General features: G+C 34.6%; 45 protein-coding genes (1 of these 45 only partly in view). 15 read left to right on the forward strand and 30 right to left on the reverse strand.

What is annotated here, in order from left to right:
- Positions 1 to 156, reverse strand: partial view of a DNA helicase RecQ gene (recQ, locus tag EHC72_RS08240; protein WP_131537262.1) — the beginning only. The gene continues 2,034 nt to the left of window position 1, outside the view; 156 of the gene's 2,190 nt are visible here — the first part of the coding sequence; its start codon is at positions 154 to 156; its stop codon lies off the left edge, out of view.
- Positions 157 to 247: 91 nt separating this feature from the next.
- On the opposite strand from recQ, the gene EHC72_RS08245 reads away from it, so the two are divergent.
- A complete protein-coding gene (locus tag EHC72_RS08245) occupies positions 248 to 1,216 on the forward strand; it encodes a KpsF/GutQ family sugar-phosphate isomerase (RefSeq protein ID WP_131537204.1) in 969 nt (322 codons plus the stop codon).
- A 14-nt stretch (positions 1,217 to 1,230) separates the two neighbouring features.
- On the forward strand, positions 1,231 to 2,322 hold the full coding sequence (locus tag EHC72_RS08250) for a mannose-1-phosphate guanylyltransferase (protein WP_131537205.1): 1,092 nt from the start codon (positions 1,231 to 1,233) through the stop codon (positions 2,320 to 2,322).
- An 84-nt stretch (positions 2,323 to 2,406) separates the two neighbouring features.
- Here EHC72_RS08250 and rlmB read toward each other — a convergent pair whose 3' ends face one another.
- Positions 2,407 to 3,174: a 23S rRNA (guanosine(2251)-2'-O)-methyltransferase RlmB gene (rlmB, locus tag EHC72_RS08255; protein WP_131537206.1), complete on the reverse strand. Its 768-nt coding sequence runs from the start codon at positions 3,172 to 3,174 to the stop codon at positions 2,407 to 2,409.
- A gap of 200 nt (positions 3,175 to 3,374) precedes the next feature.
- Between rlmB and dnaB the strand changes: the two genes are divergently transcribed.
- Complete coding sequence (gene dnaB / locus EHC72_RS08260) at positions 3,375 to 4,931, forward strand: replicative DNA helicase (RefSeq protein WP_131537207.1); 1,557 nt, start codon at positions 3,375 to 3,377, stop codon at positions 4,929 to 4,931.
- Between the two features lie 80 nt (positions 4,932 to 5,011).
- Here the strand turns inward: dnaB and EHC72_RS08265 are convergent, their stop codons facing one another.
- The 3 genes from EHC72_RS08265 to EHC72_RS08275 form a co-directional block, all read right to left on the reverse strand.
- Positions 5,012 to 5,635, reverse strand: a complete 624-nt coding sequence (locus tag EHC72_RS08265) for a porin family protein (RefSeq protein WP_131537208.1) — start codon at positions 5,633 to 5,635, stop codon at positions 5,012 to 5,014.
- Positions 5,636 to 5,732: 97 nt separating this feature from the next.
- Positions 5,733 to 6,950, reverse strand: a complete 1,218-nt coding sequence (gene chrA / locus EHC72_RS08270) for a chromate efflux transporter (protein ID WP_131537209.1) — start codon at positions 6,948 to 6,950, stop codon at positions 5,733 to 5,735.
- A gap of 29 nt (positions 6,951 to 6,979) precedes the next feature.
- Complete coding sequence (locus tag EHC72_RS08275) at positions 6,980 to 7,315, reverse strand: tetratricopeptide repeat protein (protein WP_131537210.1); 336 nt, start codon at positions 7,313 to 7,315, stop codon at positions 6,980 to 6,982.
- Positions 7,316 to 7,377: 62 nt separating this feature from the next.
- Between EHC72_RS08275 and EHC72_RS08280 the strand changes: the two genes are divergently transcribed.
- The 5 genes from EHC72_RS08280 (at position 7,378) to EHC72_RS08300 (ending at position 12,587) form a co-directional block, all read left to right on the forward strand.
- The gene (locus tag EHC72_RS08280) at positions 7,378 to 8,115 is read left to right on the forward strand and encodes an electron transfer flavoprotein subunit beta/FixA family protein (protein WP_131537211.1); all 738 of its coding nucleotides are present in this window, start codon (positions 7,378 to 7,380) and stop codon (positions 8,113 to 8,115) included.
- A gap of 70 nt (positions 8,116 to 8,185) precedes the next feature.
- Complete coding sequence (locus EHC72_RS08285) at positions 8,186 to 9,157, forward strand: electron transfer flavoprotein subunit alpha/FixB family protein (RefSeq protein ID WP_131537212.1); 972 nt, start codon at positions 8,186 to 8,188, stop codon at positions 9,155 to 9,157.
- Positions 9,158 to 9,227: 70 nt separating this feature from the next.
- Complete coding sequence (locus EHC72_RS08290) at positions 9,228 to 9,842, forward strand: bifunctional nuclease family protein (RefSeq protein ID WP_131537213.1); 615 nt, start codon at positions 9,228 to 9,230, stop codon at positions 9,840 to 9,842.
- 194 nt (positions 9,843 to 10,036) lie between these two features.
- Positions 10,037 to 11,422, forward strand: coding sequence for a nucleoside permease (locus EHC72_RS08295; RefSeq protein ID WP_131537214.1), 1,386 nt, complete (start codon positions 10,037 to 10,039; stop codon positions 11,420 to 11,422).
- 22 nt (positions 11,423 to 11,444) lie between these two features.
- Complete coding sequence (locus tag EHC72_RS08300) at positions 11,445 to 12,587, forward strand: DUF3667 domain-containing protein (RefSeq protein WP_131537215.1); 1,143 nt, start codon at positions 11,445 to 11,447, stop codon at positions 12,585 to 12,587.
- Positions 12,588 to 12,800: 213 nt separating this feature from the next.
- Here EHC72_RS08300 and EHC72_RS08305 read toward each other — a convergent pair whose 3' ends face one another.
- The 13 genes from EHC72_RS08305 to EHC72_RS08365 all read right to left on the reverse strand — a co-directional run bounded on the left by EHC72_RS08305 (position 12,801) and on the right by EHC72_RS08365 (position 28,249).
- The gene (locus tag EHC72_RS08305) at positions 12,801 to 14,090 is read right to left on the reverse strand and encodes a citrate synthase (protein ID WP_131537216.1); all 1,290 of its coding nucleotides are present in this window, start codon (positions 14,088 to 14,090) and stop codon (positions 12,801 to 12,803) included.
- Positions 14,091 to 14,222: 132 nt separating this feature from the next.
- A complete protein-coding gene (locus EHC72_RS08310) occupies positions 14,223 to 14,756 on the reverse strand; it encodes a DUF3347 domain-containing protein (protein ID WP_131537217.1) in 534 nt (177 codons plus the stop codon).
- Between the two features lie 97 nt (positions 14,757 to 14,853).
- Positions 14,854 to 15,396 carry a hypothetical protein gene (locus EHC72_RS08315; RefSeq protein WP_131537218.1) on the reverse strand — a complete coding sequence of 181 codons (543 nt, stop codon included), beginning with the start codon at positions 15,394 to 15,396 and terminating at the stop codon, positions 14,854 to 14,856.
- 146 nt (positions 15,397 to 15,542) lie between these two features.
- Positions 15,543 to 16,067 (reverse strand): outer membrane beta-barrel protein, encoded by a 525-nt coding sequence (locus EHC72_RS08320; protein WP_131537219.1) that lies wholly within the window; start codon positions 16,065 to 16,067, stop codon positions 15,543 to 15,545.
- Positions 16,068 to 16,180: 113 nt separating this feature from the next.
- Positions 16,181 to 17,107 carry a tRNA (adenosine(37)-N6)-dimethylallyltransferase MiaA gene (miaA, locus tag EHC72_RS08325; RefSeq protein WP_131537220.1) on the reverse strand — a complete coding sequence of 309 codons (927 nt, stop codon included), beginning with the start codon at positions 17,105 to 17,107 and terminating at the stop codon, positions 16,181 to 16,183.
- Position 17,108: 1 nt separating this feature from the next.
- Positions 17,109 to 17,915 carry a hypothetical protein gene (locus EHC72_RS08330; RefSeq protein WP_131537221.1) on the reverse strand — a complete coding sequence of 269 codons (807 nt, stop codon included), beginning with the start codon at positions 17,913 to 17,915 and terminating at the stop codon, positions 17,109 to 17,111.
- Between the two features lie 73 nt (positions 17,916 to 17,988).
- Positions 17,989 to 18,351, reverse strand: coding sequence for a hypothetical protein (locus tag EHC72_RS08335; RefSeq protein ID WP_131537222.1), 363 nt, complete (start codon positions 18,349 to 18,351; stop codon positions 17,989 to 17,991).
- A 55-nt stretch (positions 18,352 to 18,406) separates the two neighbouring features.
- Entirely contained in the window at positions 18,407 to 19,501 is a 1,095-nt protein-coding gene (locus EHC72_RS08340; protein ID WP_131537223.1) for an MBL fold metallo-hydrolase, read from the reverse strand.
- A 99-nt stretch (positions 19,502 to 19,600) separates the two neighbouring features.
- On the reverse strand, positions 19,601 to 21,163 hold the full coding sequence (locus EHC72_RS08345) for a SusD/RagB family nutrient-binding outer membrane lipoprotein (RefSeq protein WP_131537224.1): 1,563 nt from the start codon (positions 21,161 to 21,163) through the stop codon (positions 19,601 to 19,603).
- 14 nt (positions 21,164 to 21,177) lie between these two features.
- Positions 21,178 to 24,498: a SusC/RagA family TonB-linked outer membrane protein gene (locus tag EHC72_RS08350; protein WP_211660298.1), complete on the reverse strand. Its 3,321-nt coding sequence runs from the start codon at positions 24,496 to 24,498 to the stop codon at positions 21,178 to 21,180.
- A 280-nt stretch (positions 24,499 to 24,778) separates the two neighbouring features.
- Positions 24,779 to 25,936, reverse strand: a complete 1,158-nt coding sequence (locus tag EHC72_RS08355; protein ID WP_131537226.1) for a FecR family protein — start codon at positions 25,934 to 25,936, stop codon at positions 24,779 to 24,781.
- Positions 25,937 to 26,071: 135 nt separating this feature from the next.
- Complete coding sequence (locus EHC72_RS08360; RefSeq protein WP_131537227.1) at positions 26,072 to 26,659, reverse strand: RNA polymerase sigma factor; 588 nt, start codon at positions 26,657 to 26,659, stop codon at positions 26,072 to 26,074.
- Positions 26,660 to 26,896: 237 nt separating this feature from the next.
- On the reverse strand, positions 26,897 to 28,249 hold the full coding sequence (locus EHC72_RS08365; protein ID WP_131537228.1) for a Gfo/Idh/MocA family protein: 1,353 nt from the start codon (positions 28,247 to 28,249) through the stop codon (positions 26,897 to 26,899).
- Between the two features lie 157 nt (positions 28,250 to 28,406).
- Between EHC72_RS08365 and EHC72_RS08370 the strand changes: the two genes are divergently transcribed.
- The gene (locus tag EHC72_RS08370; RefSeq protein ID WP_131537229.1) at positions 28,407 to 29,420 is read left to right on the forward strand and encodes a LacI family DNA-binding transcriptional regulator; all 1,014 of its coding nucleotides are present in this window, start codon (positions 28,407 to 28,409) and stop codon (positions 29,418 to 29,420) included.
- Positions 29,421 to 29,448: 28 nt separating this feature from the next.
- Here the strand turns inward: EHC72_RS08370 and EHC72_RS08375 are convergent, their stop codons facing one another.
- Positions 29,449 to 30,366 (reverse strand): helix-turn-helix transcriptional regulator, encoded by a 918-nt coding sequence (locus tag EHC72_RS08375; RefSeq protein ID WP_131537230.1) that lies wholly within the window; start codon positions 30,364 to 30,366, stop codon positions 29,449 to 29,451.
- Between the two features lie 102 nt (positions 30,367 to 30,468).
- Between EHC72_RS08375 and EHC72_RS08380 the strand changes: the two genes are divergently transcribed.
- Both EHC72_RS08380 and EHC72_RS08385 read left to right on the forward strand, forming a co-directional pair.
- Entirely contained in the window at positions 30,469 to 32,541 is a 2,073-nt protein-coding gene (locus EHC72_RS08380; RefSeq protein ID WP_131537231.1) for a TonB-dependent receptor plug domain-containing protein, read from the forward strand.
- 30 nt (positions 32,542 to 32,571) lie between these two features.
- Entirely contained in the window at positions 32,572 to 33,657 is a 1,086-nt protein-coding gene (locus EHC72_RS08385) for an HmuY family protein (RefSeq protein WP_131537232.1), read from the forward strand.
- Positions 33,658 to 33,869: 212 nt separating this feature from the next.
- On the opposite strand, the gene EHC72_RS08390 is transcribed toward EHC72_RS08385, so the two are convergent.
- From EHC72_RS08390 to EHC72_RS08405, 4 genes are all read right to left on the reverse strand, one after another.
- Positions 33,870 to 34,049: a hypothetical protein gene (locus EHC72_RS08390; RefSeq protein WP_010602585.1), complete on the reverse strand. Its 180-nt coding sequence runs from the start codon at positions 34,047 to 34,049 to the stop codon at positions 33,870 to 33,872.
- Between the two features lie 172 nt (positions 34,050 to 34,221).
- Complete coding sequence (locus EHC72_RS08395; protein WP_131537233.1) at positions 34,222 to 34,827, reverse strand: biliverdin-producing heme oxygenase; 606 nt, start codon at positions 34,825 to 34,827, stop codon at positions 34,222 to 34,224.
- Between the two features lie 78 nt (positions 34,828 to 34,905).
- Positions 34,906 to 35,325 (reverse strand): response regulator, encoded by a 420-nt coding sequence (locus EHC72_RS08400; protein WP_131537234.1) that lies wholly within the window; start codon positions 35,323 to 35,325, stop codon positions 34,906 to 34,908.
- Between the two features lies 1 nt (position 35,326).
- Positions 35,327 to 37,540 carry an ATP-binding protein gene (locus EHC72_RS08405; protein WP_131537235.1) on the reverse strand — a complete coding sequence of 738 codons (2,214 nt, stop codon included), beginning with the start codon at positions 37,538 to 37,540 and terminating at the stop codon, positions 35,327 to 35,329.
- Between the two features lie 132 nt (positions 37,541 to 37,672).
- On the opposite strand from EHC72_RS08405, the gene EHC72_RS08410 reads away from it, so the two are divergent.
- On the forward strand, positions 37,673 to 38,038 hold the full coding sequence (locus EHC72_RS08410; RefSeq protein WP_131537236.1) for a response regulator transcription factor: 366 nt from the start codon (positions 37,673 to 37,675) through the stop codon (positions 38,036 to 38,038).
- 8 nt (positions 38,039 to 38,046) lie between these two features.
- On the opposite strand, the gene EHC72_RS08415 is transcribed toward EHC72_RS08410, so the two are convergent.
- Genes EHC72_RS08415 through EHC72_RS08420 form a run of 3 tightly spaced genes read right to left on the reverse strand, consistent with a single transcriptional unit; the run spans position 38,047 to position 39,437 of the window.
- Complete coding sequence (locus EHC72_RS08415) at positions 38,047 to 38,853, reverse strand: mechanosensitive ion channel family protein (protein ID WP_131537237.1); 807 nt, start codon at positions 38,851 to 38,853, stop codon at positions 38,047 to 38,049.
- Between the two features lie 24 nt (positions 38,854 to 38,877).
- Complete coding sequence (locus EHC72_RS22655; RefSeq protein WP_165585790.1) at positions 38,878 to 39,030, reverse strand: hypothetical protein; 153 nt, start codon at positions 39,028 to 39,030, stop codon at positions 38,878 to 38,880.
- A gap of 41 nt (positions 39,031 to 39,071) precedes the next feature.
- Positions 39,072 to 39,437, reverse strand: a complete 366-nt coding sequence (locus tag EHC72_RS08420) for a SpoIIAA family protein (RefSeq protein ID WP_131537238.1) — start codon at positions 39,435 to 39,437, stop codon at positions 39,072 to 39,074.
- Between the two features lie 147 nt (positions 39,438 to 39,584).
- Between EHC72_RS08420 and EHC72_RS08425 the strand changes: the two genes are divergently transcribed.
- Complete coding sequence (locus EHC72_RS08425) at positions 39,585 to 40,703, forward strand: alpha/beta hydrolase (RefSeq protein WP_131537239.1); 1,119 nt, start codon at positions 39,585 to 39,587, stop codon at positions 40,701 to 40,703.
- A gap of 89 nt (positions 40,704 to 40,792) precedes the next feature.
- Here EHC72_RS08425 and EHC72_RS08430 read toward each other — a convergent pair whose 3' ends face one another.
- The 4 genes from EHC72_RS08430 to EHC72_RS08445 all read right to left on the reverse strand — a co-directional run bounded on the left by EHC72_RS08430 (position 40,793) and on the right by EHC72_RS08445 (position 47,478).
- Positions 40,793 to 41,716 carry a helix-turn-helix domain-containing protein gene (locus EHC72_RS08430; protein WP_131537240.1) on the reverse strand — a complete coding sequence of 308 codons (924 nt, stop codon included), beginning with the start codon at positions 41,714 to 41,716 and terminating at the stop codon, positions 40,793 to 40,795.
- Positions 41,717 to 41,829: 113 nt separating this feature from the next.
- Positions 41,830 to 42,735, reverse strand: a complete 906-nt coding sequence (locus tag EHC72_RS08435; RefSeq protein WP_131537241.1) for an NmrA family NAD(P)-binding protein — start codon at positions 42,733 to 42,735, stop codon at positions 41,830 to 41,832.
- 171 nt (positions 42,736 to 42,906) lie between these two features.
- Positions 42,907 to 44,127 carry a carboxypeptidase-like regulatory domain-containing protein gene (locus EHC72_RS08440; protein ID WP_131537242.1) on the reverse strand — a complete coding sequence of 407 codons (1,221 nt, stop codon included), beginning with the start codon at positions 44,125 to 44,127 and terminating at the stop codon, positions 42,907 to 42,909.
- A gap of 177 nt (positions 44,128 to 44,304) precedes the next feature.
- Positions 44,305 to 47,478 (reverse strand): TonB-dependent receptor, encoded by a 3,174-nt coding sequence (locus EHC72_RS08445; RefSeq protein WP_131537243.1) that lies wholly within the window; start codon positions 47,476 to 47,478, stop codon positions 44,305 to 44,307.
- A gap of 547 nt (positions 47,479 to 48,025) precedes the next feature.
- Here EHC72_RS08445 and EHC72_RS08450 point away from each other — a divergent pair.
- Both EHC72_RS08450 and EHC72_RS08455 read left to right on the forward strand, forming a co-directional pair.
- Entirely contained in the window at positions 48,026 to 50,005 is a 1,980-nt protein-coding gene (locus EHC72_RS08450) for a DUF11 domain-containing protein (protein ID WP_131537244.1), read from the forward strand.
- Between the two features lie 647 nt (positions 50,006 to 50,652).
- Positions 50,653 to 50,919 carry a hypothetical protein gene (locus tag EHC72_RS08455; RefSeq protein ID WP_131537245.1) on the forward strand — a complete coding sequence of 89 codons (267 nt, stop codon included), beginning with the start codon at positions 50,653 to 50,655 and terminating at the stop codon, positions 50,917 to 50,919.
- Positions 50,920 to 51,544 lie beyond the last annotated feature (625 nt).

Raw genomic sequence — 51,544 nt, forward strand, 5'->3', positions numbered from 1 at the left:
TTGGTAGCAAATAGACTTCCCCCCACCTGTTGGCATAATAACAAATGTATTATTGCCTTCTAAAATATTTGTAATGATCGACTCCTGATCACCTTTGAAATTATCAAACCCAAAGAAATTTTGTAGGTTATCAAATAACGACTTTTTCACGTCCATTTTGTGTAATAAAATATGCGATGCTATTTTTGTATCCAAAATAACATAATTTTACAAGAATTTCAAGTATTAACCGACAATTTTTTTCTCTTTGAAAAGTAAAAAATCAATAACTCAATCAGCTGTAGACACATTAGCGTTGGAAGCTGCTGCAATTTTAAATGTTGCCAATAATATTAATGCCGATTTTGAAAAGGTAGTTTTAAATATTTTAAACTGCAATGGTCGTGTAATTGTTACCGGAATTGGTAAAAGCGCTATTATTGCTCAAAAAATAGTGGCTACATTTAACTCAACAGGAACGCCAGCAATTTTTATGCATGCAGCAGATGCCATTCATGGTGATTTAGGTATGATCCAGCAAAACGATATTGTAATTTGCCTATCTAAAAGTGGAAATACGCCTGAGATAAAAGTCTTGATTCCGTTACTAAAAACTTCCGGTAATATTTTAATTGGAATGGTTGGTGAGTTAAATTCTTATTTAGCGCAACATGCTGATTTAATTCTGAATACCTCTGTAGAAAAAGAAGCATGTCCTCATAATCTTGCTCCAACAACCAGTACAACAGCTCAATTGGCTATGGGCGATGCGCTAGCTATTTGTTTACTAGAATGCAGAGATTTTAATGAAGCTGATTTCGCAAAATATCATCCTGGAGGAGCTCTTGGAAAAAAATTATACTTAAAGACTGGAGATTTAGCATTATCAAATGAAAAGCCACATATAAAGCGCTCAGCATCAGTTAAAGAGGTTTTAATTGAAATTAGTAAAAACCGTTTAGGTGCTGTTGCTGTTATTGATGATGAAAACCAAATATTGGGCGTAATTACGGATGGCGATATCAGAAGAATGCTTGAAAACAATACCAATATCGATAATTTAAAGGCAGAAGACATTATGGGTAGAAACCCAAAAAGCATTCAATTTGATGCTTTGGCTGTTGAAGCACTTGAAATAATCAGACAAAATAACATCACTCAATTGTTGGTTTTACAACAAAATACTTACTTTGGCATTATTCACTTACACGATCTTTTAAAAGAAGGAATTGTGTAGTTTCAAATTATAAAATGAATAAAGATTTTTATGCATTAATTATGGCTGGTGGCGTTGGAAGCCGCTTTTGGCCTGTGAGCAAAACAGAGTTTCCTAAACAATTTATAGACTTTTTCGGTGTTGGAAAAACTTTAATTCAAAGCACTTACGATCGATTTCTAAAAATATGTCCTCCTGAAAATATTTTTATTGTAACCAATGAAATTTATACTGATTTAATAAAGGAGCAATTGCCTCAACTGAGTGAAAACCAAATTTTAGCTGAGCCACTTTTACGTAATACTGCTCCTTGCATTGCCTACGGATCACTAAAAATTGCTGAACTTAATCCTAATGCAACTATTGTTGTAGCTCCATCAGATCATACCATTGCAAATTTAGATGATTTTTACACGTCTATAAATCAATCATTGGATGCCGCTTCTAAAAACGATTGTTTAATCACCTTAGGAATTATGCCCAATCGCCCAGATACAGGCTATGGCTATATTCAGCACACAGATCATGTTTTGGTTACAGATCCAAGTTTACATAAGGTTAAAACATTTACTGAAAAGCCAAATTTAGAACTGGCAAAATCATTTATTCAAAGTGGCGACTTTTTATGGAATGCGGGCATTTTTATCTGGTCGGCAAAATCTATTTTAAATGCCTTCGAAAAGCATCTGCCAGATATGTATGAAATTTTTAATCTTGGCCGCTCAGAAATGAATACCGAAAGAGAAAAGGCTTTTATTAATAATGCATATTTACAATGCACGAACATTTCCATTGATTTTGGGATTATGGAAAAGGCAGAGAATGTTTACGTTCTTCCTTCCAATTTTGGTTGGTCTGATTTAGGTACCTGGGCATCTATTTATGAAATGGCCGAAAAAGATTACGTTGGTAATGCGGTAATTCCGGCTGAACAGGTTATCATGTTTGATTCTTCAAATTGCATGATTAATGTACCAAAGGATAAACTTGTTATTTTACAAGGTTTGCACGATTACATTGTAGTTGAAAATAACAACATACTGATGATTTGTCCTAGAGATGAAGAGCAAAAAGTTAAGGAAATTGTAGCTGAGGTTAAATCCAGATTTGGAAATAAGTTTATATAAACAACAAAAGATATAAGAAAAGGGAGATAGAAAATTAGGCAATTTGCTTATTTCTATCTCCCTTTTCCTTTTTAAGCTTTAAAATTATACTGTTCTCTGTCTCACAGCTTCGTACAATATTACACCAGCAGCAACAGAAACATTTAATGATTCTATTTTCCCAGCCATTGGAATTTTTGCTAAATGATCTGCCACACGCAAAAGTTCATTAGAAATACCTTCATCTTCTGATCCCATTACAATTGCGGTTGGCATAGTGTAATCAGGAGCATAAATATAATCGTTCGTTTTTTCAGTACAAGCTACAATCTGCAAGCCACTTTCTTGCAAAAACAAACAGGTTTTGTGCAAGTTAGAATGGCGGCAAATTGGAATACTGAATAAGGCACCAGCCGAAGTTTTAATAGCATCGGCATTAATTTGAGCAGCATTTTTTAATGGAACAACAATGGCATGTACGCCAACGCATGCCGCAGTACGGGCAATTGCCCCCATGTTACGAACATCGGTTACGCTATCCAAAACCAAAATTAAAGGCACCTCTCCTTTTTCGAAAACAGCAGGAATAATATCTTCAATATTTTGATAAGTAATTGGAGAAATTACTGCAATAACACCTTGATGGTTTTTCTGCGTCATTCGGTTCAATTTTTCAATAGGAACAGAATTTAATGGAATTAAAGTGCCTGTTAAAAGTGTTTTTAATTCTAAAAATAGACCGCCAGACAAGCCGCGTTGCAAATAAATTGTTTCAATATCTCTTCCAGCTTTAATAGCTTCAATCACTGCTCTTATCCCAAAAACAAATTCATTATTCTCTTTTACGCGTTGCGGTTTTCTAAAATTATCCATGTTTAAAAATTGTTATACAAAAGTAAAGCAAATAATTGTTTTGCCTTGTATCAATCTCCTCCTTATTAACATTTAATTGTGTAGAAATTTTTAAAAGCTTCAAAATGCATGAAAAATTAATCCATTTAGGCATCAATTTGTTAACAAAGAAGTAGAAACTAATTAAAACAAAACGGGCAAAATTTAGCTACTTTTGTGGTATGGATAACGAACAAGGCGGAAAGAATAGCATGACTGCCCGAAAGAGCAGACTTAGCAATACAATTAGTTCACAAGGTAAAATACCACCGCAAGCGCTTGATTTAGAAGAGGCTGTACTTGGTGCTTTAATGCTTGAAAAAGATGCTTTATCTGCCGTAATTGATGTTTTAAAGCCAGAAGTTTTTTACAATGCGGCCCATCAAAAGATTTTTGAAGCCATCCATATTTTATTCGAAAAATCAAGACCGGTTGATATTTTAACTGTTACTGCTGAGCTACGTACCCTCGGTTCATTAGAAATGGTTGGCGGTGCATATTACATCACCAATTTAACAAACAGAGTAGCATCAGCAGCAAACATTGAATTTCACGCTCGTATTATTTCACAAAAATATATTCAACGTGAATTAATCCGGATTTCAACAGAAATTATAACCAACGCCTACGAAGATACTACCGATATTTTCGATTTGCTCGATCAGGCTGAAAAAGGACTTTTTGAAATTGCTCAAAATAACCTTCGCCGTGATACGCAAAAAATGGACGATATTATTAAACAGTCGTTAGCAACTTTAGAAGAATTAAGAACTAAAACTGACGGTTTAACTGGTGTGCCTACAGGCTTTACCGGTTTGGATAGAATTACAGGAGGTTGGCAGAAACAAGATTTAGTAATTATTGCTGCACGACCAGCGATGGGAAAAACGGCATTCGTTTTAACCTGTGCCCGAAATGCGGCTGTAGATTTTCACAAACCTTGCGTAGTTTTCTCCCTGGAGATGTCGTCAGTTCAATTGGTAAATCGTCTTATTTCGGGAGAAGCTGAAATTGAACAGGAAAAAATCAGGAAAGGAAATTTACAGGAATGGGAATGGCAACAATTACACAGTAAAATTGGAAGATTAACTGAAGCTCCATTATTAATTGATGATACCCCAGCACTTAATATTTTTGAATTTAGAGCAAAATGCCGTCGTTTAAAGGCACAATACGATATTCAAATGGTTATTGTCGATTACTTGCAGTTGATGCATGGTAAAGGCGAAGGTAAAGGTGGCGGTAACCGTGAGCAGGAAATTGGTAGTATTTCAAGGGCACTTAAATCTGTAGCCAAAGAGCTTGATATTCCTGTTCTTGCATTATCACAGTTAAGTCGTGCGGTAGAAAGTAGACCAGGTTTACAAGGTAAAAGACCAATGCTATCCGATTTACGTGAATCGGGTTCCATTGAGCAGGATGCGGATATGGTATTGTTCTTATATCGTCCTGAATATTATGGTATTACCGAGGATGAACAAGGGCGATCTCAGGCGGGTATTGGAGAAGTTATTATTGCAAAACACCGTAACGGTGAAACCGGAATTGTACCACTTAAATTCGTTGGTAAGTTTGTTAAATTCCAAGATTTAGAAGAAGATTTTAGCCCACCAAATTCTTTTGCAGCTGATAGTCCTTCTTCAGGAATGTATCCTTCACAAGATTTTGAAAAACAGAGCAATGTAATTATAAGACCATCAAAAATGGATGATTATAATGATGATGATCCTCCGTTTTAATTTAAAATATTAAGCCATAAAAAAGCCAGCAACGATAAAATTGCTGGCTTTTTGTTTAATATCTTTTGTTTAAATACCTTTTATTTTAAGCTGAAAACCAATCCAGTATTAAAGCTAGATCTTGATGTGGTTACTCTTGAGTCATCATTTTGCTTAAAAACATCTGTAAAACCTGCCTGACCATCCAATTCAAACAATATTTTCACTCTGCTTGATACTGGAATTTTAACACCAATTCCTAAATCGAAACCAATATCGGTTGTGTGTAAGAAATCTTTTAAATCGTTATTAAATTTGGTTTCCTTGGCGCTTAATAAAAAACCTGCGTACGGTCCAAAGTTTAAATACCAATTTCTTTTTTTACCAAAATGCCAGTTTGCAAGTACTGGGATTGTTAAATAATCCAAATGATAATCTGTTATAGCACTGCGGCCGGTAGTTAAATCGGTTAAATAACCTCTATCCCATCCTTTTTGGTCGTATGCAAGTCTTGCTTTAATGCTCCACCTATCAGAAAGATAATAATCGCCAAAAGCTGCAATGTTAAAGCCATTTCTGTAAGAACTGTTGGTTGTAGAGCCAGCTTGTACAGTTGAAAGGTTTAATCCTGCATTAAAACCGTACTCAAAGGTATTTTTTTGTTGTGCTTTTGCTGTGAAAAATCCCACAGATAATAATAAAAGTAGCGTTAATGGTTTTCTCATATTTATTTTTTAATTTAAAATTGCTCGAAGATAAAAACTAAATACTAAGTTTCTATATTGTTATAAAAATAAATATGTGGCTGAAAACTGTAATTTTTTAGAACACATAACCGATTAATATTCCTACTAAAACAATAATTGGAGGACTTATTTTGGTAAAGTTTAACAGTAAAAAAGTGGCAATCATAATCCCCAAAAAGAGCAAATTAAAACCCATTGGAATTAGCAATAAAATAAATGCTGCTATAATAAAACCAACACTTACAGCATTAATACCTGATAAACTGTGCTTAATACGTGAAATTTTCTTTAAGTCATCCCAAAATGGAACAATAAAAAGCACAAGAATTAAGCCTGGTAAATTAATTCCTATTACCCCAATTAATCCACCTAATATTTGACCCCACATCCCGTAACCAAAATTTCTCATACTTAATGCTCCCAAATAACTGGTAAATGAAAACGTTGGTCCTGGTAGCGCTTGTTGCAGTGCGAAACCAGAGAGAAAGCCTGATGATGCGATGTAATGCTTCATTTCTACAAACTCCGTAAACATTAGCGGTACCAAAACCTGGCCACCACCAAAAACTAAAATTCCGTTACGGTAAAAATTTTCTAATAAACGAATAGGCAAACTGAATGGCGAAGTTCTATTAATAATTGCCCCTACCATTGCAAAAAGAAGTAAAGCGCCTAAAAAGTAGATCAGTTTTTTAGGGTTTACATTGGAGAAAAGTTTAACCCGAAGTTCTGTTTCCTCCTTTGGCGTTTCCATGGCTGAAGAAATCATGCCTCCAATTAATATAGCTAAAGGAAAAACATAGGCATTGCGTAAAACAAATGTTGCTACAATTGCAGCTACAGCTAAAAAAATCGAAACTTGGGTTGTTAAAACCTTTCTTCCTAATTTATATGCGCCATAGGCCACAATACCCAGTGCGATGGGCTGAATGTATTCCAGAATATCAATAAACTTCTGCTTTTGATCCAACATCCCGAAGCTAATTGCAGCAAAAGTCATGATGGCTGCAGTAGGAAAAATCCAAATCAAAAAAGTAATTAAAGCCAATTTTAAGCGACCAACTTTCCATGCTATTCCAACTAAAGTTTGTGTTGAGGCTGGCCCTGGTAATACCTGAGCCAGAGCATTTAACTCTAATAATTCCTCTTCAGTTATAAATTTAGTTTGATGCACAAAATACTTTAAAAGTAATGCCAAATGTGCTTGTGCACCACCAAAAGAAGTAAATGTAAAGAAGACTACATTGCGGATAAATAGCCATTGCTTTTTAGCAGCGATAGGTTTTATTTGCATTAATTGAATACTAAAAACTGCTAATTGAATTAATCATCTTCATAATCTAGTCCTGATGCTGAATTAAAAGCACCTTGTAACTCTGAAAAAGCGTGCATATCTCGCTTTGCCCTGGCCACTTCCATTCCTTTACCATAAATAGCTATTGCCTTGTCTTTTTGATCGTCCTTTTCGTATAATTTGCCTAAATGGTAATAAGTACCCACATAATCAGGATGTTTATCCGTTAACTGAAGGTAAAAAGAATACGCCTTTTCTTTATCATTTTGGGCGTTATACTCTGTGGCTAAGGCATATAGTATAAATGGATCATTTGGTTCACTCTCTAAAAATTCTAATAACTTACTTAATCGGGTAGTTGACATTTTAATTCCTTGCTTTTTTAATTAAATTTGCAGAAAGACCTTATATAATAAACATAATAAATATGAAAATATTAGTTTGTATCAGTAACGTGCCAGACACAACGACAAAAATAACTTTTACTAACGATAATACCGAATTCAATACTGCAGGAGTACAATATATTGTTAATCCTTACGATGAAATCGCTTTATCAAGAGCTATTGAGTTAACCGAAGGCGGTAAAGGCACCGTAACCGTAATTAATGTAGGCGAAGCTGCCACAGATCCAACCATTAGAAAAGCCCTTGCAATTGGCGCTGATGATGCCGTAAGAGTAAATGCTGCTCCTCGTGATGCTTATTTTGTTGCAAAGCAAATTGCAGAATACGCAAAGGATAAGGATTTCAATATTATCTTAACCGGTCGTGAATCTATCGATTACAATGGTAATCAGGTGGCTGCAATGGTTGGTGAGTTTTTAGACATTCCATCTATTTCCATTATCAAAAAATTAGAAGTTGATGGAGATTCTGCCACTTTAGAACGTGAAATTGAAGGTGGTAAGGAAGTTGTAACTGTAAATGGTAAGTTTGTTGCTAGTTGCGCTGAAGGTGTTGCAGAACCAAAAATACCAAACATGCGTGGTATTATGAGCGCTAGAACAAAACCTTTAAACGTTGTTGAGGCTGTAGCTATTGAAGAAGTAACAAAGGTTGCCAAATATGAAACCCCTGCCCCTCGTGGTGCCGTGAAACTTATTCCAGCTGATGCTGCCGAGCAATTAATTGACTTATTGCACACAGAAGCGAAAGTAATTTAGTTTAAGGTTAACAAATAATAATTAATAATAAGTATTCACACATCCTTTAATAGGATCAAGAAATAAATATATGTCAGTATTAGTATATGTAGAACAAGCTGAAGGTAAATTTAAGAAATCTGTTTTCGAAGCTGTTTCTTATGCCAAAGCCATTGCAGATCAACAATCGACCAACTTAACTGCAATTTCCATTGGCAATGTTGCCGAAGGAGAATTAAAGGAATTGGGTAAATATGGTGCATCAAAAGTTTTAAATGTAAGTGCCGATCAATTAAAAACCTTTGTAAATCAAGCTTATGCAACAGTAATAGCTGCCGCTGCAGAAAAAGAAGGTGCTAATATTGTTGTATTATCTAATTCATTTTCGGGTAAAGGTTTAGCGCCACGTATAGCTGTAAAATTAAAAGCAGGTTTGGCTGATGGCGCAGTAGAATTGCCAAAAACTGATGGCGGTAAATTTGAAGTTAAAAAAACCGCTTTCTCTGGTAAGGCATTTGCTATTACCGAGTTAACCTCTGCAAACAAAGTTATTGCTTTAAATCCAAACGCTTTTGGTGTTAAAGAAAATGCAGCTGATGCAGCAATTGAAAATTTTGCCGCCGATGTAAAACAATCAGATTTGGCTACAGTAATTAAAGATATTGTTAGAGCAACAGATAAAGTTTCTTTACCTGATGCAGAATTAGTAGTATCTGCTGGTCGTGGTTTAAAAGGCCCTGAAAACTGGGGAATGATTGAAGAATTGGCGGGTTTATTAGGCGCTGCAACTGCATGTTCTAAACCAGTATCTGATGCAGACTGGAGACCTCACTCAGAACACGTTGGTCAAACTGGTATCGCCATTAGCCCTAACTTATATATAGCCATTGGTATTTCTGGAGCAATCCAACATTTAGCTGGCGTTAGTTCTTCAAAAGTAATTGTTGTAATCAATAAAGATCCTGAAGCTCCTTTCTTTAAAGTTGCAGATTATGGTATTGTTGGAGATGCTTTTGAAGTTGTACCAAAATTAATTGAAGCCTTAAAAGCACATAAAGCATAGTTTTTGTCATTCTGAGCCTGCTGAATATTCTAATTGATATGCAGCAGGCTCAACTTGACATTTCATGAATATGAAAAAAGTAAAATTAGATATTGTTGGCTTATCTTACAGCCAAACACAATCCGGTGCTTATGCATTGGTTTTAGGTGAAGTTAACGGACGCCGTCGTTTACCAATTATTATTGGTGCATTTGAAGCTCAGGCTATTGCTATTGAGATTGAAAAAATGACACCAAGTAGGCCATTAACACATGATTTATTTAAATCGCTTGCCGAAACCTTTCATATAAATGTACAGGAGATTATTATCTATAACCTGGTTGACGGTGTTTTTTATGCCAAATTAATTTGTAGTGATGGCAAAAACACACACGAAATCGATGCCAGAACATCAGATGCAATTGCACTTGCCGTACGCTTTAATGCAATGATTTACACTTACGAATTTATTTTAGCTTCTGCAGGAATAGTAATTGAGGGTAATGATTTTCTATTTTTAGAGAATATGGATAACATTGCCAAAGAACCTGATGCAGATAGCCTTCCTACTTCTACTAAACAACAAGGTTATAGCGAATTAACCCTTGAAGAATTGCAAGAAAAACTACAGGAAGCCATTGCGGATGAGGCTTATGAAAAAGCTGCAAGACTAAGAGATGAGCTAAACAAGAGAAATTCTGAATAATTTTTAAATAAAAGTAGCGCTTAACTGATTTTAATTGGTTAATTAATCTATTTTTGCCCCAATATTCTACCCGAAAATCATTAATAATTAAGATAATTTGAATTGTGCGAAATAATTTAAGCGCATTTTAGATTTTGTTTTAAAATAGTTCTATATTCAACTTTTACTTTCAAAACAACAACTAAACTATTATTATGAATGTTAAGTTTCGCTTAACCTTAATGAGTTTCATGCAATTTTTTGTATGGGCTGCATGGCTAATTACGATCGCCAATTATTGGTTCGGAACCAAACAATGGGACGGTGCAGATTTTGGAATCATCTTTTCTACCATGGGAATTGCATCATTGTTTATGCCTACTCTTACTGGGATTATAGCTGATAAATGGATTAACGCTGAAAAATTATATGCTGTTCTTCATATTCTTTATGCTTGCGTAATGTTTTACCTGCCTCAGGTAACAAGTCCGCACAGCTTTTTTTGGGTAATGTTGTTAGCGATGTGTTTTTACATGCCCACAATTGCACTTAGTAATTCAATCAGTTACACAACGCTTAAAAACAGTAAGTACGATGTAGTAAAAAGCTTCCCTCCAATACGTGTATGGGGAACGGTAGGCTTTATTGTTGCTATGTGGATTACCAATTTAACAGGAAATAAAGCAAGTGCAAATCAATTTTATATTGCCGGAGTAAGCGCTTTAGCTTTAGGCGTTTATGCTTTTACTTTGCCAGCGTGTAAACCATCCAATTTAATTAGCGAGAAAAAATCATGGGTTCAAAAGCTAGGGCTTGAATCATTCAAATTATTTGCCGATTATAAAATGGCATTATTCTTTGTGTTTTCAATGTTTTTGGGCGGGGCCTTGCAATTAACTAATGCTTATGGAGATGTATTTCTTGATGAATTTAAAATGTTCCCTAAGTATGCAGAACTTTATGTAGTAAAAAGATCAACCTTAATATTATCTATTTCACAAATTTCAGAAACACTTTTCATTCTAGCTATTCCTTTCTTTTTAAAGCGTTATGGAATTAAAAAAGTTATGGTAATTTCTATGCTTGCATGGGTATTTAGATTTGGATTATTTGCTTTTGGAAACCCTGGAGATGGATTATGGATGATAGTAATGAGCTGTATTGTTTATGGAATGGCATTTGATTTCTTCAATATCTCGGGTTCATTATTTGTTGAAACCTCTACCACACCAAAAACGCGTTCATCCGCACAAGGTATGTTTATGATGATGACAAATGGATTTGGAGCAATATTAGGAAGCTTAACCTCTGGCTGGATTATTCAAAAGTATTTTACTAAAGCCTATACAAGCATTCAGGAAGTAGCTACTTTGGTAAGCTCTGAAGCAAATAACAAACTGTTAGTCAATTTCTTAGGCTCTAAAGGAATTTCAATATTGGATAACGGGCAATTGAGTAGATCAATTCCAATAATAGATTGGCATAGCGTATGGTTAACGTTTGCTATATATGCATTGATAATTACTATTTTCTTTGCCATTCTTTTTAAACATAAACACACAAAGGAACAAGAAAAAGCGATCGAAAAGATTACTCACTAAACTTTAACCTCAAACCATCCCCATGTCAACAGGTAAATACAGAAAAGAACATAATTGCCTAAATTGCGGTACTCACGTAGAAAAGCATTACTGTAGTGCTTGTGGGCAGCCCAATTTAGAGTTGAAAGAAAACTTTTGGGATTTTATAAGCCACAGTATTGCTCATTATTTTCACTTCGATAATAAGTTTTTCCAAACTTTAAAACCTTTAATTACTCAGCCAGGACAGGTTACTTTAGATTATTTAGCCGGAAAGCGTGCTCGTTATATCAATCCGGTTAGCATGTATATTTTTGTATCTATTGTATATTTTATAATTGTACCCAAAGGCATGGGAAGCCAGGATAAAGAAACCAAACATGATGCAAAGGTAGAAGCACAAGCTAAAGATGCTACAAAGCTATTAAAAGATACTTTGGGTAAAGAGCTGGAGGAAGTAGGTATTGGTAAAAGGATTATCAATAGTGCTGTAACCCGAATAAGCCATAACCTTTCAATTAAAGAGTTTAAAAGGTTATCTTTCAAAACTCAGGATAGCATTATTAAAAGTTTAGAAGCAGAAAAAACAGCTGCAAATCAGGATTCAATTGAAGATATACTGGAATCTTATCGTGGTTTCCATATCATAAAACAAGATAGTACATACGAATCTTATTTATCTAGGCAAAGTAAATTACCTGCTGATGACCGTGATAACTGGTATCAAAGGCTCATTAAAAAACGTGATATTTCTATTAATCAAAAATCATCAAATGGATTTTGGTCATTATCAGAAGAGGTTGAGCATTACAGAGCAAAACAATACTTTTTATTGATGCCTTTACTTGCCTTTTTCATTATGCGGATTTTTAGGCGCAATCACATTTATTATTTAGATCATCTGATCTTCACCATCCACGGTATGACGGCTTTTTTCCTTTTGAAAATAGCAACTGTGCCTTTGCAGCAATATATTTTTGGTGAGGATTCTATTATAAGTACTGGAATTAAATGGCTGGTAATTGCCGCCGTAATTTGGTACATGTATATCGGTTTAAAAGTATTTTACCAAAGAAGCCGTAACGCAACCATTAAAAAGCTTATTTTAATCATAATTCTGTATTCGGTAGCTTTTCGCTTATCGGAAATGGTTATCAAAAATTTAATTTACTATTTCTTAGCTTAATTATTATTAAATAGTTGAAAATTAAAGTACAGTAATACTTAGCAATTGCAGTCCTGCTCCCGCTACTGCCCGATAAAGAATCGTGGCATTCATTCGGATCGGGTTTAGATACAATGTTTGTATAGATAGTTGATGTAAAAGTTTATAAAAGTCTTTTAAATAGAAAAGCCCCAGAATTAATTTCTGGGGCTTTTCTATTTATTATGATTAAGATTATTTTCTGTTTTTAATCTCAACAAACTCTCTATCTGTTTCACCAACATAAATTTGACGAGGACGACCGATTGGTTCTTTATTTTCGTGCATTTCTTTCCATTGAGCAATCCATCCAGGTAAACGACCTAAGGCAAATAATACCGTAAACATTTCTGAAGGGAAACCTAAAGCTCTGTAAATAATACCTGAATAAAAATCTACGTTTGGATATAATTTACGATCAATAAAATATTGATCTGTTAAAGCGGCTTCTTCTAATTTCTTAGCAATTTCTAAAATTGGATCATCAATTCCCAAGTTTTCTAAAATATCATCACAAGCTTTTTTAATGATTTTAGCACGTGGATCAAAGTTTTTATAAACTCGGTGTCCAAAGCCCATCATACGGAATGAATCATTTTTATCTTTTGCTTTGTTAATCCATTTTTCAGTATCACCACCATCAGCCTTAATTAACTCAAGCATTTCAATTACAGCTTGGTTTGCACCACCATGTAGCGGACCCCAAAGGGCTGCGATACCTGCAGAAATTGAAGCATATAAATTACAATCAGAAGAACCTACAATACGTACAGTTGATGCTGAACAGTTTTGCTCATGATCTGCATGTAAAATCAACAATTTGTTCATTGCATTTACTACAACTGGATTTACCTCATAATCCTCAGTACGCTGACCAAAAGTCATCCAAAGGAAATTAGTAACATAATCGTATTTATTTTTTGGATAAATAAGTGGGTGACCTAAAGATTTTTTATAGATAAAAGAAACAATTGTAGGTAATTTAGCTAAAAGCTTAATTATGGTTAAGTTCTGTTCTTCTGCGGTTTGATTTGGTTTCAAACACTCCGGATAGAATGTTGAAAGTGAGAAGATTAAAGAACCCAACTGGCCCATTGGATGCGATCTTGATGGGTAACCATCAAAAAACTTTTTCATGTCTTCATGAATCAGCGTATGCTTGCTAATTTCATTTTGAAAGCCATCTAATTGTTCTTGTGTAGGTAAATCTCCATAAACAATAAGATAAGCAACCTCTAAAAAGCTAGATTTTTCAGCAAGTTGTTCAATTGAATAACCTCTGTATTTTAAGATTCCTTTTTCTCCATCTAAGAAAGTAATTTTACTTTTTGTAGATCCTGTATTTTTAAAACCAGTATCTAAGGTAACATATCCGGTTAAATCTCTAAGTTTCGAAATATCAATAGCTTTTTCATCTTCTGTTCCGGTAATTACGGGTAATTCAAATGTATTACCATCAACTTTAATCTCTGCAATATCTGACATATTATTATCTTATGTTTATAGCTTCTAAATTATGTAAAATTAATATACATGCATAGCAAATCTGTTAAATTAATATGAAATATTAGTCAGATAGACGTAACAATCATGCTTAATTTAAAATTGCTTTACATTTTATTTTGTTTTGATTTCTTCAACAACTCTACCACAGGTGAGCATTTCATCGCCGTAATAAGGATTTTTAATATCCTTGTCTGTTGATAGCCAATCACCTCCATCACCTTTATTGGCCATTGGGCAATGTTGCACATAAATTGTACCTGCAGTTAAATCAGCATGTTTAAATAATGCGATTAAATCTGAACTTAAAGCGGTAAAATCTTTTCTTTGAGCTACCAGATTCTTACTATCAGCAATCTTTTTAGCGGTAACGGCTGTAGATTCACAACCTTTAAAACCAACCAAACTTGCTTGTAATAATGCTGCAGATTGTTGAGCAGCAACTGAATCTGATTTAACAAGTGCATTTTTAACGCCCTCATATTGGTTAAAAATGGCATTTATTTTTGTGTCTTTTAAAACCACATTATTTTTAGCGACTAAACTATCTTTTGTTGTGGAATCTTTGGTATCTGATGTTTTTTTCTCTGCTTGATTGCAGGCCATTAACGTAGTAGCTAATATGGCTATTCCGAGTATCCGTTTCATTGTTATTTGGTTTTGGGTTCAAAATAGCAATTTAAATATTAAAACCACAAAAAAAGCCCCCGAAAATTCGGAGGCTTCAAATTATATGATTTTATAATTATAATTTGAAATTATAACCGATGCGTAATGCATATTGTCCTGTTTGTCTGAAATATGTTGTAGAAGCACTATTGTTTACATAACCTTCATACCTTACTCCGGCTTCAAATCCATTATTCCATTCGTAACCTAAGCCACCTGTATAAATTAGATTTGTTTTTGAACCATCTTTGATTCCGAATCCAGCACCAAATTCTGTTGCTAAATACATTCTTTTAATGGCAAAAACTTTAACACCTCCTTTTGCAGGAATAAAATCAACATCCAGCACATTATCTTTACCCATTAGTTTGGTGTAACCACCTGATGCCGTAATCGCTACATCCTTGGTAAGATCCCATTGTAGTCTCAAATCTGCTCCATACGCATAATCCATCGGAGATTTATCTCTGAAAAGACCACCATTTAAACCAACACCCACTTTAAAAGCCATGCCATTGCTGCTACTCATGGTAGTCATTTCTTGCGCTTTTAAGTTTGTTGAAGTGAAAAATGCAAAAGCTAATGTAGCCGTTGCGAAAAGTTTTGTAATTGTTTTCATATTAGAATTATTAATTAAGGGTTTGTGGTATATACGAATTATATAATGACACAGTTTTTTAATTAAACAATTTTTTAAGAAAATTTTAACATAAAAAAACCTCCGGAAAATTCTTCCGGAGGTTTTTAAAATTTGTTGATGATCTCTTATAATTTGAAACCGTAAGCAATCCTTAATGCAACTTGGCTTAAGCTTTTGTCAAAAAATTTAGTTGTATTTCCTTCATATCTAACACCTAAATCTAACCCGCTACTCCATGCGTATCCAACAGATGGAACATAGAGGAAACCTGTTCCAACACCACTTGGACTTACACCAATACTAGCACCGAGCTCTGCTAAACCATACAAACCAGCTCCAGATGGATCAAAGAAATATTTAACACCTGCTTTAACCGGAATATATCCATAGTCTGAATAATCAATACCTGTATTTCCAACTTCTTTACCAATAAAATGAGTGTAACCAGCAGTTACCGGAATTGATAATTGTTTATCCACATCGATTTGGTAACGAACATCACCACCAATAGCAAAACTATGTGTATCTCCTGTTGGTAAACCTACGCTTAAGCCTATACCTAATTTTTGTTGTGCGTTAACAGTAGTTGTTGTAAAAAATAAAGCTACTACAGCTGCTGAAGTAGCAAGAATTTTAGTAATTGTTTTCATTGTTGTGATTTTGAGTTAATATTAAATAATATACACTCACAAATACAAACTGTGTGCCAAAGGAGAGATTTAATATTATTTTAACACCCAATTAATGTCATAAAACAAAGGATTTAGATAATGCTCTCTTTACCAAGCACCTCAATTACCTCTTCTTTTAATATTTCGATTTCCTTAATTGCATCGAGCCAATGAATAACCACTCCATCTTTTTCCATTTTCCTAAAAAAAGTACCTTGTCGTTTTGCAAATTGGCAAATTGCTATGCCAAGTTTTAACTTTAAATCATCATAATTAAACTCACCTGATAAATATTGCGCTATAAATTTATATTCAAGGCCATAAAAAATAAGCATTTCCTGGCTAATGCCTGATCGAAGTAAAACTTCTACTTCTTCAATCATTCCGGCTTTTAATCTTTCATCAAGCCGCTTTAATATTTTAGATCTTGTGGTTTCAACCGTGTTTTTCAATCCGAAGACAATTGGGTTAAGCTCCGGTCTTTCGATTGTTTCTAAAGTATTTAGTTTTAAATATTCTATTATTTCAATTGCTCTGATTAATCGTTTTTTAGAATTAATATCTACATGCTCTTGGGCAGGAAATGAACGAAGCTTTTCAATCAAATCTTCTTTGGACAATAATTCTAAATTCTGCCTTAAAATTTCATTAACTGGAACTGCGGTAAATTCCTGGTTCTGCAGCAAACTATGAATATACATTCCTGTACCGCCACAAAGAATAGGCAAATGTTTGTTATTGATAATGGTTTGGAAAGCATTGTAAAAATCGTGTTTAAAAGAATTTACATGATAACGCTCTCCAGGTTCCAAAATATCAATTAAATGATATGGAATTGCTTTGCCATTAATATTGTATTCATTTAAATCTTTCCCCGTGCCAATATCCATCTGTTTAAAAACCTGCCTACTATCGGCACTTATAATTTCGCCATTTAAATGATGAGCCAAATTAACTGCCAAACGAGTTTTACCTGAGGCTGTTGCGCCTAATATGATAACCAATGGGTTTGCAGACATGTTAAAATTTTAATAAATACTTTAAACTCCCAGTATTGAAAATGTCATTAGTGGGAGAAATAGATTCCTCATGTTTTATTATTTTTCTTTTCAGTAGTTCGTCTAAAGTAAAAAATTGTGGTTGTAAAATACTGGTTTGTTCAAAACCTAGTTTGGAATAAGCTGCACCGGCAGACCAATCTCTATCGGCATAACTCATAATATCGTTTGGCTTTTGAAGGTCGTAAAACTGAACAATTAACTTACTTAAACCACCCGTAACAGAATAACCAGATTTTACGGCAAACCTAATCAATTCCGCAGATTTATAATTTTCAGTATGCTTCATTTGTCGCAAAGCGGAAAAAGTAGCAACGGCCACTAATTGATCCTTTAAAAAAAGTCCTAATTTATATCTGCTACTTACAGTTCCTTGCAAATGATTGATATTTAAAAAGGCATCTGAAACTGGTTTGGTAATTTTTTGAATTTTCGTTTTTCTTCCGTGAATGCGAATATTTAATCCTAATAGAGATTTAATTCTTGCCAAAACCTGTTGGGGTTTGGTAAGCCAAACATCTTCCCACAAATGAACAAGCTTTATATTTTGAAGTTGAAAATGGTTCTGAAGATTTAATAAATCGTTAGGATTAAAAGAATTTCCAATGCTAACTAAGTTAATTAAAAGGCGATTTTCATTTAAGTTAATTAAACAAAAATCGCCTTCAAATTCTATATTATATTGTAAATGAACATCACTTAAAGCGTTTTTAAGATTTTGTTGCCAATCAGGCTGGCTATTTTTTATTGCTTTAAAAGAATTGTTCAATCAGATTTAAATTTTAAAAGACTTTTAAAAACAAAGCCTACTGCAAATCTAATCATCATTAATCAAAATGGCTTTATATCCATTCTTTTTCTTTGAAATGGGTATGAATAATTTCAACGAGTGTTTCTACTTCTTTAAGCTTTGAGTTATCTAAAGATTTAATTTTAAATCCTTTTTTATCTTGCTCAAAGTCAGACAAATTATCGCTTGAAGGTTCAAAATCGGTGGTATTTACTTTAACTAAAACTTCATCCCCACTAATATATATTCCTATAAAAAAACGTTCGGTAGTTTTTTCCTCAGCATTTTTTATATTCTTTTCACTGTATAAATCATATCCGGTTTCAGAATTTTCATGAACCGTGTAACCGCGAGTTGCATAAGGTTGAACTCCAGCTCTGATTGTCTGAAAAATTTCTACAAGGTCTGTTTTCATAATTGCTTTTTGAGTTATATCGATTAAACAATTAAGCTGATTTATTGTTTAAATTTTATTCTGTCAACCACCATTTTTCTGTTGGATAACTTTGGTTCAAAACAACAGTTTCGCCCAATTTTGGCGTAATTAATTTAAAATTCTCTTTTTCAGCCTCTGCAACAATTCTGGTAATGGGTTCATACCATGGGTGCATGGCTAAACTGAATTTGCCCCAATGAACGGGCATTAAAATTTTAGCGCCTAAATCTTTTGCAGCCTGAACTGTTTCTTCAGGAAACATATGGATATACGGCCAATAAGCATTGTATTGTCCACATTCTAATAGAGCTAAATCAAAAGGCCCATGCTTTTCTCCTATTTGTTTAAAGTGAGTATCGTATCCTGAATCTCCGCCTAAAAAAAGTTTATAACCCTTTGTTTGCAGGACAAATGCAGACCATAAAGTTTGATTTCTTTTAAACTTACGCCCCGTAAAGTGTCTGCCAGGAACTGCGGTAAACTTTAAATCATCGAAAAAAGTTGCAGTTTCTTCCCAGCATAATTCTGAAATTTTAGCTGTAGGTACACCCCACCTCTCCAGGTGAGCGCCTACTCCTGTTGAGGTTACGATTTGTTTGGCATTTGGAGCAATTTTTAAAATACTTGGATAATCCAAATGGTCGTAGTGATCGTGTGTAATCAGTAGAATATCAATATCCTTAAATTCTGTTGCTTTTACAAAATCTGTCCCAAAAAAGGCTTTACTTCCAATAAAAGAAAATGGTGAAGGCGTTTGGCTAAAGACTGGATCAACTAAAACCCTACGCCCATTAATTTTGATGAGATAAGATGAGTGTCCGAACCAAATAATTTCAGGATTAACGCCTTCATTAACGCCATTTAATACTGGTTTAATGTATTGTAAAGGCTTTATAGGGCTTTTATCTGGATGTTTTTCTATTAAGAAGGCTTTTAAAATTTTGAAGAAACTTACGCCTCCTGGCTGCATTGGTGTAACAGATAAATTTTGCAAAGCTCCATCTTTATAATTTGCTAAGTGATGAATAATCTTTAATCGGTTTCCTTTTGGCAAACGACCAAAAACAGGTAAATTGGTTACAATGAAAAAGATAAGAACCAGCGGTATTAAAATATAAATTGCGATCATTTTAAGGATAATAATTAAGCTAAAGTAAGCTGAATTTTGCTTATAAAAAAAGCCCTTCAATTTTTGAAGGGCTTAAGAGAACTAATTTAGAGGTTTATATTATTTTAAAAGCCACATGGTTAGATTAACATCATCGCTGCCATTATATTGACTGGCAACGGCGGCATCTAAATTTACCGAATTATAACTTAACTCATTTGATGGATATAACCACCTTAATGGAAAGTTTGTTGATGGCGTATTTAAATTGGTTGTTGAATTAAGTTTAAAAACAGGGTATCCTGTTCTTCTGTTCTCAAACCAGGCTTGGTACTTACTGCCTTGAAGGAAATTTGCTAAATATTTTTGCGTAATGATCTGGCTTATTTGCTCTTCAGTTGTTCCTGCTAAAGCCACTCCTGTTGTAGTTGGATAAGCGGCAATATAAGCGGCATCCATTTTCATATTGTGGTGATAATCTGCCACATCTGGAGTGTTTGCTGCAATAGAATTCATAGAGTTTGTAATCCCTGCGGCATAATAGGCTTGGGCTGGCATAGTTGTTATCCACCCTCTTACAGCAGCCTCCGCCAAAATAAATTGCAAATCCCAGTAACTAAAAACACTTACAGGTTCGGCGTTTACCAGTTGCACATAGCGGTTGTTAATATCGGTATAATCTTTATTTACCCTACGAGTTTGTAAGCTTGAGAAAGAATCAGAAGGCTCTATACTTGGATAAGCGTTATAATCAGTTTCGCTTAAACCAGCTGTTATTTTTACTGGTGATGGCTTAGCAAAATAAAACAATCGTCGATCTTTTAAAGCTTTTAATGGTTCTAATAACACGTTGGTTAACATGGTATAATTCGACTTAACGAAAGAATTTCCAGATCCTGCCGGAACATCGCTCCAAGGATAATTTTGACCAGCAGTTGCGTTGTAAGTCAATGCAAAATTATCTTTATAATCACGCATCAATGGTCTATTGGTTACAATATCTTTAAAGCGCTCAATTACCTTTAAATCAGCATCTGCAGTTTTTTTGTACAGATTAATTAAAACATGTAATTCAAAGCTATTGGTAAGTCTTCTCCAATTATCAACTTTACCAGCATAAACTGGATCGCCTTCAAAGTTTGCACCATCGGCGAATAATAGATTTGCTTGATCTAATTCATTCAATATACCTAAGAAAACCGTTTTTTGTGAATCGTATTTTGGCTTTAAAATATTTTCTGACTCACCTTTAACGGCATCAGTAAATGGAATATCTCCTACTTGAATTGTAGTCATATAAAACTGCCATGCTCTCATAAAATGTCCTAAAGCAGTGTACGACTTTTTTAAACCATCACTAGTTGCATTATTAATCATCGGCGTAATGTTGCGCAATAAAGTAATTCTGTTAAAGTCTGTTCTTCCTATTTTATTATACTGGAAATTCTCCTGTCCTTCGCCCCAAGTCATATATTTACCGAGTAAAGAAGGCTGCATAAAACTTTTTTGAGAGCTGATATCGCTTCTGGTAATATTCAAAATCATTCCAGTAGCAAGCATGGCAGAGCTTACTTGAGTAGTTACATTTGGATTGGTATTAATAGAATCGAACTTGTTACAACCATTTGTTAATAAAACCATTACAGGAATTATTAATATATATTTTATTAATTTATTTTTCATGAGATTAGTTTTTATTAGAATCCAACTTTTAAATTAAAACCAACCATTCTCATTGAAGGAGAGTTTAGATTTTCAGTATCCACATCAGGATCAGAAAACTTAAAGTTGGTCCACATAAATAAATTTTGTCCGGTTAAAGAAAAAGAAGCGCTTTTCATTCCTACTTTTTCAAGTAATTTAGCGGGGAAACGGTAGCCTAAAGAAACTTCACGCAATTTGATAAAAGATTCATTTTGAATACCAGCATCTCCACCACGATACCATTGAGCATAATCCTGGTAACCAATTTGCGTATCATTAGTTGCATACTTACGGGTATCACTGGTAATTTGTCCGTATTTATCATAAGTAACATTTCCAGAAATAACTTTTACTCCCTGACCAACAAAATTATTTTGCTTTAAAACTACTTGGTTGTATCTATAAATATTATCGCTTTCTGGGTTGGTACCAGAATCCCACATTTTATCGTATATATAGTTGTACATTAAACCACCAATGCGGCCATCTATATTAAGACCAAGATTCCAGTTTTTGTAGGTGAAGTTATTGATAAAACCGAAACTAAAATCGGGATCACCGTAACCATATTTTTTAACATAATCACTCCAAACAGGCAAGCCACTTTCATAAATTACATTTCCGTTTGGATCTTTTAGCCAATAATTACCGGTATAAGTATCTAAGCGTTCTCCTTTTTTAACCCATAAATTATCAGGAGAATAAACAGGATCTAGATTTACATAATAACGGTGTTGTTTAGACCAGTTGATTGTTGAATGCCACTCGAAGTTTTTATTTTTAATGATCGATCCATCAACTGTAATCTCTAAACCTCGTCTTTCGTATGTTTCTTGTGTATTTACAATTGCCATGTTGAAACCGCTTGACCCTGGAAGATAAGCGGTGTTTCCATTCTCTTTAAGATCCGTTTGCCTGTTGTAGTAATATTTATTGAAGTAAGCTACATCGAAATGCAAACGTTTATTTAATAAATAACCAGCTGTACCAATTTCATAAGTTCTTTGAGAACTTGGTAAAAGTCCTTCGCCGATTAAATAAGATGGATAACTGGCAGAGTTAAGTCCATTCCATGCAGCGGTTGTTGTGCCATAAGCCCTATTAATTGCATATGGATCAAAAGCACTTTTAAACACCGCCCACGATCCTCTTAATTTAAACATATCAATTACTTTCGGCATAGTAATTAACTCCGAAAGCACTACACTTGATCCAATTGAAGGATAAAAATAGGAACGTGAGGATTTTGGCTGCGATGAATTCCAATCGTTTCTACCTGTAAAATCTAAAAATACGGCATCATTCCAACCAAAAGAAGCCCTGCCGTACACACTATTTATTTGTCTTGATTCATATATTTGAGCAACAGTTGGTGGCTCAATCGACCCAGCAAGTGAATAAAAAGTTGGACTAATTAATCCATTTTTTGTTGTTCCTCTTAATTCTTCCTTCGTATAGTAGAAAATTGTACCACCCGCCAATGCATCAACAGTCCATTTATTTAGCTTTTTCTTGTAGCTTAAAATAACATCGTTATTTGTACTAAAACCGCGTTTATCGCCAATTGAATACATTCCCTTTGCATTCCAGCCGGTGCCATTAACCGCTCCACCCCTTGTAGAGTAAATGTTGGCTGTTGGGTTTCTAAAAGTTGTTTTATTATTGTAGTTGTCATAACCTAAACGAGCCAATAAACTAAAATCTTTATTAAACTGATAAGTTGCTGTAACATTTGCATTTAGAGTATTTTCCTGATAACCATTTAGCTTCTCATATGCAATTAAATATGGATTATCATACCAATTGGTGTACATCCAGTTTTGTGTTTTATTAGGCACTTTCCAGTAATCCTTATAATCTCTTACGTCGTATTCAGGACCAGTCCACATTACAAGCTGATACAAATAACCTTGATTTCCATAACCTCCACCCCATATTTGATCTGCCCAACGCCTGCCTATACCAACATGACTTTCCAATTTAAATTTATCATTGATCTTAATTTCACCAGCAAGGGTTAAGTTAATCATATTCAGATTTTGGTTTGGAAAAGCGCCTTTATTATAAATGTCATTCAAGCCGATTCTGAAACTTCCATTGTCACCTGTTTGCGCTAAGCTGATGTTGTTGTTAAATACTAAACCTGTATTCATAAAGTTTTTAAGGTTATCTTTTCCAACAGAAACTAAAGGGCGATTTGGTTCGAATTGCTTGGTAGCGGGATTCCAATCTGTAGCGGTAGTTCCAACATCTAATTTTGGGCCCCAAACGTAATCGTTATCTAAAACACCATTTTGTCCACGGCCATAAGAACTCTGAACTTTAGGGATAGCCAAATAACCTAAGCTAGCCATGGTATTGCTATTTAACTCAATAGAAAATCCTTTTGACCCTGCTCCTTTTTTAGTGGTAATTAAAAGTACGCCACCATATGCTCTTGAGCCATACAATGCGGATGCTGTTGGTCCTTTTAGAATATCCATGCTCTCAATATCATCGGTAGGCACGTCTCTAAGTGTTAAGTTTTCGTAAGGTACACCATCAATAACTAATAAAGCGCTTTCGCCTCTCAATTCGATAGTTGGTTTGGCATTAAATTCAGTTGAATTTTTAATTACCAATCCAGATATTCTCCCTGTTAAGGAGGTGCCGATATCAACCCCTTTAACAGTTTGTAAATCTTTACCTGCAACTTTTTGAACCGCATAACCTAAAGATTTTTCAGACCGTTTTACACCTAAAGCAGTAACAACCACATCGGTTAAGCTGTTTGTAGCTACCTGTAAGCTAATATTATAGCTTTTATCATCACCAACGGTAATCTCTTTTGTAGTGTAGCCAATATAAGAGATAACTAAAGTGCTTCCTTTTAGTGCGTTGATGGAGAAAGCTCCATTTGCATCTGTTGTAGCACCAATTTTGGTTCCTTTAATTAAAATACTGACGCCAACAATCGGAAATCCTGTTTCATCTGTGACCTTTCCACGAATTACTTCAAAAAAATTGGGATAACTAATTTGATCCTTTTTACGAAGAACAATTGTTTTTTCGAATATTTTGTAACTTAATGGCTGATCTTTAAAGCATATACTCAATACTTCAAATATCGACATATCCTTTACGTCAATATTTATTTTTTGAGCCTTTTCAAGTTCAAGATTATCATAAAGAAACACGTAATCACTTTGTTTTTCAATCGATTTAAAAATTGCCCCAATGGTGGCGTTTTTCTGTTTTAAGGTGATGTTTTGGCTATAAACACTTGCGCTAACTTGACAAAGTGTAGCAAGTAAAAGTATTGTTGTTAGCTTCATTACCAATATTATTTGTTTTGGTTTGTACTGTAGCCTAAATACAGTACTAAAGAATGTACTAAAATTCATAACTTTGAATTTGGGTTTTAAACATTATAGCTTAGATAACTTAGTGTGCCTGCTGAGGATTTTTCCTGGCAGGAGGTAATCCCAAACTTTAAGACGGGAAGTGGTACGAACACTTCTCGTTTTTTTTATTTAGTTGAGATTAATGAATAAGGTAGGTTTTGTATTATTTCTTCATTAATAGTTAGTTTAAAGGGTTTGCTCTAGTTTTGTATTATGGATTTACAGTTATTTGGTTGTTCTCTATCTTACATTTAATCCCCGAAAAACTTAGCATTTCAATCAACTTTTCTGCCGTAACGATGCGTGGAATTTTGCCCGAATATTCCTTATTTAGAATGGAGCCATTATAGTTTACATTAACATTATACCAACGGGATATCTGGCGCATTACAGATTGCAAATCGGCATGATCGAATTGAAAATACCCGTTTTTCCATGCAATAACGGCTTCTAAATCATCAATATCCCTTAGTTTTATTTGAGGAGAATTTTTAGCAATAAGTGATTGCTTACCAGGCACTAAAATTGTTTTCTCTTGTCCTTTTTTAAGCTCTATTGAGCCTTCCAATAAAGTTGTTCTTTCGTAAGCCTCATCCTGATAAGTATTTACATTAAAATGTGTACCCAATACTTTTATTTCAGATTGTGGTGTGCTTACAATAAATGGCTTGATTTTATTTTTAAAAACCTCAAAATAAACTTCTCCAGTTACCTCAACTTTACGATCATTACCCGAAAAAGCCGCCGGAAATTTTATGGATGAATTTGCATTTAGCCAAACATTAGTTCCATCGATCAGTATTAAATGATACTGCCCTCCTTTTGGCGTACTTACCATATTAATGCTGGCATTTTTTACATTTGTTTGCCCCACAAAAGAATAAACCAATTCGCCACTCTTAGTTTTTGTAATGGTTACCCCCGGTTGATTGCCAATTTCTCCATTCGCTGCATTATTTAAAATTATAGTTGAACCATCTGCAAGGGTTAAAACTGCGTTATTGCCACCTGGTTTTATGGTTGTTTTTGCAATCCCAATTACTGGCGAAGCATTTGGTACGAAATCGTTTTGTTTTAAGTAAAAGAATATGCCTACAGATAAAATGGCAACTAAAATTGCTGCTTTGGCAATAAACATAGCTAAAACCTTATTTCTGTTTTTTAAAGTAGCTACCTTGTTTTTATTTTCTATTTTAGAAGTAATACGACCAAATATTTCACTTTTAAGTTGAGTTATTTCATCAGAGTTACTTTCTAAATCGTGCCCATTTATGCCATCATACCAAAACTCCAACTTCCGTTTTTCTTCCGGTGTAGCCGTTTTGTTATTGTATTTATTTAATAAGCTTTGTAATTCTTCTTGATTCAAAATTATTGGGTCTTTGTTAGTATATCCGTTCAACCGCAATAAAGTACCATGAGGTATTTATTTTTTTATTTTTATTAGAAAAAACGGTCTTTAGATAGCTTGGTATAAGAATAAAATTAATTGATACGGTTAAAACTATAAATGTTTAGCAATAAGTATTGCTAAAATGGCAAGAGAAGAATCGTAGCTTTTAACACGATCTCTTAATCTTTGATATGCCATTTGAAGTTGATTTTTTATAGTTTGCTCGGATATTGCCAAATCTTCAGCAATTTGTTTGATGGATAAATCGTCTTCTTTTTTAAGAATATAGATTTCCCGCATCCTCGGTGGCATACGTTCTATTTCCTGATCTATAATTGCTTTTAACTCTTTCTCTAAAATAGCATGCTGAGAATATTGATCGGAAGGAGTTTCCATTGCAGTAACACTCAAAGCATAACGCAATCTAACCTCACTCTTTTCGTAAAGCTTAAAAATTTTATTCCTCAAAATTGCATGTGCATACGCCAAAACACTTCCTTCGGCATCAAGCCATTCTATTTTATCCCATAGACAGATAAATACATCCTGAACAATATCTTGAGCAAGATCTTTACATTGAACCTTTTTAAAAGCCTGCTTGTATAATGGATGCCAATATGCATCGAACACAAGCTGAAAGGCTTTTTCTTTATTTAGCTTTACTAAAATAAAAAAGTTACTATCTAATTCCTGATACATATTATTTTAAAACAATGAGTTAATTGTAACACATGCTTTCAATATTTTTGAACAATAAGAGAGAATTAAATAGGGAAAATACAACACGATAGGTTTTAATTATATTCAAGCATCAAAGTAACATAGTTAATATTAACCTAAAGTAAACTTAATAAAAATTTGGTTTTAAAATTTAACAATAAAAAAAATACCCCTTTTTACAGGGGCATTTTAAGGGTATTATTTGGGCATTATAACTTAGTAATCGTCGTTGAGCGCAAAAATAGGCTTTCTATGCATCCAGTTTCCGCCAGTAAAATCTGGAAAATCTATGGTTTCATTGCCCATTTCGATAGATTGCTCGCTTAATGGTGTAATGGCGCTCCACGCTGCTGCATCATAAACATCAAGTGGTGTTGGCTCATTGCGTTTCGCGGCTTCTATAAATGCGTGGATCACGAAAAAATCCATACCACCGTGTCCTGCTCCTTGCGCATCATTACCATATTTTTTCCACAGTGGATGATCGTATTTATCCAACCATTCCTTTGCTTTATCCCAGGTATGTGGCTTGCTTACACCTTCCACATAAATGCTGCTGTTTACATCCATCCATAAACCTTTAGTTCCTTGTACTCTAAATCCTAACGAATATGGTCTTGGCAAATTGGTATCGTGCTGTAAAATAATGGTTTCGCCATTTGCACAGTCTATTGTTGTGGTTACAATATCGCCTAATCTAAAATTAACCTTTGCATTTGGATGATCGGCACCGCCTTTTTCAACGATGTAATTATGCAATCCTCTTGATTTTGTGGCGAAAGAATTCAGCTTTAAAAATCGATTTCCACGGTTTACATTAATACATTGTGCAACTGGCCCAATACCATGTGTTGGATATAAATCGCCATTGCGATGTACGGAGTGATTTGTTCTCCATTTGGCTTCAGAAAATCCTTTTTCACCAAACTCAACGCCGTGCCCGTAAGGATTAACGCCATCATTAAACTTAACTTCTCTTAAATCATGTTGATAGCCTCCTTGTAGGTGTAAAATCTCACCAAAAACACCTTGTCTAACCATATTTAGTGCCGCCATTACATCTCTGCGATAGCAAACATTTTCGAGCATCATAACATGTGCATCATTTTTTTCTGCAGCGTGTACAACGTCCCAATGATCCTGAATATTTATTCCAAGAATAACTTCTGTAGCAACATATTTAATCCCAGCATCGATTGACCCTAAAATCATTGGTTTATGAAATTCCCATGGAGTGGCAATTACTACTGCTTTAATGCCCTTTAATTCAAGCATTTTTTTCCATGCATCATTGCTGCCCGTATAAATTTTAGGCATAGGTTTACCACTTTTAGCAATAATAGCCTTACTCATTTGGAGCATACGATCATCTACATCGCAAATGGCAACTAAATCTACATCGTCTCTTTTTAATAATAAAGATAAATGGTTTTGACCGCGAAGACCAACGCCTATCATTACAACTTTAATTTTTTCTGGCGCTGATGAAGCAAATAGGCTTTGATCTGGGATAGCTGCGAAAGCCGCTGTAGTTAATCCTGCGTTTCTCACAAAATCTCTTCTATTCATAATTTGGTTATTGTGTGTATAGGTTTTAATTGATTTTATTCGAATGTATAGATATTTACTATGACTGAAAAAAATCAGCTTAAAAAAAACTACGCAAACGTTTGATTAATTTCGTATTATTACGATTGGAAGAATTTAATGTAGTTTAGTGCTTAATATGTCATCGAAACCAACAACAATTAAAGAAATTGCTAAAATTTTAAACATCTCACCTTCAAGTGTATCAAGGGGTTTACATGATCATCCAAGTATTGGTGCTGTAACCAGAGAAAAAATTAAACAACTAGCTCAATCTTTAAATTATCAACCAAATAACGCAGCAATTCTCTTTCAAAAAGGTAAAACTTATACAATAGGTGTTATCTTACCCGAACTTTCTGAACATTTTTTCTCTACTGCAATCTCTGCAATTGAAGATGAAGCTTTAAAGAAAAACTATACTGTTATTTTTGCTCAATCTCATGATGATTATGAGCAGGAAGTAAAATTGGTAGAAAAAATGAAAAACCAGCGTGTTGATGGTCTTCTCGTATCAATTAGCAAGGATACTTCTAAATTTGACCATTTTGAACGCTTAAACTCTTTTAATATTCCTGTTGTATTTTTTGATCGCATCCCTCCTTTTAAAAATGTGCATTATGTTGCCTGTAGCATTGAAAATGCAACTGTAAAGGCCGTTAATTTTCTACTAAAAAAAGGTCACAGAACTATCGGAATGATTAATGGTCCTTCAACCCTATTTGCCAGCGAAGAGCGTAAAGAAGGTTATATGCAAGCGATAACATTTAATCGCTTAAAATTTGATCCTTCCTTAATTGTAAACTGCGATTTAACTGAAAAAGGGACAATAGAGGCTGCAAATCAATTTATTAATCACAAACGTAAACCAACTGCTATTGTAACTTTTAACGATTATGTTGCCCTTTTCTTAATTAAATACTTGAAAAAAGCCAACGTTGTTAATGATTTTGATGTGGTTAGTTTCGCCAACTTACCTTTTATAAGTTATTTAGATCATACTCCAATTGCATCTATAGAGCAATATCCTTATTTACAGGGACAAAAGGCAGCAAACATCTTGTTAGATTTAATTAATAGCCCTAATACAGAAAATCAAGCCTTTTATAATACCCTGGTAGAGTCGGATTTGATTATAAATTCTGAAAAATAATAAACGACTCAAACGTTTGCGTTGAGTTTTAAGATTTATTCAAACTTCCTGGTAAAATATTGTACTGTTTTTTAAAAGCTACAATAAAATGTTGTGGGTTTTTATAACCAACTAAAAAGGCAACTTCATTTACGGTTTTCTTTTCATTAGCGAGTATAAAATGTGCCTTCTCCATTCGTAACTTATATAAATAGCCAAAAACGGTGTGCCCAGTTATTTCCTTAAATCCTTTTTTCAACTTGTAATCATTTATTCCAGCCTTTCGTGATAGCTCTAAAAGTGAATTGGGGTTTTGTAAATCACTTTCAACAAGCTTTTTTGCAAGCAAAATTTTCTCAACATCAACCTGTTTCAATGAAATCGTTGTCAAATAATTATTTATTTGCGCATAAAAGATTATTAATTCATACACCTTTGATTCCAGAAATAACCTTTTTATTCGTCCAGCATATTTTTGGTTGATTATCGATTGTATTACCAAATTAATTTCAGTGGGTATATTAGATTGGCAACTGGCAAGGAGTTCTTGTTTAAACAATCCATTAGTTAACTGGCGATAATAAGCTGGTGTTAATTGTATATAAACAAATTTTGCCTGCTCATTAAATGTTAGGCATATAGGTAAGTTGAAAGATATATATTGTTGGTTTTTGTTGATACTGATTGTATTTTCACCCGTATGGATATTTAAAATGCCATCCATATTATACAAAAAGCCAATGTGCTTATGCTTTACTTCAAAAGAAAATTTACCAACTCTGGCCGTTACAGAAACAATACTAATGTGTATCCCAAGAAACCATTTTTCTTTAAAATGAACTTGTAAAGCTTCATCCGTTACACAATATTCTTCTGCATCGATGTCGTGTTTTCCGTCAAAATTTTCGGGATAAGTGTTTTTGTAAATAATGTTTCCTGAAATATGTTCTGAGAGTTTTAATTCCATAATTATTTAATCCGTTTAACGGTATAAATTATCCGTTTGACGTTATCAGTTTAGAATGATTATTGACAAATTTGCACAATTATTTATAATTAGTCTAAATAAATGAAGATATATTTATCAATTGCCTTATTATTAACTGGTTTTATTGCATTTGGGCAGGCCCCGAAAGTAGATACAACTAAAACAAATAACTTAAAGGATGTAGTGGTTACGGGGCAATTTGGTCCACAGTCTTTAAAAAATTCTGTGTATAACGTACGCACAATCAGTGCAGAAAAAATAGCATTAAGAGCGGCAACAAATGTACAGCAGATATTAAATACTGAGTTAGGTTTTCGTTTTAGCAATGATTTAACTTTAGGTGTAAGTGATGTACAATTAATGGGAATGAGTGGTAGAAATATTAAAATACTACTGGATGGCGTACCCATGGTTGATCGTTCTGATGCACGAGAAAGTTTAGGCCAAATTGATGTTAATACTATTGAGCGTATTGAAATTATAGAAGGGCCAATGTCTGTTGTTTACGGTACAGATGCATTGGCTGGCGTTGTAAACATTATTACTAAAGGTGCAGGTAAATCTTTATTAAACATTACGGCAAGGGTGCAAGAAGAAACCGCAGGCAAAGAGTATGAAGCTTTTAGTGATAAAGGAAATCACATACAAAATGTTGGTTTAAGCTGGCAAAATAAAGGTTGGAATGCTTTAGTTGGCTTTACACATAATGATTTCGGTGGATGGAACTTGGCTTCGAAAACTGCAACTATTGATGAAGTTAACTCAAACACTAACCGCTGGAAGCCAAAAGAACAATGGTTTGGCAATACAAAAATTGGATATAGAAACGATAACTTTAATATTTGGTACCGCCTGGATGGTTTAAAAGAAACCATTGATGTTCGAAATGGAATAAACCCTAATAATTATAGAGGCCGACTTCAAACCTATACAACAAACCGTTATACGCAACAAGTTCAATCTGAATGGAAAGTTAATAACAAGCTTAGTTTTACTGGTATTGCTGGTTATACCGATTTGCAAAGAGGAACACGCACGGTAATACATGATTTTACCAATAACACAGAGGAATTAACTACTGCAGCGGGCGAACAGGATGTTGCGAAGTTTAAATCTATTATTTTCAGATCTACAGCGCAATATATTTACAATCAATATGTTTCCTTTCAACCTGGTTTTGAATTTAACCATGATGCAGCAAGTGGTGCAAGGATAACTGGATCACCAGTAATTAATGATTATGCTTTTTTCTTATCATCTGAAATTAAACCCATTGAAGGCATTAATATCCGTCCGGGATTAAGGATTATTAAAAACTCCGTTTATAAAGCACCCGTTGTTCCATCCATAAATACCAAATTTAGCCTAAGTAAAAGTTTGGATTTCCGCCTTTCTTATGCTCGTGGCTTTAGATCACCAGCTTTACGTGAACTTTATTATGATTTTGTTGATGCCAGTCACAACATATATGGTAATCCTAATTTAAAAGCTGAACAATCAAACAGTTTTAATGCTTCGTTAGCATGGGCGGGTGTACAAGAAAAAGATATCCAATTCCGCTCTACACTATCTGGTTTTTACTCTAAATATAAGAATCGAATCATATTTGCTACCGACCCTGCAAATCCACAAATTACTACATTACTTAACGTATCGAAATCCAAAACAACAGGTGGAACTTTGGAAAACAGCTTGGTTTTCAAAAACATAATAGCCTCATTAGGTTTCTCATACATTGGCAATTACAATGAAATATTAGAAGACTCTCCTACACTTGATATTCCAGATTTTGTTTGGAGTGCTGAAATAAATGCAAGCGTCTCTTACAGTTTTCCTAAAATTAACGGAACCATAAGTGTTTTTTATAAATATGTAGGTAAAAAACCAAGCTACCAGTTAACTACTCTAAATAACGTGCAAACAGCAACATTAGGAGAAGTTGGTGCATACAACCTTGCTGATTTAATGATTAACAAGAAGTTATACAAAGGTTTAAATATTAATGCTGGTATAAAAAACTTATTTAATGTAACACAATTAACCAATACCTCAACCGCAACTGGTGGCGCACATAGCACGGGTGGTACTTCACTGCCTTATAACTACGGCCGATCTTACATTGTTGGTTTAACCTATAACTGGAGCAAATTTTAATAAATCATCATAATACAAAAAAAAGGAAACATGAATAAATTTAACTCAATTATTGCTATGGCTATCGTTGCAGCCACATTTACAGCTTGTAAAAAAGATAGCAACGAACCTGTTATTGTAGTCCCGCCTTCTGATGGTAGTACGCTAACTTTAAATGGATTAATTGGTGCTGAATTAGGCAGCAGTGCAGGTAACAGCGTATTTGTTGATTTGAGCAAGGATAAACAAACCTCAGTTGTCAGAGCATCATGGGATTTAGGTTTTTACAGTGGAGATGAATTTCGCGTGATCTTAAATAGTACTATGGGAAGTGCTGCTGTTGCCCTTGAGAAAACAGATCTTAATCAAGTTACAGCTCAAGATACAATAAGTTTAGCACTAAATACGACACTTACTATTGGTCAAGGGGCTGGCACACTTACACATGTTGATCCTGTTTTAGGTACAAAATCTACTTACTTAGCAGGAACAGTGATCAAAGAAATCTCTGCAACTGATGCCAATAATAAAGTTTACATTATCAATCGTGGAACAGCTGGCTCTACTGAAAACAGAGGTTGGCAAAAAGTGCGTATTTTACGTAATGCAAACGGTTATATTTTACAATATGCTAAAATTAATGAAACCACATTTAAAACTCTAGCTATTGCTAAAGATGCCAATTATAACTTTAAAACAGTTTCATTCGTAAACGGTATTGTAAATGCAGAACCGACAAAAGCTGACTGGGACATACAATGGGGATTAAATACTTACAGGGCAGCAACAGACAAACCTGCGCCACTTGATTTTGTACCCTATACTTTTTCTGACTTCGTAGTAATAAACTTCATTGCAGGAGTTCAGGCTGGAGAAATACTTACTTCAACAGTAAGTTATGCCAATTTCAAAGAATCAGATATTGCCAATGTTGTTTTTAAATCAGAGCGTGATGTAATTGCCGGAAACTGGAGATTTACCTCTAACGGTCCGTTAGGAGTAAAATCAGATCGTTTTTATGTTATTAAAGATGGCGCAGGAAACGTTTATAAACTAAAATTTGTAAGCTTTATTTCTAATGATGGTGGTACGCGTGGTAAACCAGTGATTGAATATAAATTAGTTAAAAAAGCCTAAGAGACATTAGCGCTCTTATTGAAAATATGTTTTGTTAGTTGGATAGATGCTCCCCGCGATGGGGAGCTTTATCTTTTAGGGCATATCAAAACATTCACTAGTGATATAATGCTTAGACAGAATTATAACGGCTGTAAAAGCAAGATATAAAGGCTATAAATGCAAAAAGGGTTCCGAATATCGGAACCCTTTTTGTTTCTACTCGCGAAATATTATTTTCCAGAGTTTTTCTTGTCAGTTACTTCTGCACGGATTTCTTGTGCTAAAACTTTAAGATCTTGCATTGCTTTACGCACACGAGTACCAGCAGCTGCGTTGCCAGCATTGTAAAATTTTTCTACATCTGCTTCGATAGCAGCAACTGCAGCTTTAACTTTTGAGAATTTTTCCATCGCTAATTGATGTTTTTAAGGTTTAAAAAATTTATTTTTTCAATAATACATATTTACCTTGAATTAACAAGAGAAACTTAATATTTATTTAGAAGAAGTTTTGCACATTTTTAAGCTGTTAACATGCCCCTATTACTACAATAACCGTATTTTTCAATTTTTCCAATTGAAATTATTCACCAATTGTTGCCTCTTCTGCTAGCTGTTTTGATAAGTTTATTAAATTATCAAATGTGGCATTTGCGCTATTTACGCATTTATCATAATCGGCCTCTACAACGCTTTCATTCAATATTGAAACAAATGTTTTCCATTTTGCACCTAATTCTTCTCCATAAACGCCATAATAACTAAGGCCAGCAGCATCATTTACAAAATTTGTATTCGCTAAAATATGCTTCCTTATTACATTTCCACCTAATGTAGCCCCTTCAAGCACGTATAGGGCACCCAGAATTTCTGCCGTGCTATTACCTGGAACAAACATTTCAAAATTTAAATCAGGGCGTGTATTGGTATCTATTTTCCAATATTGCAAATCCTTTTCCAGGGCTGGCAACTTTACTCTTTTGTCCATTTCTAACTTCGAAGCTATTTCCTGGTTAAGCTGTTGAATTAGTTTAGGTTCTAATTCTTGATGAATAATGTAATTGATTGTTAACAGTTTTTTGTAGCCGTTTATACTCAAAGAATTGTTCATAATCTCATTAACAAACATTAAGGATTCTAATTGCTTGTGTTTTTCAGCGGTTTCTGTTCTTAATAAACTGGCGATCATATTTAAATTTCAAACGGGGGTTTAAAAACAAAAGACTCGAATTTGGCTCGAATCTTTTGTTTAATATTTATAAAAAAATTAATTTAATCTAAGGTGTTGGTTAAACCAAAAGTCGTGTACGGAGTGTACGCACTTTACAAGGTTATCATAACCATCGGGTTTGGTAAGGTATGCGTTGGCACCAAATTCTATTGATGCTTTTACATCGTCAGGGTTATCAGATGTAGAAAATAAGATTACTGGGATAGATTTTAAATAAGGAATATCCCTTATAAACTTTAATAAATCCAATCCTGACAAGCCTGGTAAATTTAAATCCAATAATATTAATTTGGGTTTCGTTTTACTTTCGGCAAAATTTTGAAGTTTAAGCAATGCTTCGGTTCCATCTTCTACAATACTAATGCTCAAAGTATCTTTAACCTCCTGTATGGCGCTCTGCATAAAAAATGCATAATCCACATCATCCTCTACATAAAATATATCCGGCGTTTTCATTTTATCTATTTTTAAAAGCCACATAAAAGGTAGAACCTTCGTTTAGTTTACTATCAAACCAAACTCTGCTATTGTGGCGCTCTACAACTCTTTTTACTATGGCTAATCCCACTCCTGTTCCTTCAATCTCTTTAACATTATCCATGCGTTTAAACAACTCAAACACACGGTCATAGTAACGATTATCAATTCCTATACCATTATCTTTAATACTGTAAATTGTTTCTCCATTAGCTATATACGCAGAAACTTCAATACATGGTTTTTCAACCATTAGGGAGTATTTAACCGCATTTCCAATTAAATTTGTAAACACTTGAGCAATCATAGTCTTATCACCTTTAATATCTGGTAATTGACCTAAAATCAGTTCTGCATTACCTGCTTTATAGGCAGCCCACACTTCTGCGCAAACCTCATTAATAAGATTTTGCATATTAATGGTTTCAAAACTAATATCAGAACGGCCTACTCTTGCCAAATTTAAGATTTCCTTAATCAAAAAATTCATTTTATCCGCTCCCGTTAAAATACGACCGAGCATTTTCCTGCCACCCTCATCAATACTTTTATTTTTTAACAGCAGTTCTGTATAGGTTTTGATAGAAGTTAATGGTGTTCTTAAATCATGAGAAATGGTGTAACTAAAAGTATCAAGTTCCTCATAAGCAGCTTGTAGCTTTTCATTTAGCTGTCTTATTTCATTAGCCTTTTTATTTACATCTGTAATAATAATCTCGCGGATGCGTAACACTGAAGCAATTTCTTCAGGTAGCCAACGCTCTGAAGTATTGTTTACAACCTCAGACCATGTTTCAAAAGATTTTCTTGGTGAAAGATTTAACAACCCATTTTCTGAAGGAGTTACTGGTTTCTCTGGATCTCCGGCCCAATTTACTGATGAAATTTGCTCAGGCTTAAACCAAATAATTAATTCTGAAAGCTCTTTACTTAAGGTACAAGCTAATATTCCTGATGCTACAGTTTTATATTTTTTAGCAGGTAAAAATATTTCTGATAAGCGATGGGTATAATAGATAGACTCATCATTTGATGATTTTATCCAGGCCGCGAGGTCCAAAATATCATTATCTGCTGGTACATTTCCTAATGTTTTTAAGGTATTTTCGAATATTACAGCTACACCCGTTGCTTGGGTAACATCTAAAATGGTACGGGTATGGCTGGTAATGGCTTCTAATAAATACTTATCACGATTTAAATGTTCTGTTAGTACGGCTGCAGTATCCTTAAATTGTTCTATAATTTCTGCATCCTCTTCTTCCTGGCGATATTCAAGTGCTGAAGAGAGTATTTGTCCGATTAATTTAGAGCCTTCTCTTGCCTTATAATCAATAAATTTAGGACTATAATTATGGCAGGCAATTAAGCCCCAAAGCTCACCGTTTAATATTAATGAAATACTGAAACTGGAATAAACGCCCATATTCTTTAAATATTGAATATGGATTGGTGAAACCGCCCTCAAACTCCCGTTTGTTAAATCAAGGGGTGTATTTTCTTTAAAAGTTAAAATTGGAGCATCTTCTGTATTTACGTCAGCAATAAGCCTGGTTAAGTTAAGTTTATACAACTCACGGGCTTGCTTTGGTATATCTGATGCTGGGTAGTGCAAGCCAAAAAAAGGTTCTAAATCATCCTCTTTTTCTTCTGCAACAACTTCTCCATGCCCATCATACAAAAATTTATAGATCATAATCCGATCATAATTGATCAGCTTTTTAACCTCTACCGCTGCACTTTTAAGCAATTCTGCAATATTTTTATTGGCCAACATTGCTGCTGCTGATCTGCCTACAGAACTTTGAATATCATATTGAAGCGTTACAGGTTCAAACTCCAGCAACCAATCATTGGTGGATGAAGAAATAATCAGGTAAAACGGCTTTCCATCTATTTCAATTGGGTGTGGCGTTATCGCATCAAAGCTTTTTCTGATAATGCCTAGCCTCAATAAATCTTCAATATTAAAATCCGGCTCTTGCTTACTTAAAAAAGTATTTAAGGTTTCGAGCGGCTTTTCTAGTAAATCTTTAGCGGTTTTGTAAATGAATTGAGATACGTTTTCACTCACGTAACTAATGTTATAGCTTGCTTTATCAACAGCGATTAAGAAACCATGCGACTGAACTTTTCCTGGTATATGGATTGGCTCTTTATCACAGTTGGTAAGATCTACAGAAAATTTATTCATATTAAGAATTAGTAACACAAAAATATAAGATTTGTTTAGGTATTAAAACTTATTTTCACTCCCAAAAAGTTTAATTAATTGAGTTTTCTAAGTTGGATTTTATTATATCTTTGCTGAAAATTAAAACATCCCTTGGCTAAGAAAACGATTTTAGTGGTTGAAGATAACCATGCAATTTTAGATGTAATTACTTTAATCCTTGAAAGCGAAGCCTTTAACGTTATTGGTTTAAACAAGGGTACAGATTTTATTAACCACGTTGGTGATGTAAAACCTAACGTGATTATTATGGATATTATGCTGCCTGATGTTGATGGCAGAATTTTGCTTAAGGATTTACGTAACGACCCGACCCTAGCGCACATCCCTGTTTTAATGATTTCTGCCCGTTACAACTCCAACAACTACATGCTTGATGATGTTGCTGCTAATGATTTTATGGCTAAGCCTTTTAATATAGATGAGTTGATGGATAAAATTTACGCTCTATTAAAATAGAGTTATCATTAATCTGCCATTCCTGGTAATTTAATTCCACTGGTTTTTAAATTCTCTAATAATTCCTTTTGAAAGTTAAATTTGGTATCTGTAAAACCATGAGCTTTTACCCAAACATTTAACGTTACCTTAAAGCCACTATCATCCAAAACTGAAACGCCTATTCTACGTTCGGGCGATTTTAAGCAATCTTTAAACTCATCAACAGTTTTATTAAAAACTGCAACAACCTTATCATAGTCAATACCGTAGCTAAATTTCATTTCAATATCCAGTCTTCTACTCCCTTTGGTACTAATATTTATAATTACCTCGTTAGATAGTTTACTATTTGGAATAACTACCGTACGGTTATCAAATGTTGTAACAATGGTATAAAATATTTGTATTGAAGTTACCGTGCCTTCCTGCCCTTGAGCAATAATATTATCGCCTACCAAAAAAGGTTTTAACAATAAGATTAATACACCACTGGCAAAATTTTGCAACGTACCAGATAGTGCCAAGCCCGCAGCAACACCTATACCGCCTATAAGAACGGTTAAAAATGTAAGTTGCAAGCCAATTACCTGTGTGGCGGTAAGCACCAGAATAATTTTTAAGGTTATTAATATTAAGCTGGTTAAAAATGGACGTAAAGATGGATTTACATCTTTTTTATGCATGCCAGATTGTAGCCACTTTCCAATTAACTTTATTACCCAGAAACCAACAATAAGTAAACCTAAACCGAGTAAAATTGATGGTCCTCTATCTATTATCCAATCATAAGCTTTATCATAAAAATGGCTAACGTTATTTGTATCTGCTATCATATAAAAGGGATGTTTGTTTCTTAATTAGGGCTTTTTATGTTTGGAAGGTTGATCTTTACTTACACTTACTTTTTTAGCATCCTTGGCTGATGTTGTTTTATCATCTGCTCCTTTTGCCTTTGCATTTTTAGGGGCAGTAGCTTTATTTTCTTCTGCTGAGGTTTTTGAATTTTTCATGATGAATATTTTAAATAATCTGTATAAAAAATAATAACTTATTAATCCTGCATTAACCAAGCTTTAGCCTGCTCCAGTTCATTGGGTTTAAAACCTTTTGAGCTTCCAGGTGTGGCTATTGTAAAAACATCGGTAAACCATTCTACGCCTTTTTCATGACTAACAACGGCGATTTTTTTCCATTTGGTAAAATTTTGCAACCCTGCTTTTGCATCTTGCACCCACGCCCCTGCGGTAAAGTTTTTTACATCGGTATCCAATACCAGCAAATACCTTATTTCATCAAAGCGATCTACTATTCTTTTTAAACCTGGTAATAAAACATTTTTTAAATCGTCGGCATCAACTTCTCCAGTTGCCCTTACTCCAAAAACATTTTCTGGTAATCCTGTTATCTCTGTTAACATAGTTTTATAAATTATTTACTTAGAACAAACTAATCCTAAAAGAAGTTTTTAATTAAAAAAATTCTTAAAAGTTGTTTTAATGTTTAAAACAGTTATCTAGCTGATGATGTTATGGATATAAATTTTATCGAAACGAATAACTACCCTATGAAAACTAATTTTATAAAGATTCCTGCTGCAATTTGTGCGCTTGGAATAATTTTTACCGCTTGTAATAGCAGTTCAAAAAACGGAACATCTAACGATACAACCAGGAGTGATACCAGTAAAGTTGTAGGCATAAAACCTGCTGGACCAGCCCCTGAATGGGGTAAAACCATTAAGCCTGAAATGCAAGCCGTGATAGAAAAACTAGGCAGTTATGGCGATAAACCCATTGAGCAGTTAAGTGCTGTTGAAGCCCGAAAAAACCATACACCTACAGATGCTGTAATGGATTTGATTAAGCAAAATAACATTACAATACCTGCCCCAAAAGTAGATACAATGGGTAAGGATATTGATGTTAATGGAGCCAAAATTCATTTAAGGGTTTATACTCCTAAAGAAGGTAAAGGGCCTTTTCCATTAATTGTATATTATCATGGTGGGGGTTTTGTAATTGCCAATATTGATGTTTATAATGCATCGGCACAGGCCATGGCAGAGCAAGTTGGTGCCGTTGTGGTTTCTGTAGCGTATCGCCTTGCTCCCGAAAATAAATTTCCAACCGCTCATAATGATGCTTTTGGTGCTTATGAATGGGCTGTTAAAAATGCGGTTAGCTTAAAGGCCGATCCTGCAAAGATTGCCGTTGTTGGCGAAAGCGCTGGTGGTAACCTGGCGGCAAACGTATCTATAATGGCTCGTGATAAACACATTATGGTTCCAGTACATCAAGTTTTAGTATACCCTATTGCTCAAGCTAATATGGATACAGAATCTTACAAAACTTATGCTAATGCCAAACCTTTAAATAAAGCAATGATGGCTTGGTTTACCGAAAAATATGTAAACAGTATGCTTGAAGCGCAAGATCCAAGAATATCTTTAGTAAAGGCTAATTTAAAAGGTTTACCGCCCACAACTATAATTACAGCAGAAATTGATCCCCTAAATAATGACGGGGTAATGCTTGCCGATAAATTAAAAGCCGCAGGCGTTAGGGTTGATAGTAAAAATTATGAAGGGGTTACACATGAGTTTTTTGGTATGGCTGCTTTAGTACCCGAGGCTAAACAAGCTCAGGCTTATGCTGCCGATCAATTAAAGGCTGCCTTTAAATAAATAACCACCCAAAAATAAAAAATTTAAGGCTCCATCGTAATTGAATTGCAATTATGATGGAGCCTTTTTTATGATGCCTTCTTTGTAAATTAATTAGAAAACGATTGCCTAAACTCTACGGGTGATAGATTGGTTTTCAGCTTAAATAGCTTACTAAAAGACTGTGGATGCTCAAACCCTAGCGCATAGGCTATTTCTGCTACAGAAAGATCGGTTGTAGATAATTTTTCTTTAGCATGCTCAATTAGTTTTTCATGGATATGTTGTTGTGCCGTTAAGCCTGTAAGCACCTTTAATAAGCTACTTAAGTATTTTGAAGAAACATTTAGGGCATCGGCAATATCCTTAACCGTTGGTAATCCTTTGGTTAAAATATCGCCACTATCAAACCACTTGTTTAGCAGTGCTTCTAATTTATCCAAAAGTTTGTGATTGGTAATTTTACGCGTTAGAAACTGTCTGTTGTAAAACCGCTCAGAATAATTAAGTAAAACTTCTAAGTGCGCTATAATTATATTCTGACTAAAACTATCGATATTAGATTGATACTCTTGCTTGATATTTTGTATAACGCCAATAATGGTTTTTTCCTCCTTATCAGACAGGAATAAAGCTTCACTTACCGAATAATCAAAATACTCATATTGCCTTATTTGTTTAGCTAAGGGCGTATTCCATAAAAAATCAGGATGAATAAGCAACATCCAACCACTACGTTTAACGTTTTGTTCTGGCTCTACTTCTATCCTAAAAACCTGCCCTGGTGCAATAAAAAACATTAAGCCATCGTCAAAATCGTACTGTTGCTGTCCGTATTTTAGCTTACCATTTAACCCTCTTTTTACGGAGATCATATAAAAATCAAGTACCCAATTAAATTCGCTAATATCAGCAGGGCGCCTCATGGTGCTGTAATCTATAATACTAATAAGCGGATGCTCAGGTTTTGGCAAGCCCCTAAGTTGATGGTACTCTACTATTGTACTTACTCTTTTTGTTTTTATGCCAGACATGGGCTACTGCATTAAATTTATGGTAAAATTAAAAATAAATAAAACCAGGCAAATCGCATCTATCAAAAAAGACTGCATTAAGGCTTTAATAAAGTGCAAACCGCTTAATTAAATTATTGCTGATTAAAAACAGAAGCAAATTCAGTAGCAAAATCTGCAAGCTTTACCCTGCCCAGTACTGGTTTGTGCAAGTAGTAATCTTGGTATAATAAGCCACTACCCTGACTTGCCTGCATTTCAACAAAACCTTTAGCCACCTGTGTATTAAAGCCAATTGCCAACCATCCATTTAGTAATTGCTCATTGCTTATCACTTTCCACTCCAAATCTGGCTTTCCAATTGCGTTGCCTAATGCTTTGGCAATTTCATTAGGAGATACCTCATCACTCGCTACGTATCTTACAGATCTACCGGTAAAAGGCAAATCCATTTCTTCGGCAATTACCGCAGCAATATCCAAAGGTGATACCCAAGGTTCTTTTTTATCCCCTCCATAGTTAGATATAATTGCCCCCTTACTTTTAATGGTATTAATAAAAGAGAACATATTAATGTAAAACCCAACTGGGCGAATAAATTTAATAGCTACATCCTGTGGTAGTTCACTTAATATTTGCTCTACATTGTAATGAAACTTAAGAATGCCATTGCCACGCTCCATATTTGCGCCAATACTACTTAAGTGTACCACTTGCTTTACACCTGTAGCCTCAATAGCATGTTTATAGTTTTCGCCAATTTTGCTAATCTTATTTATAAAATCTACGGAAGGATTGAACATATCTCCTGCCATTTCCATGGTTTCCATAAGGTAAACAATGTCGGCATTTTTAAAAGTGCTGATTAAAAAATCTGTATCAAAAATACTTCCTATTGCAGCCTTTGCACCTAAGCTTTCTATAGCCTCTTTTCTTCTAGCATCGTTACTAATTACGGTAACGACATGGTTGCTTTTAATTAAATGTTGGGTAAGTGGCTTTCCTATATTCCCTAAAGATCCAGTTAGTATAATATTCATAATTATTGTTATTTGTTTATGCAAAAATCCGCAATAGCAAATAACAAGAAATAACCAAAAGGCGTAATATTGAAGCCAAAAAGCATTTATTGAAAATCCTTTATAGGTAAAGCAGGGTTTATGTTTTTAACAATGCTACCCTGCTTTACCATAATTTACCTTAAAAACGGATTATTTAATTAAGGGCTTTATAGAAATTGTATCTTTTTGCGATGGCAAAATTGTAGTATATTCCTTTAATAAATTATCATTCATGGCTACACCATTTTTACAAATATTGCCCTTACTGTAAACCTCTTTACCAGGAAATGGCTTTAAATCTGCAGATTGATCAATTTTAGTAACCAAAAACTCAGTTTTAAACTCAACAGTTTGATCGTAAATTGTTCCTAAAAACTTACCCCAAAGCTTACTGGCACCAATAATAGAGTAATAACTAGGGTAAATACCATTAGGCGTTGCAATATAATTAACATCAAAAATAAGCTTATATGGCTTGCCATGTAAACCAAGAATATTTCTTTGCGGCGTTTTTTCTACAAATTTATCTGGTATTTCCATGTGGAATGATTTTAGTACAAAATCACTAGTTAGGTTTAACACCAGTTTATATATTCCTTTCACGGCATCATCCTTAGGGCTAATGGTAATTTTTATGTCGCTACCATCCTTCTCATCAGCCTGCTCCTGTTTATACTTATAATCTGATAAGGTTTTTATTGGGAAATACCTATCAATCATTCTAGATACTAATGCAAGTTGAAAGGCATGATTTGGAGAGATTTTCGAATTGAGATTGGCAACTGCAGAATCACCTTTAAATACTGCACGTTCATCATTTTTACACCTAGAGGCTAAGATTTTAAATTGTCCATCTTTTTTAGTTCGCTGGTCTAAAAAATATTCAGCCAGGGCATCAGCATACTCACTACATTTGCCATTAGTAAAAACAAGTTCTCTGTAATATCCACTCAGCTTCATTGGTTTAACTAGTGCATGGTTTACCTGCCTTTTTACGCTATCTAATACTTCTTTTAAGGATAACCGGGCAATAGTTACTTCATGTAGATTTTCGGCGTAATCATCAAGCTTTATTACAAGCGTATTTTCTTTTAATGCTTTATTTATTGCAATGGTTTTTGATTTATAACCAATGCTAGAAAAGGTGAGAGAATCTGTAGTGGCAAAAGGCGCTGGTAACGCAATTATAAACTTACCATCGCTATTGGTAATGGAACTTAATCCTTTGGTTTTAAAATAAATGGTAACACCAGGAATGTTGCCATCGCCATTGGTAGAAATAACCGTACCAGAAATGGTTTTATTATCCTGTGCAAATAGCCCTAGGCTACTGCTGATAATCAATAGAATGATGGAAATTTTCAACTTCATTTGTTTGTGCTTATATGTGTTAATATTCAAGTATAATATTGTCTAAGATCACAAACCATCAAAAAAGTTACATTAAAAATAAGAAAATCTTTACTCACAGCACTGAGGTATAGATTAATAGGCTGCGTACAAAAAGAAAAAGCCCCACAGATTTAAAACTTGTGGGGCTGTAATGTATTAAAAACCGTAACGTAAACCTAACTGAAATTGATAGGTGTTACCACTCAAAGCAGATACCCCTGCATTGGTTCTTACAGTATATCCGTATTGATTGGTTGCCGGGTTAAAGCTGGCAATTTTATAAAGTTGTGTTGCACCCAAGCTATGGTTTACGCCCTTATTTTTATTTAATAGATTGGCTACATTAAATAAATCGGCAGATAGCTCTAAGTATTGTTTTTTATAGGTTTTAATCTTTTTAAGAATCCTTAAATCAAACACACCGAAAAATGGATTAATACCTCCATTTCTTTCTGCCATTTTACCAAAACTTTTAGTGATGTATTCTTTAGCGCTAGGCTCAACCAAATCATTGTTTAAAATGGCGTTAATACCATCTTTAATCGCTTGCGGTGTGGTGGCAGCATTAGGATCATAAACATAAGCCAGATCATTCATATCAACAAAATCGCCGTTTACGTTTCCATTTACTGTTAAGGAATATCTGCTTCCGCCTATGCCTGAGAAGCGTACGCCTACACTAAAACCATAAAAAGTTGGAGAGCTGCCATAAAAAACAATTTTGTTTCTAAAGTGATTGTCAGAATAACTCATTTGGCTTAAATCTCTTGGGTTATCCTTTACAAACAAACTACGTGTAGCACTATTGGCTACATTGCCGTTGTAAGAAGTATTATCTTTTGTTTGGTTCCATGTATAAGAGAATGATATTTCGCCATCCTTAAAGTATTTGTAATCTGCATCTACCACAAAAGCCATTTGATTTACCTTGCCTACACTTTCCAGTTGTAATACGCGGCCTACTTCTGTTGTTTTTCTACCTTTTGTCCAATCCACATTTCCCTTTGCATCAATAGTATTTGCTGGTACATAAACGCCTCTATTATCTTCTGCTGCTATTCTGAAATAAGGATCATCAACCATATTTTTATCTAAATACATATAATTGTGTCTTCCTAAACTTAAATAGCCTGCAAGGGTTATTCTAAAATTGCGACTAAAAAAGTGCGAATATGATGCGTTTGCTTTATACACCAAAGGTACTTTAGCATCTTTACCATTCATGTTTATGGTTGCCATTTTGGGTATTGCAGGGTTGCTTATTAAATCCAAACCGGGTGCCGAAGCTGGGTTTTGCCTGTAACTAGGGAAATTTGGTGTAGGTACCGAAGCTCCAGTTAAATCCACACTCAAAATACGCGATCCATCAAAAACCATATTGTTAATCATAGAGTATGGGTTAAGCGCCGAACCTAAAATACCACCACCAAGCCTGATAATATTTTTACCATTTTGAGCTACATCCCAAGTAGCCTGTACGCGTGGTTGTATTTGCAAGCTCGATAATTTATTCGCTGTATTTAAGCCCAAAGTTCTATAAACTACCTCATTAAAGTTTGCATGATCCAAATAGGTTGTATAATCTAACCTTAAGCCTGCGGTTAAACTTAAACCTGGCAACAATTTGGTTTCTACTTGTGCATAAATATTTGGAGCCAATATGTTAAACTTCACATTTCTATCTGGCGATAAATAAACTTCTCTTGTAAAGCGACTTGGTTTAAGGTTATCAAAGTTTGTTAAGCCATCAAAATAGAACCGTCCATTAACTTCGCTGCCATAAATGGTATTTTGATTGGTAAAGGTAATGCCACCCCCAAAAGTGAAATTATATTTTCCCTTTGTCCAATATAAATTATCGGTAAGCTGTACAGAGTTGTTATTAAAGTAATCGCCACCATAACGCTGCCCGCCAAGTTGTATATCTGTAGAGTATGGTTTGGTGCCACCAGCCACAGCAGATGAAACACCCATTACGGTTGCTCTAGGTATATTATCGGCAGGTAATTCATCATTGGCAAATAGCTTATTATATTCCCAATAATACTGCAATTTAAGCTCGTTGGTTAAATTAGGAGTTACCACCGTACGTAAAGATGCCATTAAGCTGTTGTTTATACTTTTTCTGGAGCTGTAAACCTCATAAATGTTAATTGCAGTATTATCACCATCAGATAAATTATCATAATCATAAATAAAATTATTGCGGATGGTAAATAGATTTTTCGAATTGATTTGCCAATCTATACGTGCAAAGGCTGCATGTGTATTTTTCTTTTTACCAAACTGCCCAAATTGTGGCGTATTGGCTACACCATACTTTGCCCTCGCAATTGATAAATAATTATCAAGCGTGGTTTGAGTAACATTATTACGTTTTTCATCATCGGCACCTTGTATATTGGCAATGGTAAATGGCCTCGAATCTGCCTGATGATCCCAAACAATAAAAAAGTGCGCTTTATCCTTTACAATTGGTCCTCCTAAAGAGAAACCATACTGATAGGTAGAAAAATCTTGTGTTCGCTTTGCACCATTTAAACCGTACGGACTAGTAAGCCAATTGGCACGGGCATAAGTAAACACACTACCAGAAAAATCATTGGTACCCGATTTTGTAACCGTGCTAATTGTACCACCACCTGCATTACCATATGTAACATCGTACTGGTTGGTAACCACCTGAAACTCTCTTATGGCTTCCATTGAAATAGAATAAGCACCAGTTGGCAAACCTCCAGAAATTGTGCCACGGGCAGACATGCCATCAATCGTGTAATTTGTTGCCGAACCCAGCTGACCGCTTAAACTACCACCTGAACCACTACTTAATGGAGATAAATCTGTTAGGGAAGTAAAATTACGCCCGTTAACAGGCAACCGTGCAATATCTTTAGGCGTAATGGCGGTTGATGATCCAATGTTTTCTATCTTATTACGTAATGATGTTGAGCTAGCCTTAACCTCTACCATTTGTAATTCTTCGGTTTTACCCGTCAGCTTAAAATCCACATGCAAAACATCGCCCTGGTTTAAAGTATAACCTGTTTGCTTTTGTGTGGCCATACCAACCATTGCCGCCGTAATACTATATGGCGAACCCAACGGAAGCTCTTTAAAGAAAAATACGCCCTTTTCATTTGTAGTGGTTTTTATCGTAAACCCTGTCGATTCATTTTTAATAATAATTGTAGCGCCCGGCAATAAGCCACTAGCATCGGTTACTTTTCCGGTAACATTGGCAAGGTTTGCCTGCCCCATACTTGCCATAACAAAGACGAGGTTAAATAAAGCAATAAAAAATGTTTTTTTAAGGTAGCGGTTGTTCATAGTTTATATAAATAATAGATTAAAATAAAAGCAAATAATAAGTAGCACACAGTAAAACCTGCAACTACTTTACATGGGATATGACCTACAATTACCGATAATAAAAACAACACAAAAGCAAGGTGATTTTTTTCAGCTTGCGGGAACTTTACGCTGCTTGCAACAAAAAAAGAAAGGTTTTTGGGGAGATTTGGGGTAAGCTTTAATTTACTTATGCATAAATACTTTGTTTGGTATGAGTTGCGCAAATGTACCATTGCACATATTAACCGTTTGTTAACTCAACATTAAGGAATATGATGTTTTCGCGTTTTTAGCATATGCAGTATATATGCGTACCCAGTTTGGCTGTGATTTAATTATAAATTTACAAATTGCACCATAGGCATAAATAAAACAAATGCTTTTTTCCTTATTTCTTATTCATCCTTAAATAATAAATATTCCAATAATACCATTAAGTGGTTTTTATGACCCGCAATTAAACTATTGGAAGCACAATTGAATAAAAGAATAGAGAAGTAATTAAATTAATCCTCCAAATAAAATGACGTCAGTTTTTCACAATAAAGGCATATTGACCTTCAAATTAAAAAGTTTTATAAAAAAATGTACCGAGTATATCTCCTACCTTATTATTATATTACTACTAACCACAAAAGCTAATGCGCAGGGGTTTCAAATTAAACCTTTTGCACCAAGAACATCTACCCTTGTGCCTAATGAATTTAAAGGTAAAACCAGCTATAATTTAAGGGGAGATTTTATAATGATTGGAAACTCAAATATATTTTCGAACTTACCAGGGGTACCTGCTGATATTTATAATTCTTCAATGGCCGAATTTCAATTACCGCAAAGTGTGCCCTTAGCCTGTACTAAAATTGTTTATGCGGGTTTATATTGGTTTGGAAAAACCGAAGAGGATAATGGTGTAACGTCTGATAAGAAAAAAAGTATCAAGTTTAAAACGCCAGCCATGACTAATTATATAGATTTGACAGCCAAAAGCACTGATATTTATTTTGGCGAGCGCAAAACAGACATCCCTTCAAACCCATTTATTAACGAATACATGACCATGTTTGCTGGCTATTATGATGTTACCGAGTTGGTACGTACCGCAGGAGTAGGTGAATATTCCGTAGGAAATATTTATAACCAATTAGGTTTATATGAGCCATATCGCAACAATATATCTGCCGGATGGGGCATGGTAATTATTTATGAAAATCAATCATTAAAACCGCGGAATATCACTGTTTTTGATGGTTTCAATTATATAAAACCAGCAAACAATGGCCCTATGCCTAATACAGAATCAGGAACCCTGGAAATAAATGGTTTCCGAACTTCAGATTACAATCCTCAAGGTAAATTTGGAATGATGGCAACACGAATAAATCCTTCGGAAACTGGCGATAGTTTTCAGTTCAAAGGAGGGAATGATCAATATGTATCCTTATCGCATCCTGAAATGAGGGGCGATTTTTATTTTGATTCTTCTATTTATATTGGCGATAACAATCGAATCCCTTACGACCGAACAAATTTTGGAACAAATATAGGGGTTGTTGATTTTGTTAATCAAAATCGCAGCCTTGTTTCTGGCAACCAAACACAAATGGCATTACGATATAATTTATCTGGTGGCACCTTTGGTATCTATAACATCGTTACTGCAGTTGATGCCATTGTTCCTAAAATTGCCCCCCTATTATTACCCCTGGGCGGTTTCAGCAATAATGGCACAGTAGAACCAAATCAGATTTTAGAATTTGAGGTTCCCATCAGAAACAAAGGCAATGAAGGCGTTACAGGTACTAAATTAGAAATTACCCTACCACCAAATGTTTATTTTGTTAGCGGTGCTTCTACCCCAGCTAGCATTCCGGCTAATTGGTCATCTACAGCTGGTACTAATCCTGCAATTACCTTAGGTGGTAAAATTACCTGCAATATTGGTAATATACTTTTCCGAGATGATTTGGAACGCGTTATTTACAAACTAAAATTTAAGGTTAAGGTAGCTAATGATTGTATTTTGCAAACCTCTACCTGTGCCAAAAATATTACTATAAGCGGTAAGGTTACGGCAACCGGAGATCAATCAAATAATAATGCATCATGGGATTTAATAACCGCTTACATGGCTAATGAATGCGCAAGCATGCCCATTAATAATGTATTCTCTTTAAATATTAACCCTGCTAACTGTGCTGATATAACTACCGATGGTTTTAAAACTTTTACCATTTGTGATGCAACAACTATAGCCAGAACTAATATTACGGCTATTTATCCAACTGAAACTAAATTTTATAGCCAATTGCCCAATACTGATGGTTATGAAGCAACATTAATTAATGGTGATTTTCCTGTTGCCAATGGCATTACAAAATATTATGCCATTGCTAATGGAATGCCTGCAGATTGCTACTTCAAATTACAAACCCAATTAGGAAGTTGTGGCAAATCTAATATGATGACCAACCCAATGATCCCCATTAAATTTAAAACTCAATAAACCTTTAAGTAGCCGTTATGCTGAATTTATTTTAGTACCTCTCTCTATCATTCAGCATAACGATTTGTTTAAATTTCACTAAATATTTTACTCCGTCACCCTGAATTTAGTTCAGGGCCTTTTAAGATAGATTCTGAAACAAGTTCAGAAGGACGATTGTTTTTTACCACCAACCGCTCACCCATAAACCTGAGTGCAGCGGCATCCGCGATTTCTTCTATCGCGATACAGCGAAACACAGGAACAAACTTTCAAAATAACTACAGGCTTTGCTTTCCTAATCTTAATTACTGATTTAAGAAACTATCGCAATAGAACTTATTTGGAAATGAACGGTCGGCAATACTTAGCATACAGCAGCCCCGCTCCCGTTTCTGCCCCGATGAAAAATCGGTGGCATCCACTCAAATCGGGTTTAAATACAAAGATTGGAACGTCCGTTGTTGCGAGGCTGGGCTACAGCGAGTCGAAGCAATCAGCTGTTCGAGATGTTCCGCAGGCATCTCGAATTAACAATAAAAAGGGTTCTCTGAACCCGTAAATAGGTAAAAGCTATAAATGACATTCAGGATTTGGAAATCCTGCTTTATCAATGGTACGAGATGTGCTGAAAAAGCTAACATCTCAAACAGCTGGATAGTATTGAATTGGCAGTAGGCAGTTTAGGGTTTGTAGTAGATAATTTAGAACTTGTAGTAGACCGTTTAAGGTTTTCAGTTGATAGTTTAGAACTTGTAGTAGACAGTTTAAGGTTTGCAGTTGATAGTTTAGAACTTGTAGTAGACAGTTTAGGGTTTGCAGTTGATAGTTTAGAACTTGTAGTAGACAGTTTAAGGTTTGCAGTTGATAGTTTAGAACTTGTAGTAGACAGTTTAATCAGCTGTTCGAGATGTTCCGCAGGCATCTCGAATTAACAATAAAAAGGGTTCTCTGAACCCGTAAATAGGTAAAAGCTATAATGACATTCAGGATTTAGAAATCCTGCTTTATCAATGGTACGAGATGCGCTGAAAAAGCTAACATCTCAAACAGCTGGGTTAAATGATGCTCCTCGGAACCCATTCGTCATTGCGAGGCTGGGCTAGAGCGAGCCGAAGCAATCTATAATACTCAACTATTTGCTTTTAATGGCTTCCGTGGCTAAAAAGCTAACATCTCAAACAGCTGGTAAGATTGCTTCGTGCCTCGCAATGACGAGGTGGTTGTTATAAAGCCAAAAAGCATGTTTTATGCAAATTATTAAATCAGCTGTTCGAGATGTTCCGCAGGCATCTCGAATTAACAATAAAAAGGGTTCTCTGAACCCGTAAAATAGGTAAAAGCTATAAATGACATTCAGGATTTGGAAATCCTGCTTTATCAATGGTACGAGATGCGCTGAAAAAGCTAACATCTCAAACAGCTGGGTTAAATGATGCTCCTCGGAACCCATTCGTCATTGCGAGGCTGGGCTAGAGCGAGCCGAAGCAATCTATAATACTCAACTATTTGCTTTTAATGGCTTCCGTGGCTAAAAAGCTAACATCTCAAACAGCTGGT

It is taken from the genome of Pedobacter nototheniae, assembly GCF_004335085.1.
GTDB lineage: Bacteria > Bacteroidota > Bacteroidia > Sphingobacteriales > Sphingobacteriaceae > Pedobacter > Pedobacter nototheniae.

Coding starts and splice junctions, on each gene's coding strand:
- EHC72_RS08250 (WP_131537205.1), top strand. CDS start 1,231: ATGAATAAAGATTTTTATGCATTAATTATGGCTGGTGGCGTTGGAAGC.
- rlmB (WP_131537206.1), bottom strand. CDS start 3,174: ATGGATAATTTTAGAAAACCGCAACGCGTAAAAGAGAATAATGAATTT.
- dnaB (WP_131537207.1), top strand. CDS start 3,375: ATGGATAACGAACAAGGCGGAAAGAATAGCATGACTGCCCGAAAGAGC.
- EHC72_RS08265 (WP_131537208.1), bottom strand. CDS start 5,635: ATGAGAAAACCATTAACGCTACTTTTATTATTATCTGTGGGATTTTTC.
- chrA (WP_131537209.1), bottom strand. CDS start 6,950: ATGCAAATAAAACCTATCGCTGCTAAAAAGCAATGGCTATTTATCCGC.
- EHC72_RS08275 (WP_131537210.1), bottom strand. CDS start 7,315: ATGTCAACTACCCGATTAAGTAAGTTATTAGAATTTTTAGAGAGTGAA.
- EHC72_RS08280 (WP_131537211.1), top strand. CDS start 7,378: ATGAAAATATTAGTTTGTATCAGTAACGTGCCAGACACAACGACAAAA.
- EHC72_RS08285 (WP_131537212.1), top strand. CDS start 8,186: ATGTCAGTATTAGTATATGTAGAACAAGCTGAAGGTAAATTTAAGAAA.
- EHC72_RS08290 (WP_131537213.1), top strand. CDS start 9,228: ATGAAAAAAGTAAAATTAGATATTGTTGGCTTATCTTACAGCCAAACA.
- EHC72_RS08295 (WP_131537214.1), top strand. CDS start 10,037: ATGAATGTTAAGTTTCGCTTAACCTTAATGAGTTTCATGCAATTTTTT.
- EHC72_RS08300 (WP_131537215.1), top strand. CDS start 11,445: ATGTCAACAGGTAAATACAGAAAAGAACATAATTGCCTAAATTGCGGT.
- EHC72_RS08305 (WP_131537216.1), bottom strand. CDS start 14,090: ATGTCAGATATTGCAGAGATTAAAGTTGATGGTAATACATTTGAATTA.
- EHC72_RS08310 (WP_131537217.1), bottom strand. CDS start 14,756: ATGAAACGGATACTCGGAATAGCCATATTAGCTACTACGTTAATGGCC.
- EHC72_RS08315 (WP_131537218.1), bottom strand. CDS start 15,396: ATGAAAACAATTACAAAACTTTTCGCAACGGCTACATTAGCTTTTGCA.
- EHC72_RS08320 (WP_131537219.1), bottom strand. CDS start 16,067: ATGAAAACAATTACTAAAATTCTTGCTACTTCAGCAGCTGTAGTAGCT.
- miaA (WP_131537220.1), bottom strand. CDS start 17,107: ATGTCTGCAAACCCATTGGTTATCATATTAGGCGCAACAGCCTCAGGT.
- EHC72_RS08335 (WP_131537222.1), bottom strand. CDS start 18,351: ATGAAAACAGACCTTGTAGAAATTTTTCAGACAATCAGAGCTGGAGTT.
- EHC72_RS08340 (WP_131537223.1), bottom strand. CDS start 19,501: ATGATCGCAATTTATATTTTAATACCGCTGGTTCTTATCTTTTTCATT.
- EHC72_RS08345 (WP_131537224.1), bottom strand. CDS start 21,163: ATGAAAAATAAATTAATAAAATATATATTAATAATTCCTGTAATGGTT.
- EHC72_RS08350 (WP_211660298.1), bottom strand. CDS start 24,498: ATGAAGCTAACAACAATACTTTTACTTGCTACACTTTGTCAAGTTAGC.
- EHC72_RS08360 (WP_131537227.1), bottom strand. CDS start 26,659: ATGTATCAGGAATTAGATAGTAACTTTTTTATTTTAGTAAAGCTAAAT.
- EHC72_RS08365 (WP_131537228.1), bottom strand. CDS start 28,249: ATGAATAGAAGAGATTTTGTGAGAAACGCAGGATTAACTACAGCGGCT.
- EHC72_RS08370 (WP_131537229.1), top strand. CDS start 28,407: ATGTCATCGAAACCAACAACAATTAAAGAAATTGCTAAAATTTTAAAC.
- EHC72_RS08375 (WP_131537230.1), bottom strand. CDS start 30,366: ATGGAATTAAAACTCTCAGAACATATTTCAGGAAACATTATTTACAAA.
- EHC72_RS08380 (WP_131537231.1), top strand. CDS start 30,469: ATGAAGATATATTTATCAATTGCCTTATTATTAACTGGTTTTATTGCA.
- EHC72_RS08385 (WP_131537232.1), top strand. CDS start 32,572: ATGAATAAATTTAACTCAATTATTGCTATGGCTATCGTTGCAGCCACA.
- EHC72_RS08390 (WP_010602585.1), bottom strand. CDS start 34,049: ATGGAAAAATTCTCAAAAGTTAAAGCTGCAGTTGCTGCTATCGAAGCA.
- EHC72_RS08395 (WP_131537233.1), bottom strand. CDS start 34,827: ATGATCGCCAGTTTATTAAGAACAGAAACCGCTGAAAAACACAAGCAA.
- EHC72_RS08400 (WP_131537234.1), bottom strand. CDS start 35,325: ATGAAAACGCCGGATATATTTTATGTAGAGGATGATGTGGATTATGCA.
- EHC72_RS08405 (WP_131537235.1), bottom strand. CDS start 37,540: ATGAATAAATTTTCTGTAGATCTTACCAACTGTGATAAAGAGCCAATC.
- EHC72_RS08415 (WP_131537237.1), bottom strand. CDS start 38,853: ATGATAGCAGATACAAATAACGTTAGCCATTTTTATGATAAAGCTTAT.
- EHC72_RS22655 (WP_165585790.1), bottom strand. CDS start 39,030: ATGAAAAATTCAAAAACCTCAGCAGAAGAAAATAAAGCTACTGCCCCT.
- EHC72_RS08420 (WP_131537238.1), bottom strand. CDS start 39,437: ATGTTAACAGAGATAACAGGATTACCAGAAAATGTTTTTGGAGTAAGG.
- EHC72_RS08425 (WP_131537239.1), top strand. CDS start 39,585: ATGAAAACTAATTTTATAAAGATTCCTGCTGCAATTTGTGCGCTTGGA.
- EHC72_RS08430 (WP_131537240.1), bottom strand. CDS start 41,716: ATGTCTGGCATAAAAACAAAAAGAGTAAGTACAATAGTAGAGTACCAT.
- EHC72_RS08435 (WP_131537241.1), bottom strand. CDS start 42,735: ATGAATATTATACTAACTGGATCTTTAGGGAATATAGGAAAGCCACTT.
- EHC72_RS08440 (WP_131537242.1), bottom strand. CDS start 44,127: ATGAAGTTGAAAATTTCCATCATTCTATTGATTATCAGCAGTAGCCTA.
- EHC72_RS08445 (WP_131537243.1), bottom strand. CDS start 47,478: ATGAACAACCGCTACCTTAAAAAAACATTTTTTATTGCTTTATTTAAC.
- EHC72_RS08450 (WP_131537244.1), top strand. CDS start 48,026: ATGACGTCAGTTTTTCACAATAAAGGCATATTGACCTTCAAATTAAAA.